Origin of the sequence: Pseudomonas fluorescens, from assembly GCF_902497785.1 — a bacterium.
Taxonomy (GTDB): domain Bacteria; phylum Pseudomonadota; class Gammaproteobacteria; order Pseudomonadales; family Pseudomonadaceae; genus Aquipseudomonas; species Aquipseudomonas fluorescens_BO.
On the sequence record NZ_CABVHK010000016.1, the window covers coordinates 1 to 55094 of the forward strand.

At 59.6% G+C, this 55094-nt stretch carries 58 protein-coding genes, 1 tRNA gene and 1 riboswitch (1 of these 60 running past the window's edge); of the genes, 33 read left to right on the forward strand and 26 right to left on the reverse strand.

What is annotated here, in order from left to right; all coding sequences use genetic code 11:
• On the reverse strand, positions 1 to 114 hold a 114-nt coding region (locus tag F8N62_RS22540; RefSeq protein ID WP_191632423.1), incomplete at its 3' end, for a dihydrodipicolinate synthase family protein.
• Between the two features lie 328 nt (positions 115 to 442).
• Between F8N62_RS22540 and F8N62_RS22550 the strand changes: the two genes are divergently transcribed.
• On the forward strand, positions 443 to 1003 hold the full coding sequence (locus F8N62_RS22550) for a glycine cleavage system protein R (protein ID WP_008034925.1): 561 nt from the start codon (positions 443 to 445) through the stop codon (positions 1001 to 1003).
• Positions 1004 to 1013: 10 nt separating this feature from the next.
• The gene (locus F8N62_RS22555; protein ID WP_150712751.1) at positions 1014 to 1487 is read left to right on the forward strand and encodes a peroxiredoxin; all 474 of its coding nucleotides are present in this window, start codon (positions 1014 to 1016) and stop codon (positions 1485 to 1487) included.
• Between the two features lie 94 nt (positions 1488 to 1581).
• Here the strand turns inward: F8N62_RS22555 and F8N62_RS22560 are convergent, their stop codons facing one another.
• Positions 1582 to 2652 carry an AI-2E family transporter gene (locus tag F8N62_RS22560; protein WP_150712752.1) on the reverse strand — a complete coding sequence of 357 codons (1071 nt, stop codon included), beginning with the start codon at positions 2650 to 2652 and terminating at the stop codon, positions 1582 to 1584.
• Positions 2653 to 2683: 31 nt separating this feature from the next.
• Positions 2684 to 2923 (reverse strand): sulfurtransferase TusA family protein, encoded by a 240-nt coding sequence (locus tag F8N62_RS22565; RefSeq protein WP_150712753.1) that lies wholly within the window; start codon positions 2921 to 2923, stop codon positions 2684 to 2686.
• A gap of 98 nt (positions 2924 to 3021) precedes the next feature.
• On the opposite strand from F8N62_RS22565, the gene F8N62_RS22570 reads away from it, so the two are divergent.
• Positions 3022 to 4455 (forward strand): M48 family metalloprotease, encoded by a 1434-nt coding sequence (locus F8N62_RS22570; RefSeq protein WP_150712754.1) that lies wholly within the window; start codon positions 3022 to 3024, stop codon positions 4453 to 4455.
• A gap of 66 nt (positions 4456 to 4521) precedes the next feature.
• Here the strand turns inward: F8N62_RS22570 and F8N62_RS22575 are convergent, their stop codons facing one another.
• The 4 genes from F8N62_RS22575 to rpoE form a co-directional block, all read right to left on the reverse strand.
• Positions 4522 to 5949 carry a DegQ family serine endoprotease gene (locus tag F8N62_RS22575; protein WP_150712755.1) on the reverse strand — a complete coding sequence of 476 codons (1428 nt, stop codon included), beginning with the start codon at positions 5947 to 5949 and terminating at the stop codon, positions 4522 to 4524.
• Between the two features lie 181 nt (positions 5950 to 6130).
• Positions 6131 to 7087 carry a MucB/RseB C-terminal domain-containing protein gene (locus F8N62_RS22580; RefSeq protein WP_150712756.1) on the reverse strand — a complete coding sequence of 319 codons (957 nt, stop codon included), beginning with the start codon at positions 7085 to 7087 and terminating at the stop codon, positions 6131 to 6133.
• A gap of 8 nt (positions 7088 to 7095) precedes the next feature.
• On the reverse strand, positions 7096 to 7683 hold the full coding sequence (locus F8N62_RS22585) for an RseA family anti-sigma factor (protein ID WP_150712757.1): 588 nt from the start codon (positions 7681 to 7683) through the stop codon (positions 7096 to 7098).
• 30 nt (positions 7684 to 7713) lie between these two features.
• Positions 7714 to 8295 (reverse strand): RNA polymerase sigma factor RpoE, encoded by a 582-nt coding sequence (gene rpoE, locus F8N62_RS22590; protein WP_007944079.1) that lies wholly within the window; start codon positions 8293 to 8295, stop codon positions 7714 to 7716.
• Positions 8296 to 8852: 557 nt separating this feature from the next.
• Between rpoE and nadB the strand changes: the two genes are divergently transcribed.
• Positions 8853 to 10469, forward strand: a complete 1617-nt coding sequence (gene nadB, locus F8N62_RS22595) for an L-aspartate oxidase (RefSeq protein ID WP_150712758.1) — start codon at positions 8853 to 8855, stop codon at positions 10467 to 10469.
• On the opposite strand, the gene F8N62_RS22600 is transcribed toward nadB, so the two are convergent.
• Positions 10438 to 10890 (reverse strand): protein YgfX, encoded by a 453-nt coding sequence (locus tag F8N62_RS22600; protein ID WP_150712759.1) that lies wholly within the window; start codon positions 10888 to 10890, stop codon positions 10438 to 10440. The genes nadB and F8N62_RS22600 overlap by 32 nt on opposite strands.
• Positions 10874 to 11128, reverse strand: coding sequence for a succinate dehydrogenase assembly factor 2 (locus F8N62_RS22605; RefSeq protein WP_033054070.1), 255 nt, complete (start codon positions 11126 to 11128; stop codon positions 10874 to 10876). Before F8N62_RS22605 ends, F8N62_RS22600 begins: the two co-directional genes overlap by 17 nt.
• 149 nt (positions 11129 to 11277) lie before the next feature.
• Here F8N62_RS22605 and F8N62_RS22610 point away from each other — a divergent pair, with 149 nt between their 5' ends.
• Positions 11278 to 12219, forward strand: coding sequence for a YgfZ/GcvT domain-containing protein (locus F8N62_RS22610; protein ID WP_150712760.1), 942 nt, complete (start codon positions 11278 to 11280; stop codon positions 12217 to 12219).
• A gap of 33 nt (positions 12220 to 12252) precedes the next feature.
• Complete coding sequence (locus F8N62_RS22615) at positions 12253 to 13074, forward strand: HDOD domain-containing protein (RefSeq protein WP_150712761.1); 822 nt, start codon at positions 12253 to 12255, stop codon at positions 13072 to 13074.
• Positions 13075 to 13185: 111 nt separating this feature from the next.
• On the opposite strand, the gene F8N62_RS22620 is transcribed toward F8N62_RS22615, so the two are convergent.
• Together F8N62_RS22620 and F8N62_RS22625 are read right to left on the reverse strand one after the other, a co-directional pair.
• Positions 13186 to 14571 (reverse strand): sensor histidine kinase, encoded by a 1386-nt coding sequence (locus F8N62_RS22620; RefSeq protein ID WP_150712762.1) that lies wholly within the window; start codon positions 14569 to 14571, stop codon positions 13186 to 13188.
• Positions 14564 to 15235, reverse strand: a complete 672-nt coding sequence (locus tag F8N62_RS22625; protein WP_150712763.1) for a response regulator — start codon at positions 15233 to 15235, stop codon at positions 14564 to 14566. Before F8N62_RS22625 ends, F8N62_RS22620 begins: the two co-directional genes overlap by 8 nt.
• Before the next feature lie 381 nt (positions 15236 to 15616).
• Here F8N62_RS22625 and F8N62_RS22630 point away from each other — a divergent pair, with 381 nt between their 5' ends.
• The 4 genes from F8N62_RS22630 to F8N62_RS22645 are packed head-to-tail and all read left to right on the forward strand — an operon-like array spanning position 15617 to position 19660.
• The gene (locus tag F8N62_RS22630; protein WP_150712764.1) at positions 15617 to 16594 is read left to right on the forward strand and encodes a Bug family tripartite tricarboxylate transporter substrate binding protein; all 978 of its coding nucleotides are present in this window, start codon (positions 15617 to 15619) and stop codon (positions 16592 to 16594) included.
• 58 nt (positions 16595 to 16652) lie between these two features.
• On the forward strand, positions 16653 to 17111 hold the full coding sequence (locus F8N62_RS22635; RefSeq protein WP_150712765.1) for a tripartite tricarboxylate transporter TctB family protein: 459 nt from the start codon (positions 16653 to 16655) through the stop codon (positions 17109 to 17111).
• A 1-nt stretch (position 17112) separates the two neighbouring features.
• Positions 17113 to 18627 carry a tripartite tricarboxylate transporter permease gene (locus tag F8N62_RS22640; protein WP_150712766.1) on the forward strand — a complete coding sequence of 505 codons (1515 nt, stop codon included), beginning with the start codon at positions 17113 to 17115 and terminating at the stop codon, positions 18625 to 18627.
• Positions 18620 to 19660: an AbrB family transcriptional regulator gene (locus F8N62_RS22645; RefSeq protein WP_150712767.1), complete on the forward strand. Its 1041-nt coding sequence runs from the start codon at positions 18620 to 18622 to the stop codon at positions 19658 to 19660. Before F8N62_RS22640 ends, F8N62_RS22645 begins: the two co-directional genes overlap by 8 nt.
• 161 nt (positions 19661 to 19821) lie before the next feature.
• Here the strand turns inward: F8N62_RS22645 and ung are convergent, their stop codons facing one another.
• On the reverse strand, positions 19822 to 20514 hold the full coding sequence (gene ung / locus F8N62_RS22650) for a uracil-DNA glycosylase (RefSeq protein ID WP_150712768.1): 693 nt from the start codon (positions 20512 to 20514) through the stop codon (positions 19822 to 19824).
• A 132-nt stretch (positions 20515 to 20646) separates the two neighbouring features.
• Between ung and F8N62_RS22655 the strand changes: the two genes are divergently transcribed.
• Positions 20647 to 21759: an enoyl-CoA hydratase/isomerase family protein gene (locus tag F8N62_RS22655; RefSeq protein ID WP_150712769.1), complete on the forward strand. Its 1113-nt coding sequence runs from the start codon at positions 20647 to 20649 to the stop codon at positions 21757 to 21759.
• A 116-nt stretch (positions 21760 to 21875) separates the two neighbouring features.
• Here the strand turns inward: F8N62_RS22655 and F8N62_RS22660 are convergent, their stop codons facing one another.
• Complete coding sequence (locus tag F8N62_RS22660; protein WP_150712770.1) at positions 21876 to 22331, reverse strand: hypothetical protein; 456 nt, start codon at positions 22329 to 22331, stop codon at positions 21876 to 21878.
• Positions 22332 to 22679: 348 nt separating this feature from the next.
• Positions 22680 to 22780, forward strand: a riboswitch (guanidine-I (ykkC/yxkD leader).
• A 62-nt stretch (positions 22781 to 22842) separates the two neighbouring features.
• Between F8N62_RS22660 and F8N62_RS22670 the strand changes: the two genes are divergently transcribed.
• The 15 genes from F8N62_RS22670 (at position 22843) to F8N62_RS22740 (ending at position 39191) form a co-directional block, all read left to right on the forward strand.
• Complete coding sequence (locus F8N62_RS22670) at positions 22843 to 23910, forward strand: putative urea ABC transporter substrate-binding protein (RefSeq protein WP_150712771.1); 1068 nt, start codon at positions 22843 to 22845, stop codon at positions 23908 to 23910.
• A 15-nt stretch (positions 23911 to 23925) separates the two neighbouring features.
• A complete protein-coding gene (locus F8N62_RS22675) occupies positions 23926 to 24741 on the forward strand; it encodes an ABC transporter permease (RefSeq protein ID WP_150712772.1) in 816 nt (271 codons plus the stop codon).
• Complete coding sequence (locus F8N62_RS22680; RefSeq protein ID WP_150712773.1) at positions 24738 to 25526, forward strand: ABC transporter ATP-binding protein; 789 nt, start codon at positions 24738 to 24740, stop codon at positions 25524 to 25526. The genes F8N62_RS22675 and F8N62_RS22680 overlap by 4 nt, the downstream gene beginning before the upstream one ends.
• Before the next feature lie 12 nt (positions 25527 to 25538).
• On the forward strand, positions 25539 to 26264 hold the full coding sequence (locus F8N62_RS22685; protein WP_150712774.1) for an urea amidolyase associated protein UAAP1: 726 nt from the start codon (positions 25539 to 25541) through the stop codon (positions 26262 to 26264).
• 11 nt (positions 26265 to 26275) lie between these two features.
• On the forward strand, positions 26276 to 26917 hold the full coding sequence (locus F8N62_RS22690; RefSeq protein WP_150712775.1) for an urea amidolyase associated protein UAAP2: 642 nt from the start codon (positions 26276 to 26278) through the stop codon (positions 26915 to 26917).
• Positions 26918 to 27179: 262 nt separating this feature from the next.
• On the forward strand, positions 27180 to 30806 hold the full coding sequence (gene uca / locus F8N62_RS22695; protein WP_150712776.1) for an urea carboxylase: 3627 nt from the start codon (positions 27180 to 27182) through the stop codon (positions 30804 to 30806).
• A gap of 25 nt (positions 30807 to 30831) precedes the next feature.
• Positions 30832 to 32604 (forward strand): allophanate hydrolase, encoded by a 1773-nt coding sequence (gene atzF / locus F8N62_RS22700; RefSeq protein ID WP_150712777.1) that lies wholly within the window; start codon positions 30832 to 30834, stop codon positions 32602 to 32604.
• Between the two features lie 334 nt (positions 32605 to 32938).
• The gene (locus F8N62_RS22705) at positions 32939 to 33133 is read left to right on the forward strand and encodes a cysteine-rich CWC family protein (protein ID WP_150712778.1); all 195 of its coding nucleotides are present in this window, start codon (positions 32939 to 32941) and stop codon (positions 33131 to 33133) included.
• Between the two features lie 57 nt (positions 33134 to 33190).
• Positions 33191 to 33883: a pseudouridine synthase gene (locus F8N62_RS22710; RefSeq protein WP_150712779.1), complete on the forward strand. Its 693-nt coding sequence runs from the start codon at positions 33191 to 33193 to the stop codon at positions 33881 to 33883.
• Between the two features lie 312 nt (positions 33884 to 34195).
• Positions 34196 to 35080: an alpha/beta fold hydrolase gene (locus tag F8N62_RS22715; RefSeq protein WP_150712780.1), complete on the forward strand. Its 885-nt coding sequence runs from the start codon at positions 34196 to 34198 to the stop codon at positions 35078 to 35080.
• A 161-nt stretch (positions 35081 to 35241) separates the two neighbouring features.
• A tRNA-Gly gene (locus F8N62_RS22720) sits at positions 35242 to 35315 on the forward strand.
• 280 nt (positions 35316 to 35595) lie between these two features.
• Positions 35596 to 37116, forward strand: a complete 1521-nt coding sequence (locus F8N62_RS22725; RefSeq protein WP_150712781.1) for a Fic family protein — start codon at positions 35596 to 35598, stop codon at positions 37114 to 37116.
• An 88-nt stretch (positions 37117 to 37204) separates the two neighbouring features.
• Entirely contained in the window at positions 37205 to 38167 is a 963-nt protein-coding gene (locus F8N62_RS22730) for an RHS repeat-associated core domain-containing protein (protein ID WP_191632424.1), read from the forward strand.
• Positions 38168 to 38572: 405 nt separating this feature from the next.
• Positions 38573 to 38839, forward strand: a complete 267-nt coding sequence (locus F8N62_RS22735; protein ID WP_150712782.1) for a short-chain dehydrogenase — start codon at positions 38573 to 38575, stop codon at positions 38837 to 38839.
• A 79-nt stretch (positions 38840 to 38918) separates the two neighbouring features.
• Positions 38919 to 39191, forward strand: a complete 273-nt coding sequence (locus F8N62_RS22740) for a type II toxin-antitoxin system HicB family antitoxin (RefSeq protein ID WP_150712783.1) — start codon at positions 38919 to 38921, stop codon at positions 39189 to 39191.
• Between the two features lie 260 nt (positions 39192 to 39451).
• Here F8N62_RS22740 and tam read toward each other — a convergent pair whose 3' ends face one another.
• Together tam and F8N62_RS31560 are read right to left on the reverse strand one after the other, a co-directional pair.
• Complete coding sequence (tam, locus tag F8N62_RS22745) at positions 39452 to 40222, reverse strand: trans-aconitate 2-methyltransferase (protein ID WP_150712784.1); 771 nt, start codon at positions 40220 to 40222, stop codon at positions 39452 to 39454.
• Between the two features lie 85 nt (positions 40223 to 40307).
• Positions 40308 to 40454, reverse strand: coding sequence for a hypothetical protein (locus F8N62_RS31560; protein WP_191632425.1), 147 nt, complete (start codon positions 40452 to 40454; stop codon positions 40308 to 40310).
• Positions 40455 to 40603: 149 nt separating this feature from the next.
• Here F8N62_RS31560 and F8N62_RS22750 point away from each other — a divergent pair, with 149 nt between their 5' ends.
• A complete protein-coding gene (locus F8N62_RS22750; RefSeq protein WP_150712785.1) occupies positions 40604 to 41014 on the forward strand; it encodes a low affinity iron permease family protein in 411 nt (136 codons plus the stop codon).
• A 67-nt stretch (positions 41015 to 41081) separates the two neighbouring features.
• On the opposite strand, the gene F8N62_RS22755 is transcribed toward F8N62_RS22750, so the two are convergent.
• From F8N62_RS22755 to F8N62_RS22770, 4 genes are all read right to left on the reverse strand, one after another.
• Positions 41082 to 41585 carry a DUF4142 domain-containing protein gene (locus tag F8N62_RS22755; RefSeq protein ID WP_150712786.1) on the reverse strand — a complete coding sequence of 168 codons (504 nt, stop codon included), beginning with the start codon at positions 41583 to 41585 and terminating at the stop codon, positions 41082 to 41084.
• Positions 41586 to 41660: 75 nt separating this feature from the next.
• A complete protein-coding gene (locus F8N62_RS32180) occupies positions 41661 to 41819 on the reverse strand; it encodes a stress protein (RefSeq protein ID WP_150712787.1) in 159 nt (52 codons plus the stop codon).
• Positions 41820 to 41935: 116 nt separating this feature from the next.
• Positions 41936 to 43285, reverse strand: a complete 1350-nt coding sequence (locus tag F8N62_RS22765) for a GGDEF domain-containing protein (RefSeq protein ID WP_150712788.1) — start codon at positions 43283 to 43285, stop codon at positions 41936 to 41938.
• Positions 43286 to 43369: 84 nt separating this feature from the next.
• Positions 43370 to 44008 carry a LysE family translocator gene (locus F8N62_RS22770; protein ID WP_150712789.1) on the reverse strand — a complete coding sequence of 213 codons (639 nt, stop codon included), beginning with the start codon at positions 44006 to 44008 and terminating at the stop codon, positions 43370 to 43372.
• A gap of 188 nt (positions 44009 to 44196) precedes the next feature.
• Here F8N62_RS22770 and F8N62_RS22775 point away from each other — a divergent pair, with 188 nt between their 5' ends.
• Both F8N62_RS22775 and F8N62_RS22780 read left to right on the forward strand, forming a co-directional pair.
• Positions 44197 to 44436, forward strand: a complete 240-nt coding sequence (locus F8N62_RS22775) for a CopG family ribbon-helix-helix protein (protein ID WP_150712901.1) — start codon at positions 44197 to 44199, stop codon at positions 44434 to 44436.
• The gene (locus F8N62_RS22780) at positions 44426 to 44710 is read left to right on the forward strand and encodes a type II toxin-antitoxin system RelE/ParE family toxin (RefSeq protein ID WP_150712790.1); all 285 of its coding nucleotides are present in this window, start codon (positions 44426 to 44428) and stop codon (positions 44708 to 44710) included. The genes F8N62_RS22775 and F8N62_RS22780 overlap by 11 nt, the downstream gene beginning before the upstream one ends.
• 24 nt (positions 44711 to 44734) lie before the next feature.
• Here the strand turns inward: F8N62_RS22780 and F8N62_RS22785 are convergent, their stop codons facing one another.
• Positions 44735 to 45646: a LysR substrate-binding domain-containing protein gene (locus F8N62_RS22785; RefSeq protein ID WP_150712791.1), complete on the reverse strand. Its 912-nt coding sequence runs from the start codon at positions 45644 to 45646 to the stop codon at positions 44735 to 44737.
• Between the two features lie 77 nt (positions 45647 to 45723).
• Here F8N62_RS22785 and F8N62_RS22790 point away from each other — a divergent pair, with 77 nt between their 5' ends.
• Positions 45724 to 46212 carry a DMT family transporter gene (locus F8N62_RS22790; protein ID WP_150712792.1) on the forward strand — a complete coding sequence of 163 codons (489 nt, stop codon included), beginning with the start codon at positions 45724 to 45726 and terminating at the stop codon, positions 46210 to 46212.
• A 77-nt stretch (positions 46213 to 46289) separates the two neighbouring features.
• Here the strand turns inward: F8N62_RS22790 and F8N62_RS22795 are convergent, their stop codons facing one another.
• From F8N62_RS22795 to yiaY, 5 genes are all read right to left on the reverse strand, one after another.
• A complete protein-coding gene (locus tag F8N62_RS22795; RefSeq protein ID WP_150712793.1) occupies positions 46290 to 47621 on the reverse strand; it encodes an MFS transporter in 1332 nt (443 codons plus the stop codon).
• 186 nt (positions 47622 to 47807) lie between these two features.
• Positions 47808 to 48734 carry a hydroxymethylglutaryl-CoA lyase gene (locus F8N62_RS22805; protein WP_150712795.1) on the reverse strand — a complete coding sequence of 309 codons (927 nt, stop codon included), beginning with the start codon at positions 48732 to 48734 and terminating at the stop codon, positions 47808 to 47810.
• On the reverse strand, positions 48731 to 49924 hold the full coding sequence (locus tag F8N62_RS22810; protein WP_150712796.1) for a CaiB/BaiF CoA transferase family protein: 1194 nt from the start codon (positions 49922 to 49924) through the stop codon (positions 48731 to 48733). The genes F8N62_RS22805 and F8N62_RS22810 overlap by 4 nt, the downstream gene beginning before the upstream one ends.
• 241 nt (positions 49925 to 50165) lie before the next feature.
• On the reverse strand, positions 50166 to 51074 hold the full coding sequence (locus F8N62_RS22815) for a LysR family transcriptional regulator (protein ID WP_150712797.1): 909 nt from the start codon (positions 51072 to 51074) through the stop codon (positions 50166 to 50168).
• A 70-nt stretch (positions 51075 to 51144) separates the two neighbouring features.
• On the reverse strand, positions 51145 to 52293 hold the full coding sequence (gene yiaY, locus F8N62_RS22820; protein ID WP_150712798.1) for an L-threonine dehydrogenase: 1149 nt from the start codon (positions 52291 to 52293) through the stop codon (positions 51145 to 51147).
• A 151-nt stretch (positions 52294 to 52444) separates the two neighbouring features.
• On the opposite strand from yiaY, the gene F8N62_RS22825 reads away from it, so the two are divergent.
• Positions 52445 to 53464, forward strand: coding sequence for a DUF4917 family protein (locus tag F8N62_RS22825; protein WP_150712799.1), 1020 nt, complete (start codon positions 52445 to 52447; stop codon positions 53462 to 53464).
• Between the two features lie 127 nt (positions 53465 to 53591).
• On the opposite strand, the gene F8N62_RS22830 is transcribed toward F8N62_RS22825, so the two are convergent.
• Entirely contained in the window at positions 53592 to 54134 is a 543-nt protein-coding gene (locus F8N62_RS22830) for a helix-turn-helix domain-containing protein (protein ID WP_150712800.1), read from the reverse strand.
• Positions 54135 to 54243: 109 nt separating this feature from the next.
• On the opposite strand from F8N62_RS22830, the gene F8N62_RS22835 reads away from it, so the two are divergent.
• On the forward strand, positions 54244 to 55026 hold the full coding sequence (locus F8N62_RS22835; protein ID WP_150712801.1) for an aldolase: 783 nt from the start codon (positions 54244 to 54246) through the stop codon (positions 55024 to 55026).
• A 29-nt stretch (positions 55027 to 55055) separates the two neighbouring features.
• Positions 55056 to 55094: the beginning of a dihydrodipicolinate synthase family protein gene (locus tag F8N62_RS22840; protein WP_150712802.1), read on the forward strand. 849 nt of this gene lie beyond the right edge of the window; the window shows 39 of its 888 coding nt (coding positions 1-39); the start codon lies at positions 55056 to 55058; the stop codon falls past the right edge of the window.

Genomic DNA, 55094 nt, shown 5'->3' on the forward strand with positions numbered 1-55094 from the left:
CGCGTGGGTGCCGTTTTGCAGGTGAAAGTCCACCAGTTTGCTCAGGCTGTCCCAGTCGAGACGACCTTGTGCATCCATGGGTGTGACCAGTGCCACCATACTGCCCGCAATCATGCAACCGCTCCTGCCGGAAAAAGAGAGCCGTAATGGTACTGGCGCCAAGATGCTTGTACAAGCGAAGTACTGCGCTGCTGCCATTCCCCTTGGCGCTGCTTTTCGCTACCCTTCAGACTTTGATCGGTACTGACACGCTCGCAAGCCGGGTTCCAGCCTCCATTTTCGGCATCACAAGCCCCGATCCAGCGTTGCCACCCCTCGCTCTTGCCACACTGGAGCACGTTGCAACCTTCGGCTCGGGTTTTCTGAATTCGCATCCGCAGGCTCGCCCCCGGCAAAAAAAGCCCGTAGAAGTATCGACCGCTCATCGCTTTAGGAATGCTGCATGTCCACCCCCACAGTTCGCGAACAATTCCTTGTCATCAGTGCCCTCGGCGCCAACCCCATGGAGCTGACTAACGTCCTGTGCCGCGCCAGCCATGAAAACCGCTGCGCCGTGGTCACTTCTCGCCTGACCCGCCATGGCGAGTGCAGTGCGTTGATCCTTGAAATCTCCGGCAGCTGGGACGCCCTCGCGCGCCTGGAAGGCAGCTTGCCGAGCCTTGCCAAAAAGCACGCCTTCACGGTCAACGTGGTGCGCAGCGCGGCGCTGGAAAACCGTCCACAGGCCTTGCCGTACGTGGCGTATGTCAGCTCGGCCTACCGCTCCGACATCATCAACGAGCTGTGCCAGTTCTTCATGGACCACAACGTCGAGCTGGAAAACCTGACCTGCGACACCTATCAGGCCCCGCAAACCGGCGGCACCATGCTTAACGCCACGTTCACCGTGACCTTGCCGGCCGGCGTGCAAATCAGTTGGCTGCGCGATCAGTTCCTCGATTTCGCCGATGCGCTGAATCTGGATGCCCTGATCGAGCCGTGGCGCCCACAAAACCCAATGTAAGGAAGCTTTCATGGCCGTTGCCATCGACCAACCGGTTGCCGACTTCGAAGCACCCGCCACCAATGGACAGACCGTCAGCCTCGCAGGCCTTAAAGGCAAGCAAGTGGTGATCTACTTCTATCCGAAGGACAGCACCCCGGGTTGCACGACTCAGGGCCAGGGCTTTCGCGATCAGCTTGACGCCTTTAAAGCGGCCAACACCGAAGTGTTCGGTGTATCCCGCGACAGTTTGAAATCGCACGAAAACTTCAAGGCCAAGCAGGCGTTTACCTTCGAGCTGATCAGCGACAAGGAAGAAGCGCTGTGCCAGTTGTTCGATGTGATCAAGCTGAAGAAGCTGTATGGCAAGGAATACATGGGCGTTGATCGCAGCACGTTTTTGATCGACAAGCATGGCGTGCTGCGTCAGGAATGGCGTGGTGTGAAGGTGCCGGGGCATGTGGATGCGGTGTTGGCGGCGGCTGAGGCCCTGAACAAGGCCTGACTCAAGAAGATCGCAGCCTTCGGCAGCTCCTACAGGTTTTGGCGTACACCTGTAGGAGCTGCCGAAGGCTGCGATCTTTTTTTGCGCCATCAATTTAAAGCAATGGCGCCACCACCGGCTCCTTGCGCGGCCACGCATCCAGCACCGCTTTGAACAGCGTCGCCAGCGGTATCGCAAAGAACACCCCCCAAAATCCCCACAACCCGCCAAACAACAGCACCGCGCAGATGATTGCCACCGGGTGCAGGTTGACCGCTTCCGAGAACAGCAGCGGCACCAGCACGTTGCCATCCAGTGTCTGAATGATTCCGTAGACCGCCATCAAATAGATGAACTGATCGCTCCAGCCCCACTGGAACAGCGCAATCAGCAGCACCGGCACGGTCACCACCACCGCTCCGACATACGGCACTACCACCGACACACCCACCAGCAACGCCAGCAGGGCCGCGTAGTTGAGCCCGAGAACGACAAACGCGATGTAGGTCACCCCGCCGCAGATGAAGATCTCGATGACTTTGCCGCGAATATAATTGGCGATCTGGCGGTTCATTTCATGGGCCACACGGGTGATCAGCGCGCGCTCACGCGGTAGATAGCCACGCACCCACTGGCCAATCATCTCCCGGTCCTTGAGAAAGAAAAACACCAGGATCGGCACCAGCACCAGGTAAATCATGATGTTGACCAACAGCGGTAGACTCGATAGCGAGAACGTCAACGCCCACTGGCCAAACTTGCCGATTTCGCCCCGCGCCACTTCGATGGCCTGCAACACTTGCTCATCGGACACCAGGTGCGGGTAGCGCTCGGGCAACAGCAACAACAGCGATTGCCACTTGCCGAGCATGCCCGGCAGCTCGTTGAACAGCGTGATCAACTGATGCCAGAGCAACGGCACCACGACAATAATGAACACCAGCAAAACGCCCATGAACAAGGCGAAGACCAGCCCTACCGCCACCCCGCCCGGCACACGCAGGCGTTCAAGCGTGACCACCAACCCCTGCATCAGATACGCCAGCACCATCCCGGCAAGCACCGGCGCGAGCATGCCGCCCAAAGTCAGCACCGCGGTGAACGCCAGAAACAGCAGAACCGCCAGCACCACTGCTTCTTCATCCGAGAAATAGCGCTGAATCCAGTCGCGTAAAACTTTGAACATCAATAATCCTTAGAAACGAACGCAGCAGTTTTCAGGCTTTTTTCAACCAGTAGCGGTAAACGCCCGCTTCATCTTCTTCGCGAAGCAGCGTATGACCGGCTAACCGGGCAAAGGTGCGGAAGTCGCGCTGCGAGCCCGCATCGGTGGCGATCACCTTGAGCACCGCGCCGCTGGCCATGCGATTGAGTTCGAGCTTGGCCTTGAGCAACGGCAACGGACAATTCAGGCCGCTGGCGTCCAGTTCGGCGTCATGGGCTACAGTGTCAGTCATTGCGTTACTCCGGGTCAGGTGGTCGAGCGGCTTAGAATATCTGGTCCGAAGCGTACTGTCCGGCTACAGTAAGGTCTTTGTCGACTAAGGCTTTGTGCATGACTTTTTTGCGCCCTACCCTGCTGACGCTCGCTTGCCTGCTCGCCTCACCGGGCTTCGCTGACGACTTGCCGTCACTCGGCGACGCCAGTTCTGCCATTGTCTCGCCACAACAGGAATACCAGTTGGGTCGCGCCTGGCTGGCGCTGCTGCGCAGCCAGGTTTCCCAGCTCAACGACCCGCAGCTCAAGGATTATGTCGAATCCAGTGTCTATCGGCTGGTGGAAACCAGCCAGGTCAACGACCGGCGCCTGGAATTCATCCTGATCAACAGCCCGCAACTCAACGCCTTTGCGGCGCCGGGCGGGATTGTCGGGGTCAACGGCGGTTTATTCCTCAATGCGCAGACCGAGGGTGAATATGCCTCGGTACTCGCTCACGAATTGGCTCACTTGTCGCAGCGTCACTTTGCCCGTGGCGTAGAAGCGCAGCAACGCATGCAGGTGCCGATGATGGCCGCACTGCTGGCGGGGATCGTGATTGCCGCCGCCGGCGCCGGCGATGCCGGAATCGCGGCCATTGCGGGTACGCAGGCAGCGGCGATTCAGGAACAACGACGTTTTTCGCGCCAGAACGAACAGGAAGCCGACCGTATCGGCATTCTCAATCTGGAAAAAGCCGGTTACGACCCGCGCTCGATGCCGACCATGTTCGAGCGACTGGCCCGGCAATACCGCTTCGATGCCAAGCCACCGGAATTTCTGTTGACTCACCCGGTGACCGAATCGCGGATCGCCGACACGCGCAACCGTGCCGAGCAAGCCAAAGCGGGCGGCATCGAAGACACCATGCGTTACCAGCTGATTCGTGCGCGGGTTCAGCTGATTTACGAAGAAACCCCCGGCCTGGGCGCCAAGCGCTTCCGGGCTCAACTGGATGAAAACCCGAAAAACGACGTTGCCCGTTATGGCCTGGCAATCGCCCAGATCAAGGGCGGGCAGTTGAACGAAGCGCGGGAAAACCTCAAGGCACTGCTGGCGAAGTCGCCTAACGAGATCATTTACAACCTGGCACAGGTCGATCTGGACATCACCAACAATCGTCTGCCCGATGCACAAACCCGGGTGGACCGGATGCTGACTCAGTACCCGGGTAACTATCCGTTGAATCAAGTGCGCGTCGATCTGCTGCTCAAGCAGAACCGGGCGCCTGAGGCGGAGAAAGCGCTGGAGAGCTTGCTCAAGAGCCGCCCGGATGACCCTGACGTCTGGTACATGGTGGCGGAAACCCGAGGCCTGTCTGGCAACATCATCGGCCTGCATCAGGCACGCGCCGAGTACTTTGCGCTGGTCGGCGACTACCGCCAGGCCATTCAGCAACTGGACTTTGCCAAGCGCAAGGCCGGCACCAACTTCCCGCTGTCATCGCGCATCGACGCTCGTCAACGGGAGCTGATGGAGCAGGAGCGCATGGTCAAGGACATGATGGGCTGAGACTTTTCACCACGCACAAAAAAACCGCCTCTTTCGAGGCGGTTTTTTCATTCAGCAACAACCGGCTTATTCAGCCAGCTTGAACGTGATGAAGCTGGCGCGATTCTGACGCAGAACCCGCATCGACACCGAGCGGTTCTTCGGCAGCGCCTTGGCGATTTCAGCAAACTCTTTGCTGTCGTTGATCGCCTGGTTATTCAGGTGAGTGATCACATCGTTTGGCTGCAAGCCAATCAGCGAGGCAGGACCGTCCTGAACTTCCTTGATCACCACACCACCTTTCAGGTCGTAGGTTTTCTTTTGTTCAGCGGTCAGATCGGCAACAGCAACGCCCAGACGATTGCTATTGGTTTCAGCACCGGACTTCAGACTCGAAACCAGCTCTTTCCCTTCGTCCGGAATTGCGCCAACCGTCAGCTCGACATTCTTGCGTTTGCCCTCACGGATCACCTCAAGGTTGGCCTTCGCGCCTTCTTTAAGGGCGCCTACCAAGTGCGGCAGATCAGCCGACATGACGATCGGTTGACCGTTCATGCTCAGTATCACGTCACCGACTTGCAGGCCACCCTTGGCGGCCGGGCCGTCGTCCTGGATTTGAGCGACCAATGCACCGGCTGGCTTCTCAAGACCGAACGACTCGGCCAGGTCCTTGTTCACTTCCTGAATGACTACACCCAACCAGCCACGGCTTACTTTGCCGCCGCTTTTCAGCTGATTGGAAACGTCCATGGCCACGTCGATAGGAATCGCGAACGACACCCCCATGAAGCCACCGGAGCGAGTGTAGATCTGTGAGTTGATGCCTACGACCTCGCCCGCGAGGTTGAACAACGGGCCACCGGAGTTACCCGGATTGATCGGCACGTCAGTCTGGATGAACGGCACATAGTTTTCGTTCGGCAGACTGCGACCGATGGCGCTGACGATGCCCTGGGTTACCGTATGGTCGAAACCGAAGGGGGAGCCGATGGCCACGACCCATTGCCCGGCCTTCAGGTCCTGGGATTTGCCAAGCTTCAGGACGGGCAGATCCTTGCCCTCGATTTTCAGCAAAGCCACGTCGGAACGGGGATCGGTGCCGACCAGTTTGGCTTTCAGCTCACTGCGGTCAGCGAGACGAACGAGGATTTCGTCGGCATCGGCGATCACATGGTTGTTGGTGAGGATGTAGCCGTCAGAGGAGATGATGAAACCTGAACCCAGCGACTGGGCTTCTCGCTGACGATCACCGCGTGGCGTACGCGGTTGTTGCGGCATGCCACGCTCGAAGAACTCGCGCAGCATGGGCGGTAACCCTTCGAGGTCGGGCATCTGCTCGTTTACTCTGCGATCCGGCAGTTTCTGCGTGGTGCTGATGTTCACCACCGCAGGCGACGCCTGTTCAACCAGTTGGGTAAAGTCAGGCAACTCGACTGCTTGTGCAGCGACCGCCTGACCGAGCACCAGCACGGTGGCAAAAATGGAAAGGTAAGACTTCAAGCGTGGTATCGACATACGGCTCCCGTTACGACGAGCATGGTTAAGCGATATGGAGCAAGGAACACCGGGAACAATACGCCGGTATTTTTGTTCCGGGAACAACAAACAAGGCCAGAGCCGAGGGGCTCTGACCTATAAAAAATTTCAGGGAGGATTGCAAACTGAAATGCTCACCAAACATTTCGATGGCAGCTCACTACTGGGTGGCAGTGGCATCGGTGCGCATGGACAGCGCAATCCGTTCCGCGGTACCGGCAGGAATTTCACCGACCACGGTAACCATCATCTCGCCTTGCGGCGTTGTCAGGCGGCGAGACACAGCGACTGTCGGCCCCAGCTGAGTGCGGGTATCGGTCACGGCCGCCCCATTCAACGGTTCGAGGAACACCGAGAACCGGGCCAGGCCATCGTCGTACATCAGACTGTTGATTTGGGTTTTGGTCCCGGGGTCCTTGCGCGATGAGCTGCTGGTCAGCTCAAAACCTGCAGGCAACCAGTCCGAATGCCAGGTTTGCGCGGTTTTGACGGCTGTGGCTTTATTGCTGTCGAGGGCGACGGCCTTGCAATCAGCGCCCGGCTGCAAATCACTGTCGGAGGGGGCACGGGAGGTGTCCAGCTGAGTGAACTGAAAGCGTTCCAGCAACTGCCCTTTATCATTCAGGAGCAATGATTTAAGTGGCAAGCCGGTTTCTTTGTCCAGATGCAGCTCGAAGCCGTATCGATGTTGATCGCGGGGCGTCAGTGAAACAATAACCGCCGCACGCCCGGCCACACGCGACTTGCCGATGACGGCAAGGTCGTACCAATTCTTCAGCTTTTGTGGATCGAGTACCCGGGCAGCGGAATTGGGGGAATCCCCCAGTCCTGCAATCAGGGTGCCGCTGACGCATTGAGTGTGTCCATCAATGCGCACGACTTCCTGCGCAGAGCCATCGAGCTGGAGCAAACGCTCGCGGACTTTGCCATCCTGGACACGATGCCAGATGTTGTGGGTAGAAAAGCTGCCGTTACGCTCGTAGACGAAAGTACCGTGAAAGCTTTGCTGTTGCTCGGCCTGGCCAAGACGGGTCAACCAGTCCTGGGCTTCATCGGCATGGGCTGGAACAACAAACCAGCCACCGAGCAGAAGCGTAAGTAGAGGGATGGCGCGCATGGTCCTCCTTAGCGGTTTTCCAGGCTTGCTGCACGAGCGTAAGGCAGAGCGCTCTCAGTACCTTTCAATGCAGCCTGTTGAGCATGTTGGCGCAAGTAACCTGGCAGACGCTGATCGTGCCAGCCTGGCTGACCTTGCAGTACGCCATTGGCCATAGGGCCAGTAGCTTCCGAACTCTCACTATAGCCTGCCAATACAGCGGGGCCTTTAACCTGAGGAACGGCCAGACCTGGTTGGGTCGATTGCTGAGCCAGCTCGACGCCGGCGATTTCGTCCTGGTTGTAGAGACGAACACCTGCCAGTACGGCGACGGTAACCGACGCTGCGACGGCCAGACGACCCAGGCTGCGCCATGGACCACGGGAGGCTTTTGCTGGCACGGCTTCTTCAGCCAGTGCAGCCGAAACTGCCGCCGCAATATCCAGGCGTGGAAGCAGCAAATCCTTGTGCATTACTGCCCGAGCGATTTGATAACGAGCCCATGTTTCACGGGTTTCAACATCGTCAAAGGCATTCAGTACCCGACGCAATTCCAGTTCGTCCGCTTCGTTATCCATCACTGCGGACAGCGATTCCTGCAGGGCTTCACGACTCATGGCGTTCCTCTCTTGGCTATCGCCGCTGTCTCAGTTTTCCTGCAACAACGGCTGCAGGGCTTTATCGATGGCCTCCCGAGCGCGGAAAATCCGGGAGCGCACGGTACCCACCGGACATTGCATGACGGCTGCAATGTCCTCGTAACTCAGACCGTCGAATTCACGTAAAGTTAAAGCCGTACGCAAATCTTCTGGCAGTTGCTGAATGGTTCGATGGACGGTGCCTTCGATCTCATCCCGCAGCAATGCGCGTTCTGGCGACTCGAGATCCTTGAGGCCATGATCGCCATCGTAGAACTCTGCATCTTCGGAACTGACATCGCTATCCGGCGGCCGGCGGCCGCGTGAAACCAGATAGTTTTTCGCCGTGTTAATGGCGATGCGGTAAAGCCACGTATAAAACGCGCTGTCTCCGCGAAAATTTCCAAGTGCACGGTACGCCTTGATAAAGGCTTCCTGCGCCACATCCTGGGCTTCATGGGTGTCGTGCACAAAACGCACGATCAACCCGAGAATTTTGTGCTGGTATTTCAGCACTAGCAGATCAAAAGCTCGCTTGTCGCCGCGTTGAACGCGTTCGACCAGCTGCTGATCCTCTTCCTGGGTTAGCATGAACTCTCCTCGATAAGCTCGGAGGAAGCTTGCATAACTAAACGACCAGACTTGCAAACATAGACTCGGGCTTTTCGCAAAAGTTCTCCCCCTCCAAGCAAGTTTCCTGCGGGCTCTGATTTGGCACGCACGAAAAGCGCAGCTCGGGTTAACCCGGCTGCGCGAATAATCTTGTCATCGGATTCGCCGGCATGGATCAAACCGCAATCCCGCATTGAAGCCGACACTGTCCCTTGAATCAGGCAACGGTCTATTGATCTTGGGCCTTTGGCAAAAGTTCCATATATTTATAGCCGCCCCAGCCCGACATTGTGCAACCGTGTACGGAAAACGACTGTTACATCCACGATACAGTCGCGTTGTCGCCGAACCTGCGGAAAAACCATCCGACGAAGCGTCAGGTTTTTTCCGTCACTGTAGTTTCACAATGCCATGTGAGCACGGCTATTGTGCCGCTCCCCCCCTCTATATACTAGTGGGCTGTGTGCCTGCCTTGACTCGCCGTTACAGGAGTCAGGCGCCCACCCCGACCCGGGTCGCTTTGAGCGGAATCTGAAATGAGCCAACAGTTTCAACACGATGTTCTGGTCATTGGCAGCGGCGCTGCCGGTTTGAGCCTTGCGCTGACCCTGCCCGAGCATTTGCGCATCGCCGTTCTGAGTAAAGGCGACCTCGCCAATGGCTCGACTTTCTGGGCCCAGGGCGGCGTCGCTGCCGTACTGGATGACACCGACACCGTTGAATCACACGTCGATGACACCCTCAATGCCGGCGGCGGCCTGTGTCACGAAGACGCCGTGCGCTTCACCGTCGAGCACAGCAAAGAAGCCATTCAGTGGCTGATCGACCAGGGCGTACCCTTTACTCGCGACGAGCAATCGGGCACCGAAGACGGCGGTTTCGAGTTTCACCTGACCCGCGAAGGCGGTCATAGCCATCGACGCATCATCCACGCCGCCGATGCCACAGGCGCTGCGATTTTCAGAACCCTGCTCGACAAAGCCAGGCAACGTCCCAACATTGAACTGCTGGAACAACGGGTCGCAGTTGATCTGATCACCGAAAAACGCCTTGGCCTGGAGGGCGACCGCTGCCTCGGTGCCTACGTCCTCAATCGCAGCACCGGGGAAGTGGACACCTACGGCGCACGCTTTGTCATCCTCGCATCCGGTGGCGCCGCCAAGGTCTACCTCTACACCAGCAACCCCGACGGTGCTTGCGGCGACGGTATCGCCATGGCCTGGCGCTCGGGCTGTCGGGTGGCGAATCTGGAATTCAATCAGTTCCACCCGACGTGCCTGTATCACCCGCAAGCCAAGAGTTTTTTGGTCACCGAAGCCCTTCGCGGTGAAGGCGCACACCTGAAACTGCCTAACGGCGAGCGTTTCATGCAGCGTTTCGACCCGCGCGCCGAACTCGCGCCCCGGGACATCGTCGCCCGCGCCATCGACCATGAGATGAAGCGGCTCGGTATCGACTGCGTCTATCTGGACATCAGCCACAAGCCCGCAGAGTTCATCAAGACGCACTTCCCGACGGTGTACGAGCGCTGCCTCGAATTTTCCATCGATATCACCCGACAACCGATCCCGGTGGTGCCGGCGGCACACTACACCTGCGGCGGCGTGATGGTCGATCAACAAGGTCGAACCGACGTGCCGGGTTTGTACGCCATCGGCGAAACCAGCTTCACCGGACTGCATGGCGCCAACCGCATGGCCAGCAACTCGTTGCTGGAATGCTTCGTTTACGCCCGCTCGGCGGCGGCGGACATTCTTCAACAGTTGCCGCAAGTGTCAATTCCAATCGCCCTGCCCGTCTGGGATGCGAGCCAGGTCACCGATTCGGATGAAGACGTGATCATTGCGCACAACTGGGATGAACTGCGGCGGTTCATGTGGGACTACGTCGGCATCGTGAGGACCAACAAGCGCCTGCAACGGGCGCAGCATCGCGTGCGCCTGCTGCTCGACGAAATCGACGAGTTCTACAGTAACTACAAGGTCAGTCGGGATTTGATCGAGCTGCGCAACCTGGCCCAGGTGGCCGAACTGATGATTCAGTCAGCCATGGAGCGCAAGGAAAGTCGCGGCCTGCATTACACCCTCGACTACCCGAACATGCTGCCGGTCGCGCTGGACACTATTCTGGTGCCGCCCACCTACGTCGACTGAAAGTGAGTCGAACCCGCAGGCGTCGGTGCAGATCCGCCGCCTGCGAATCCCGTGGCACGCAAATCGCCCGGACTCGCCGCTCGCCCCGCAGGCGAAAACGCAGCACTACAATCAAGGGCAGCGCCAGACTGTCGCGCCGCAGTTGAACCGCCTGCCAACCGCCCGCCTGACTCCATAATTGCCAGCCATCTACATCGCAACGCAAACCGCGAAACGCCTGTGGGTGTGTCAGCAAAATCTGCCGCGGCAATACCCAGGCACCGTGCGCCAGACAGCACAACGCGGCGGGCAAACTGGCCCAGACGGGTAGGGAAAGAAGAAACAACGAACCCAGCGCGAACAGCTGGGCCAGCAGATACGCCGCCAGCAACTGCCGTGAGGCGTGCCAGCGGCATTCGAACGCATTACTTGGGCTGGACACGGTCCAGGATCATGCGGACCATGCGCTGAAGCTCGGGGTCTTCCGATTCGGCGCGTTCCATGAACCAGCCGAACATGTCCTGATCTTCGCATTCGAGCAGCCTGCGGTAGCAGTCGCGATCGACATCGTTGAGGTGCGGGTAGACCTCCTTCACGAACGGTACCAGCAACACATCAAGTTCAAGCATGCCGCGGCGGCTGTGCCAGTAGAGGCGATTCAGTTCAACATCTTCGACCATGGAGCGCTCCTCAAATAGGCGGCAAGTATACAGCCCCCGGCACCCCCGAACAGTCGGCTTTGGTCGGGCACTGCCGACCTTTTGTGAACTACCCATTTCATGGGCGCGCCCTTATGATGTCTCCCAGACTCTTTACCCTGCGATGACCCATGGCCGATTCCGCTTTTTTCTGCACCCTGTCTCACGAAGGCGTTCTCGCGGTCCGCGGCGCCGACGCCGGCAAATTTCTGCAAGGCCAGTTGACCTGCAACCTCAATTACCTCAGCGACACCCAGGCCAGCCTGGGCGCGCGCTGCACGCAGAAAGGCCGGATGCAGTCCAGTTTCCGCATCCTGCTGCAAGGTGACGGCGTGCTCATGGCCATGGCCACCGAGCTGCTGGAGCCGCAACTGGCAGACCTGAAAAAGTACGCAGTGTTCTCCAAGTCAAAACTGACCGATGAAAGCGCTGCCTGGGTCCGCTTCGGCGTCGATCAGGGTGATGCCGCACTCAAGAGCCTGGGCCTTGAGCTGCCGGCAGACACCGACAGCGTTGCGCGCCATGACGGGTTGATCGCCATCCGCGTCTCGCCGCACCGCGCCGAACTCTGGGTCGCTGCCGATCAAGCCGATGTCATCAAGGGCCAACTGTCGGCCCTGCTCGCCGAGGGCGATCTCAATCAGTGGCTGCTGGGCCAGATTCGCGCCGGGATCGGTCAGGTCATGCCGCCCACCCGTGAGCTGTTCATTCCGCAGATGCTCAACCTGCAAGCCGTCGGTGGCGTGAGTTTCAAAAAGGGTTGCTATACCGGTCAGGAAATCGTCGCGCGGATGCAATACCTGGGCAAACTCAAGCGCCGCTTGTATCGCCTGTCGCTGGACGCCAGTGAATTGCCTGAGCCCGGCACACCGCTGTTTTCTCCGACCCACGGCAGTTCCATCGGTGAAGTGGTGATTGCTGCACGTGGCGAGCAACGCATTGAACTCCTGGCCGTGCTGCAAGCCGAAGCTGCAGAAGGTGGCAATGTTCATCTGGGTACGCTCGAAGGGCCGGCCCTGCATCTGCTCGACCTGCCTTATGAACTGGATCGCGATCGCGAAATCCAGCGTTAAAGCCGCACTTGTTGCAACACCTAGAGAAAAGAAATGAGCGAGCTGGCGGATAAGGTCCAACAGGATTTGGTTGAGGCCATCGATAACGATGACCTGGTTCTGCCAACGTTACCGGAAGTGGCCCTGCAGATCCGCAAGGCCGCAGAAGACCCGGAAATCAGTGTCAGCACCCTGAGTAAAGTGATTGGCCGGGACACGGCGCTGTCGGCGCGCCTGATCAAAGTGGTCAACAGCCCGCTGCTGCGCGCGACTCAGGAAGTCACGGACTTGCATACCGCTATCACTCGGCTGGGCGTCAACTACAGCAGCAATCTGGCCATTGGTCTGGTCATGGAGCAGATTTTTCACGCGCGCTCTGAAGTAGTGGAAAAAAAGATGCGCGATGTCTGGCGCAAGAGCCTGGAAATTGCCGGCGTCAGCTATGCGCTGTGCCGCAGCTACACGCAACTCAAACCCGATCAGGCGGCACTTGGCGGGCTCGTGCATCAGATCGGCGTGTTGCCCATTCTGACCTACGCCGAAGACCACTATGAATTGTTATCGGACGCGGTCAGCCTCAACCACGTCATTGATCAGATTCATCCGTTGATTGGCGACAAACTGCTCAGGGTCTGGGATTTTCCGGAGATGCTGGTACAGGTTCCGGGGTTGTATCTGGACTTTAACCGGCAGTCGAAGCGGGTCGATTATGTAGACCTCATACAAGTGGCCAGCCTGTATTGCCACAAGGGCACTGACCATCCACTTGCCCGGATCGACGCATTTGATGTGCCGGCCTTCAAGAAGCTGGGGATTGATCCGGACAACGACGCAATGTGCAGGGACCTGGAAGAATCGCGCTCGATGTTCTATTGATCACTGTGGCGAGGGAGCTTGCTCCCGCTGGACTGCGCAGCAGGCCCTCTTTGGGGTCGCTTCGCAACCCAGCGGGAGCAAGCTCCCTCGCCACACTATGTATCCAGCAGCTTACCCCGCAATAAAACTCACCCGCACTTTCAACCCCGCCTTCTCTCCATCATGCAAACTGATCTGGGCCAGATGCGCGCGGCAGATCTCGCCGACAATCGCCAATCCCAACCCTGACCCTGCGACCTGCTGATTACGCCGGTAGAAGCGCTCGAACACCCGATCACGTTCTTCCAGCGGAATCCCTGGACCATCGTCTTCAACCTCCAGCACTGCCGGCGCCGAGACGCGCAAGATCACATTGCCGCCGGGCGGCGTATGGGCCAGCGCGTTATCCACCAGATTGCTCAACAGCTCGTTCAACAACGTCGGCTCGCCGCGCAGCCACACCGGCTCGTCCGCTTCCAGCGCCAAGGCCACGCCGCGCTTGTGGGCCAATGGCGCCATTGCCATGCCCAACTCACGGGCCAACTGGCTCAAGTCCAGCAACTGCGCGCCACCTTCGGCGATCGCCCGGGCGCCGTTTTCGACCCGCGCCAGCGAGAGCAGTTGATTGGCCAGGTGGGTCAAACGGTCCGTGCCCTGAGCGGCGGTTTCCAGGGTGTCACGCCAGGTCTCGGGCTCTGCCGAACGCAGGCCCAGTTCCAGTCTCGCCTTGAGCGCCGCCAACGGCGTGCGCAATTCATGGGCGGCGTCGGCGATGAACTGCGCCTGCCGCTCGAACTGCCCGCGCAGACGCTCGGTAAAGTGATTGAGCGCGCGCACCAGCGGCCACAATTCGTGCTGCACTTCCACCAGCGGCAGCGGCCGCAGATCGTCGGACTGGCGTTCTTCCACCGCGGTGCGCAAGCGTTCCAGCGGACGCAGTGCCGCACTGACCGCGAACCAGACCATCAGCAAGGCGCCGACCGCCAGCATGCCCAATCGCAGCAGCGTATCCGCCGCCAGGCTGCGGGCCATGCTGACACGTGCCTCGTCGGTTTCCGCCACGCGGATTTCCGCCATGCCGTTCATGTTCGGTTCACTGACCGGTTTGAGCAGGCTGACCACCCGCACGTTTTGCCCCTGATACGTCGCGTTATAGAACCGCGCGAGTGCCGGATAGTCATCGGTGCGCGGCGTTCCCGGCGGCGGTGGCGGCAGGTTTTCGTAACCCGAGATGTGCTTTTGGTTGATGTCGTTGACCAGGTAGAAAATACGTCCGGCGCTGTCATAGGCAAACGTATCGAGGGCGACGTAGGGCACGTCGGCGCTGAGGCTGCCATCGCGTTGGGACACGCCTGCGGCGATGGTTCGCGCCGACGCCAGCAATGTCCGGTCATAGGCCGTGTCGGCGGCTTCGCGACCGTTCCAGTACGCGCTCAAACCACTGGCCAACATCAACACCACCAACAACAGCGCGAGGTTCCACAGCAACCGCCAGCGCAGGCTGCTGGGCTTATGCATCGCGGCTTTCCAGCAAGTAGCCCAGGCCACGGAAGGTCACGATGGCGACCGGTTGCCCGTCGAGCTTTTTGCGCAAGCGGTGGACGTAGATTTCGATGGCATCGGGGCTGGCTTCTTCGTCCAGACCGAAGACTTGTGAAGCCAGTTGCTCCTTGCTCATCACCCGACCAGGGCGGGCGATCAGCGCTTCGAGTACCGCCTGTTCGCGGGAGGTCAGGGTGAGCAGCTCTTCACCGAGGGTAAAGCGCCGGGTATCCAGATCGTACGCCAGCACGCCGCAGGTCTGCAGACGTTCACCGCCAAGCACACTGCGGCGCAGCAGGGCTTTGACCCGGGCTTCGAGTTCGGTGAGTTCGAACGGTTTGGCCAGGTAGTCGTCGGCACCCAGGTTCAGGCCATGGACCCGATCCTTGACGTCGCTGCGGGCGGTCAGCATCAGCACCGGCAGGTTCTTGCCCCGGGCGCGCAAACGCGCCAGCACTTCGAAGCCATCCATGCGCGGCAGGCCGACATCGAGGATCGCCATGGCGTATTCCTCGCTGCTCAAGGCCAGGTCGGCAGCCACGCCGTCATGCAACACATCCACGGTCAGCCCCGTGCTCTTGAGCGCCTGGGCGACGCTGTCGGCGAGTTGCAGATGGTCTTCGACGAGCAGAACACGCATGGATCTTTACCTCATTCAGGGATGTTCGACGCCATTCTTTGGCGCGGAGTTTACAGCCGCTTCCGCCGCTGTGAAGCCCGAAAACCGTGAAAGCCCTCTGAAAGGTTAGTGAAAGGTTCGACCGTTAGAGTCGGCCCACGGATGGTTTCGACTGCTGCCATCCAATCGTGCTTTGAAATGTAGCTCCCGAAAAACGCCTTGATGCGTTTTCGCCAATAAGAACAATAACGAGGTACTGCACCATGCTGACCCTACGGTTTTACCCTCGCCATCCCCGCCCTTTCCCATCGATTACGCTCGCCTTCGCCGAAACCGGCTGCACGGCGCAACCCTGTCGCACCTGAAACATTCCCAAAAACAATAACTCCCGTGGAGACACACATGAATCGATCACTGCGCCGTTTCGCCCTCGCCGCCAGCTGCATGTTATTTGCCGGCCAACTGATGGCCGAGCCCAAACGCCCGGAATGCATTGCCCCCGCCTCGCCTGGCGGTGGTTTCGACCTGACCTGCAAACTGGTGCAAAGCGCGTTGGTGAATGAAAAACTGCTGAGCAAACCGATGCGCGTGACCTACATGCCCGGCGGTGTCGGCGCAGTGGCGTACAACGCGGTGGTTGCTCAACGTCCGGCCGACGCCGGTACGCTGGTGGCGTGGTCCAGCGGCTCGTTGCTGAACCTGGCCCAGGGCAAGTTCGGCCGTTTCGATGAAACCAATGTGCGCTGGCTGGCCGCCGTCGGCACCAGTTACGGCGCCATCGCGGTGAAAAGCGATTCGCCCTACAAGACTCTGGACGATCTGGTTCAAGCGCTGAAGAAAGATCCGAGCAAAGTGGTGATCGGTTCCGGCGGCACCGTCGGCAGCCAGGACTGGATGCAAACGGCGCTGATCGCCAAGGCCGCCGGGATCAACCCGCGCGACTTGCGTTACGTCGCCCTTGAGGGTGGCGGTGAAATCGCCACGGCCCTGCTTGGCGGCCACATCCAGGTCGGCAGCACCGACATCTCCGACTCCATGCCGCACATCCAGAGCGGCGACATGCGCCTGCTGGCCGTGTTCTCCGACAAGCGTCTGGAAGAGCCGGAAATGAAAGACATCCCGACCGCCAAAGAGCAAGGCTACGACATCGTCTGGCCGGTGGTTCGCGGTTTCTACCTCGGGCCAAAAGTCAGCGATGAAGACTACGCCTGGTGGAAAGAAGCTTTCGACAAACTGCTGGCGTCCGAAGACTTCGCCAAGCTGCGCGATCAGCGTGAACTGTTCCCCTTCGCCATGACCGGCCCGGAGCTGGACACCTACGTGAAGAAGCAGGTGGCCGACTACAAAGTGCTGGCCAAAGAGTTCGGCCTGATTCAGTGATCGCCTCTGTCTAGCGGCTGCGGCCCCGTTTGGCGGGGTCGCGGCACAGGAGTTTTCCATGCTCTTACAACGTATTTTCGCTTCGGTGCTGTTGCTGGCCTGTGTGGGTCTGGCGCTGATGGCGTGGCCGTATCAAGCGGCTTTTTCCTACGAACCGGTTGGCCCCCGCGCCTTTCCACTACTGATGCTCTCTTTGATGGGCGTGGCGCTGTTGTACATGGTATTTCGCCCCGCACCGATCAAACACGACCCCGACGAACCGCCGATGGACCGCGAAACTCTGACCAAAATCGGTGTCTGCGTGGTGTTGCTGCTGGTGTTCGCGGGCACCTTTGAACCGCTCGGGTTCATTGTCGCGAGCATCCTGATCGGGATCCCGATGGCTCGCTTGTACGGCGGCCGCTGGCTGCCCAGCGTGGTGATCATCAGTCTGATGGCGATCGGACTTTATCTGTTGTTCGACAAAGTGATGGACGTGCCACTGCCCTTGGGCGTGCTCGACGTTCTGGAGAACTGACATGGATACTCTTGGCTATTTGGGACAGGGCTTCGGCGTCGCGCTGAGCCCGTACAACCTGGTGACCGCGCTCTGCGGCACGCTGATCGGCACGGTCGTTGGCCTGTTGCCGGGCCTGGGCCCGATCAACGGCGTGGCGTTGCTGATCCCGATCGCATTCGCCCTCGGCCTGCCTCCGGAGTCAGCGCTGATCCTGCTGGCGGCGGTGTACCTGGGTTGCGAATACGGCGGCCGGATCAGCTCGATCCTGCTGAACATCCCGGGCGAAGCCTCCACGGTGATGACCACCCTCGACGGCTACCCGATGGCCCGCAAAGGTATGGCCGGTGTAGCGCTGTCGCTGTCGGCGTGGAGCTCGTTCATCGGCGCTTTCATTGCCACCTGCGGCATGGTGCTGTTCGCCCCGCTGCTGGCGAAATGGGCGATTGCCTTCGGACCGGCGGAATATTTCGTACTGATGGTGTTCGCGATTGTCTGCCTGGGCGGCATGGCCGGTGATCGTCCGCTGAAAACGTTTGTTGCGGCACTGATCGGCCTGTTTCTGTCGACTGTCGGGATTGATGCCAACAGCGGCGTATACCGGTTCACCGGGGACAACATTCATTTGACTGACGGTATTCAATTCGTCGTGCTGGTGTTGGGCCTGTTCTCCATCAGTGAAATCCTCCTGCTGCTGGAAAAAACTCACCACGGTCAAGAAGCGGTAAAAGCCACCGGCCGGATGATGTTCAACTTCAAGGAAGCTTCGGCGGTATTCGTGGTGAATATCCGTTGTGGTGTGCTGGGTTTCATCATGGGCGTGTTGCCCGGTGCCGGCGCGACGCTTGCCAGCGCCGTGGCCTACATGACCGAGAAACGCATTGCCGGCGCCAAAGGTACCTTCGGCCAGGGCGACATGCGTGGCCTCGCGGCGCCGGAAACGGCCATCGGTGGCGCCGCGTGCGGTGCGTTGGTGCCGATGTTGACCCTCGGTGTTCCGGGTTCGGGCACCACGGCGGTGATGATCGGCGCGCTGTCGCTGTACAACATCACCCCCGGCCCCCTGTTGTTCCAGCAACAACCGGACATCGTCTGGGGGCTGATCGCTTCGTTGTTCATCGCCAACATCATGCTGGTGATTCTCAACATCCCGATGATCCGCATCTTCACCCGCATCCTTGCTGTGCCGAATTGGGCGCTGGTGCCAGTGATCGCGATCATCACCGGGATCGGCGTCTACGCGGTGCACGCCACCACCTTCGACCTGTTCCTGATGATCGGCATCGGTATCTTCGGTTACATCTTGCGCAAGCTCGACTTCCCGTTGTCGCCGGTGCTGCTCGGTTTCATCCTCGGTGGTTTGATGGAGCAGAACCTGCGTCGTGCGCTGTCGATTTCCAACGGTGCACTGGAAATCCTCTGGTCGAGCCCGATCACCTTCGGCGTCTGGGTATTGACTGCGATCATGCTGTTGATGCCGATCGTGCGGATCTGGCGCAAGCGTTCGGTCGCCCGTCGTGCGATTGCCGATGTCTGATCGAACACCCTTCAGCGCCTGGTGGGGTACGCCGCTGGTCGGCGCGCTGGGCGGTTTTCTCGCCAGTCAGATCGGCTGGCCGTTGCCGTGGATGGTCGGCTCGTTGCTGGCGATCATCCTCGTGCGCTGCCTGACACCCTGGCAACTAGCGGAAATCCCTGGCGGGCGCAAAGTCGGCCAGTGGGTGGTCGGCATCGGCATTGGCCTGCACTTCACCCCGGTGGTGATGGAGCAAGTGCTGAGCCATTTTGGCCTGATCTTCTTCGGTGCACTGATCACCAGCCTGTCCGCCGTGGTGGGCGTCTGGTTGATGCGGCGCACCGGAGAGGATCGCGCCACGGCGTTTTTCTCGAGCATGCCGGGCGGCTCCGGTGAGATGGTCAACCTCGGCGCGCGTAATGGCGCGGTGCTCAGTCGCGTGGCGGCGGGGCAAAGTCTGCGGGTGTTGGTCGTGGTGCTGTGCGTGCCGGCGGCGTTCAAGTATTTGCTGGGTGACGGCGCACCGGTTTTTCATCCGTCCGCCGTCAGCTGGGGGTGGCTGGCAATTCTTTTCCCGGCAGGCGCTTTGGCAGCCTTGATTTGGGAACGTCTTCGCCAACCGAATCCATGGTTGTTCGGGCCGTTGCTGGTCACTGCAGCGGTGAGCATTGGTTGGGATCTGCACATCGGTTTGCCGGACGGCGGCAGTCAGATTGGCCAGTGGCTGATCGGCAGCGGCTTGGGGTGTCACTTCAATCGGCAGTTTTTCCGGCGGGCGCCTTCGTTCATGGGCCGGACCTTGATTGGCACGGTGTTGACGATGTTGATTGCCACAGCGGCGGCGCTGGGCTTGAGTGCGCTGACGCATCTGGATCTGCGTTCGCTGACGCTGGGCATGATGCCCGGCGGGATTGCGGAGATGAGCCTGACGGCGGAGACCCTGCAATTGTCGGTGCCGCTGGTGACGGCGATGCAGGTGATGCGTTTGTTGTTCGTGTTGTTTCTGGCGGAACCGTTGTTCAGGTATTGGAACCGGGTGCCCGAGCAGACCTGACACCCTCCACTGTGGCGAGGGAGCTTGCTCCCGCTGGACTGCGAAGCAGCCCGATGCATGCAACACAGTTCTTACTGAAACACTGCATTCAGCGGGTTTACGACTGCTACGCAGCCGAGCGGGAGCAAGCTCCCTCGCCACATTAGCTCATCAAACTCGCATCAAATCGGCGGCAACCGCCACTCGATCGGCGTTTCGCCATTCTGCTCCAGAAACTTGTTGGTCCGGCTGAAGTGCCCGCACCCGAGAAACCCGCGATACGCCGACAGCGGCGACGGATGCACCGACGTCAGCACCAGGTGCTTGGTCGCATCGATCAGCTTCTGCTTGCTCTGGGCATGCGCGCCCCACAGCATGAACACCAGGTGCGGTTGCTCCCGGCTGACCACTTCAATAATCCGGTCGGTGAAAAACTGCCAGCCCTTGTCCTTGTGCGCATTGGCATTGGCGCGCTCGACTGTCATGGTGGTGTTGATCATCAAGACGCCCTGATCCGCCCAACTCTGCAAGCAGCCATGGCTCGGGATGTCGATGTTCAAATCACGTTTCAACTCTTTATAGATGTTCACCAGCGACGGTGGCGCCGGCACGCCCGGTTGCACCGAGAAGCACAAGCCATGGGCCTGGCCCGGGCCGTGATACGGATCCTGACCGAGGATGACGACTTTGACCTTGTCCAGCGGCGTCGAGTTGAGTGCGTTGAAAATCATCGGTCCCGGCGGATAAATCTCTTTGCCCGCCGCGCGCTCCTGTTGCAGGAAATTGCGCAACTCTGCCATGTAAGGCTGGTCGAATTCTGCACGCAGTGCCTCCTTCCAGCTCGGTTCGAGTTTGATACGGTCGTCAGCAGTCATGGTTACATCCGGCAAAAACAATGGGGCGAACCCTAGGAAAGCCCATCGCGCTTGTCAATTGATCTGACGCAGAACCGGCACTTTCCTGCATTGCGATCATACTGAACGCTCAAATTCCCGATCGAGGTCACGATGAATCTGCACTTCGAAGAACTCACCGGCACCGACGGCGCGCGCATCGGCGTTGCCAGCCTGGATGCCGAAAAGTCCCTCAACGCCCTCTCCCTGCCAATGATCAACGCCCTGCGCGATCAACTGGACGTGTGGGCCAGGGAACCGCAGATTGTCTGCGTGCTCCTGCGCGGCAACGGCGCCAAGGCCTTTTGCGCCGGCGGCGAAGTGCGCAGCCTGGTGGAAGCCTGCCGCGCGCATCCCGGTGAAGTGCCGCCCTTGGCCGCGCACTTCTTCGCGGCGGAATACCGGCTCGACTTCAACCTGCACACCTATCCGAAACCGCTGATCTGCTGGGGTCATGGTTACGTGCTCGGCGGCGGCATGGGCCTGTTGCAAGGCGCGAACATCCGCATTGTGACGCCGAGCAGCCGCCTGGCCATGCCGGAGATCAGTATCGGCCTGTACCCGGATGTCGGCGCCAGTTGGTTCCTGTCGCGCCTGCCCGGCAAGCTTGGTCTGTTCCTCGGACTGACGGGCGCGCACATGAACGGTCGCGATGCGATCGATCTGGACCTGGCCGACCGCTTTCTGCTCGATGAGCAACAGGAAAAGCTGATCGAAGGCTTGCTGCAATTGAACTGGCAGGAACAGACGCCGATGCAGCTCAACAGTTTGCTCAAGGCCTTGCAGCAGGAAGCGCTTGCGCACATGCCCGAAGCCCAGTGGCTGCCGCGCCGCCAGCAAATTGATGAACTGCTGGATGTCAGTGATGTGCGGTGCGCCTGGAAAGCCATCAGCCAACAGCGTGAAAGCACCGACCTGGTACTCAGCCGTGCCGCGCGGACCCTGAGCGAAGGTTCGCCGCTAACGGCGCATCTGGTGTGGGAACAGATCGCCCGCGCCCGGCATATGTCGCTGGCTGAAGTTTTTCAGATGGAATACACCTTGAGCCTCAACTGCTGCCGTCATCCGGAGTTCAGCGAAGGCGTGCGTGCGCGATTGATCGACAAGGATCAGAAACCGCACTGGCATTGGCCCGACATCAATAACGTGCCGGATGCAGTGGTGGAGGCGCATTTTCACAAGGCTTGGGAGGGGCGGCATCCGTTGGCGGATCTTTCCCAATACTGAATGTAAATGTGGGAGCGAGCCTGCTCGCGATGGAGGCGTATCAGACGATATCCAAGTTGTCTGGTACGCCGCTTCGCGAGCAGGCTCGCTCCCACAGGGATTGCGTTTAACTGAAATTAACGGTGGCTGCCTCGGCCATCGTGGCCGCCGCGCCCCCCACGATTATCACGCCCGCTGTGGCCGCCGCGGTTGTTATCCCAATTGCCGCGGTTGCGTCCGTCCCAACCGCCCCGACGATTACCGTCCCAACCCCGATTCTGATGCGCCCGATAATCGGCGCGCGGCGACGGCTGGTAATAACGCGGTGCCGGTTGATAAACCCGCGGCTGGTGGTAGTAGCGCGGAGTCGGCTGGTAATACCGGGCCGGCGGCGCGTAATAGCGACGCGGCGCAGTGTAATAACCGCCATTGGAGTAGTAAGCCCCGCCGCCGGAGTAGTACGGCGCTGGGGAGGTGTAGACCTCGGAACTGTAGTAGCTGCCTCCTCCATCGGAATAGGGTACGCACGCACCAACAGACAATCCCACTACAGCTATCAGAAGAATTTGGCGGAGCTGTTTTCGACAGAGCATAGCGGCCTCCTGGACCGCGAGTGAGCCACACCAGCGACGCTGGTGAGCGACAGTCAATTATTCGGTGACTGTCGAAAGATCAGACATCATTTTCGAAATCTGGTGCGGTCTGGCAACAAGTTGAAACATCTCGCCGATGAAAGGTTTTTCATAGTTCTCTGGTGGATCACTGGCCGTGAACGCTGCATCTCAGTGCACCGGTGCACCATCACAAAGCAGCGCAGCGGTCGCCATGCCAGGGCGTTGATCCCCAATCCCGCGTGCCAGAGCCCTGCGGCCAACTTGGCACGTCTCTCGCTTTAGCAAACCCGTGCAGGAGTCATCACAGGTTCGCGGCACCACAATTTGCAAATGGCTGACTAGGGTTCCGGCTCGCTTAGGCGAGTGGCTGGTCCGAGAGTTGGCGACCTCCAGTTGAGGTTACACGGCGGGACAAAAGCCCGGGAGACAAGCCACCGTTCGCGGTGCCGCGTTGACTCCTGCCCGCCCTTGATCAACTGGAGAACCACCCATGCTCAAGCTTCGTTTACCCGCCCTCCTCGCCGCTGCGTTCGCAGCTTTCGTGAGCGTCTCGTCCCAGGCCGCACAAAAAGACCACTTCAGCGTCTGCTGGACTATCTATGCCGGCTGGATGCCTTGGGAATACGCAGGCAGCCAGGGCATCGTCGACAAATGGGCGAAGAAGTACGGCATCAAGATTGATGTGGTGCAGCTCAACGATTACGTCGAGTCCATCAACCAGTACACCGCCGGCCAGTTCGACGGCTGCACCATGACCAACATGGACGCGCTGACCATTCCGGCGGCCGGCGGCGTCGACAGCACCGCGCTGATCGTCAGCGACTTCTCCAACGGCAATGACGGCGTCGTGCTCAAGGGCGACGGCAAGAAAGTCACCGACCTCAAGGGCATGGACGTCAATCTGGTCGAGCTGTCGGTCTCCCACTACTTGCTGGCCCGGGCGCTGGATTCCGTGGACCTGACCGAGAAAGACCTGAAAGTGGTCAACACCTCCGACGCCGATATCTCGGCCGCTTTCAATACCGATCAAGTCAACGCCGTCACCACCTGGAACCCGATGCTCTCGGACATCAAGGCCAAACCCGGCGTCACCGAAGTCTTCAACTCCAGCCAGATCCCCGGCGAAATCATGGACATGATGGTGGTCAACAGCGCCACCCTCAAAGACAACCCGGCGCTGGGCAAAGCGCTGACCGGCGCCTGGTTCGAAGTGGTCGAGTTGATGAACGCGAAAAATGCCGCAAGCAAAGCCACGCTGGAACACATGGCCAAAGCTTCCGGCACAGATCTCGCGGGTTTCCAGGCGCAACTGGACACCACCAAATTGTTCGCCACGCCCAAAGAAGCGCTGGACTTCTCTACCAGCAAGCAACTGCCGGAAACCATGCGCAAAGTGGCCGAGTTTTCCTTCCAGCACGGCTTGCTCGGTGAAGGCGCCAAAGACACCAGTGCGGTCGGCATGGCTTTCGCCAACGGCGTGACCAGCGGCGACAAGGGCAATCTCAAACTGCGCTTCGACCCGACTTACGTGCAGTTGGCCGCCGACGCCAAGTTGTAAAAAGAGGACTTGGCCATGCGCCTGATCAATCGCCACCCGGACCGCCCGAGTCGCCTGTTGCTGGTGATCCTGCCGTTCGCCCTGGTGCTGCTTGCCTACTTCATGGGCTCGGCCGAGCGACTGACGGAAAACCCCAACGACAAGCTGTTGCCGAGCGCCGTGCAGATGACCGACGCGGTGAAGCGCCTGGCATTCAGCGCTGACAGCCGCACCGGCGAGTACGTACTTTGGCAAGACACCGCGTCCAGCCTGCGGCGCCTGGCCATCGGCCTTGGCATCAGCGCGCTGGCCGGGCTGTGCCTGGGCATCGCTGCCGGAACGTTGCCGCTGTTTGGCGCGCCGTTGTCGCCACTGTTAACGGTGCTGTCGATGGTGCCGCCGCTGGCGATCCTGCCGATTTTGTTCATCGTCTTCGGGCTGGGCGAGTTGTCGAAAGTGATGCTGATCGTCATCGGCATCACCCCGTGCCTGGCGCGGGATCTGGAACAGCGTGCCCGGGAAATTCCCGTCGAGCTGCTGATCAAGGCCCAGACCCTCGGCGCATCGACCTGGACATTGATGCTGCGCGTGGTACTGCCGCAGTTGCTGCCGCGTCTGCTGATCTCGTTGCGGCTGATGCTCGGTTCGGCGTGGTTGTTCCTGATCGCCGCCGAGGCCATTGCGTCGACCGACGGCCTCGGCTACCGGATTTTCCTGGTGCGGCGTTACCTGGCGATGGACGTGATTCTGCCCTACGTGGTGTGGATCACCCTGCTCGCCTGGCTGATGGATTGGGGGTTGAAGCGTCTGACACAGCGTGCTTTTCCCTGGTATGAAGGAGCCCGCGCATGAGCTTCATCACGGTGAAAAACGTTTGGCAGCAATACGCCGATCAGGTGGTGCTCGAAGGTCTGAATCTGAACGTCAACGAGGGCGAGTTCTGCACCCTGGTCGGCGCATCGGGTTGCGGCAAATCGACCTTCCTGCGGCTGCTGCTCGGCCAGGAGCGCGCCAGTCGCGGTGAGATTCTGCTGGACGGCCAAGCGCTGGCCGGCGAACCGGATTCAAGCCGTGGCGTGGTGTTCCAGCGCTACTCGGTGTTCCCGCACCTGACCGTGCTGGACAACGTTGCCCTCGGCCTCGAACTGCCGCACTCGCCACTGCTCGGACGCTTGTTCGGCAGCGCCAAAAAAGACGCACGCGAACAGGCTTCGATATTGCTGCACAAAGTCGGCCTCGGTCACTCGCTGGACAAGTACCCGGCGCAGCTGTCCGGCGGCATGCAACAACGGTTGGCCATCGCCCAGGCGTTGATCATGAAACCTCGCGTGTTGCTGCTTGACGAACCGTTCGGCGCCCTCGATCCAGGCATCCGCAAAGACATGCACGCCCTGCTGCTGGAGCTGTGGCGCGAAACGCGACTGACGGTGTTCATGGTCACCCATGACCTGTCCGAAGGGTTCAGCCTCGGCACCCGATTGCTGGTGTTCGACAAGGTCCGCGTCGACCCGCACGCCCCCGGCGCCTATGGCGCACGCATCACCTACGACATCCCTTTGAACAGCGACCGCCGCGCCCATCGCGCCGCCGTCGATGCCTTGCCGACTGAGTTGGCGGGCACCCTTCGTATCGCTTAGAGGAACTGGAAAATGACTGATTCGACCCAACTGTTTCCGCCCTTCGCCGAAGAAATGCTCCCCGGTGGCGGCCATCGATCCTTCGTCCTCAAACGCGGCCAATTACTGCGCCTGACGGACATTCGCGGCGGCGCCAACGTCAGCTTGACGCTGCTCAACGCCAATGAAAAAACCGAGCGTCTGAACCTCCCGGACAGTCTCAAATGCCAACACACCGCCAAGCTGACTACGGGCCATTGCCTGTACTCGGACATGGGCCGCGTGTTGGCGGCAATTACTGCCGACACCTGCGGCTGGAGCGACAGCCTCGGCGGTGTGCTCTGCGCTGAAGAAGTCGCGGAAAAATACGGCGCCGGCCGCTATCAGGAACTGCGCAACGGCTTCTTCCGCAACGGCACCGACAACCTGTTGGTGGAACTCGGCAAGTGGGGGTTGGGGCTGTCGGACTTGCTGATGACCCTTAACCTTTTCAGTCGTGTGAACGTCGATGAGGTCGGGCGTTTTCACTACGTTGAAGGCAACTCCAAGGCCGGCGATTACATCGAGTTGTACGCGCCGATGGACACGCTGGTGGTGCTCACCGCCCTGCAACATCCAATGGACCCTTCGCCGGAATACGCACCGAAACCGCTGAAGCTGAGCTGGATGAACGCCGACGCCAGCGTCGCCGAACACTGCCGCACCTCGCGCCCGGAAAACGAGCGCGGCTTCATCAACACCGACCGTCTGTTCGCCTGAGGATCGCTGCCATGTCACTCGCAATCGCTACCGTTCAAAAGCACCCAGAGACTGCGGTCTACCGCGCGACTATCCCGGCGGGCGAGCCGTGGCTGATGGAAGTCAAAGCCGGCCAGACCCTGCGCATCCTCGATCTGGAAGGCAATCAGGCCGTCGATACGTTGTTCTACAGCGTTGCCAATCCGAAAGAACGCTATGACGTACAACGCACCTTGCGTCGGCAGAACAGTGTCTACCTGAGCACCGGCAGCGTGCTCTATTCCAACCTCGGCAAGCCCATGTTGACCATCGTCGCCGACACCTGCGGGCGCCACGACACCCTCGGCGGTGCCTGCGCGCAAGAGAGCAACACCGTGCGCTACGCCCTGGAAAAACGCTACATGCACAGCTGCCGCGACAACTACTTGCGCGCCTGCGTCCACGATGGGCGACTGGGCAAGGGCGACATCGGGCCGAACATCAACTTCTTCATGAACGTGCCAGTGACTGCCGACGGCGGGCTGACCTTTGAAGACGGGATTTCCGCACCGGGCAAGTACGTCGATCTACGCGCCGAGATGGACGTGATTGTGCTGATTTCCAATTGCCCGCAATTGAACAATCCGTGCAACGCCTACAACCCGACACCTGCGGAGTTAATGGTATGGAACTGAAAATAGTGCGGTTGCGTAAATGGTTGTTTGCCCTGTGCCAGGCGCGTTCCGGCCAGTGCATTAAATGACATCCCCGTAGGAGCTGCCGAAGGCTGCGATCTTTTGATCTTGCTCGAGTATTTCATTGCCCCTACAGATCAAGGTCAAAAGATCGCAGCCTTCGGCAGCTCCTACACAGGCTATGTATTTCAGGCACCGGGGACGACCTCGGCGCCCAACGAAAAACTGCGGGACGGCCCGCATCCCCTTCAGGGGTTCTGCCATGTTCGAAAAAGTCCTGATTGCCAACCGTGGCGCCATCGCCTGCCGCATCCTGCGTACCCTGCGTGAACTGCACGTCAGCGGTGTCGCGGTGTACTCCGAGGCCGATGCCGCCAGTCTGCATATCCTGCAGGCCGATGAAGCCCACAGCCTCGGTGAAGGCGCCGCCGCCGGCACCTATCTGGCGGTCGAGAAAATCCTCGCCATCGCCAAAGCCTGCGGCGCCACGGCAATCCATCCCGGCTACGGTTTTCTCTCGGAGAACGCCGCATTCGCCGAAGCCTGCGAAGCGGCCGATATCGCCTTCATCGGCCCGACGCCAGAGCAGCTGCGGGTGTTCGGTCTCAAACACACCGCGCGAGCATTGGCCAGGCAACACGGTGTGCCGATGCTCGAAGGCACCGAACTGCTCGACAGCCTCGACGCGGCGTTGATCGCCGGCGAACAGGTTGGCTACCCGGTAATGCTCAAGAGCACCGCCGGCGGTGGCGGTATCGGCATGCGCGTGTGTCGCAGTGCTGCCGAGTTGAGCGAATCCTTTGAAGCGGTAAAACGCCTCGGGCAGAACAATTTCAGCGACGCCGGCGTGTTCATCGAAAAGTACATTCAGCGCGCCCGACACCTGGAAGTTCAGGTGTTTGGCGACGGTCGCGGTGAGGTGATTGCGCTTGGCGTGCGCGATTGCTCGGTGCAACGCCGCAATCAGAAAGTCCTCGAAGAAACCCCGGCGCCGAACCTGCCCGAAGGCATGGCCGATGAGCTGTGCGCCGCGGCGATCAAACTGGCGAAAGCGGTGAACTACCGCAGCGCCGGCACCGTGGAATTCGTCTTCGACAGCACCGATCAACGCTTCTACTTTCTCGAAGTGAACACCCGGTTGCAGGTCGAACACGGCGTTACCGAACAGGTGTGGAACGTCGACCTGGTGCGCTGGATGGTGGAACTGGCGGCGGGAGATTTACCGCCGTTGAGCGAGTTGAGCCAAGGTTTGACAGCCGAGGGCCATGCGATCCAGGCACGGCTGTACGCGGAAGATCCGGGGCGCGATTTTCAGCCGAGCCCGGGTCTGCTGACCGCTGTGAATTTCCCGGTCGCGAACGGTAAACAGCTGCGGATCGACACCTGGGTCGAAGCCGGTTGCGAGATTCCGCCGTACTTCGATCCGATGATCGCCAAGGTCATCAGCTGGGCGCCGACGCGCGAAGAAGCGCGAACGGATTTGCATCAGGCCTTGGGCGACAGCGTGCTGTATGGCGTGGAAACCAACCGCGATTACCTGCGGCAAATTCTGCTCGACGCACCGTTCGCCAGCGGTCAGCCATGGACCCGTTGCCTGGAAGATCTGGTCTATCAGGCCACAACTTTTGAAGTGCTCAGCGCCGGTACACAGACCAGCGTTCAGGACTATCCCGGCCGTCTCGGTTACTGGGCGGTGGGCGTGCCGCCGTCGGGGCCGATGGACAGTCGCGCCCTGCGATTGGGCAACCGTCTGCTGGGGAATGCCGAAGGCGCCGCCGCACTGGAAATCACCATGAGCGGGCCGTTGCTACGCTTCAATTGCGACGCGGTGGTGGCGATCACCGGGGCGGTGATACCGCTGACGTTGAACGGTGAAGCCGTGGCAATGAACTCCACGTTACTGATTCCGGCAGGCGCGACTTTGAGCCTTGGCACAATTGCCGGGACCGGCGCTCGCAGCTATCTGTGCGTGCGTGGCGGTCTGCAAGTACCGGATTATCTCGGCAGCAAAAGTACCTTCACGCTGGGGCAGTTTGGCGGGCACGGCGGTCGTGCGTTGCGCGCCGGCGATGTGTTGCATGTACCGGCCTTGAGCGACCGCAGCGCTGGCGAGCAACTGTCTGAAATCGCTGAGTTGCCAGCCGTGCGGCAAATCCGCGTGATCTACGGCCCGCACGGCGCACCGGAATATTTCACCGAAAACTACATCGGCACCTTCTTCGCGACCCAGTGGGAAGTGCATTTCAACTCCAGCCGAACCGGCGTGCGGCTGATCGGGCCGAAGCCTGAATGGGTGCGGGCGGATGGCGGTGAGGCGGGGTTGCATCCGTCGAATATTCACGACAATCCATACGCCATCGGCGCGGTGGATTTCACCGGGGACATGCCGGTGATTCTGGGACCCGACGGTCCGAGCCTGGGCGGGTTTGTGTGCCCGGTGACGGTGATCGAGGCGGACCTTTGGCAGTTGGGGCAGCTCAAGGCTGGCGACAAAGTGCAGTTCCACCCGGTCGACCTCAAGACCGCCCGCACATTGGCAAAAACATGGGATATCTGTGGGAGCGGGCTTGCCCGCGATGGGGCCAGATCAGACACCGCATCAACTTCATCGCAGGCAAGCCAGCTCCCACAAGGGCTTGTGTCGCCAGTGGTGTTGGATCTTGGGCAGGATGACACTCGGCTGGTTGCACGCCTGTCGGGAGACACTCATCTGCTGCTGGAAATCGGCGCCCCTGAACTCGACCTCGTCCTGCGCTTCCGCGCCCACGCCCTCATGCAAGCCCTGGAAAGCCAACACCTGCACGGCGTGATCGACCTGACTCCGGGCATCCGCTCGCTGCAAGTGCACTACCAACCCGAGCAACTGCCCCTGGCCGACCTGCTCGGAATCGTCGCCGGTGAATGGGACGCGGTGTGCGCCGCCAAGGACCTGCAAGTGCCTTCGCGCATCGTCCATCTGCCATTGTCCTGGGACGATCCGGCCTGCCAACTTGCAATCGAAAAATACATGACCACCGTGCGCAAGGACGCGCCGTGGTGCCCGAGCAATCTGGAGTTCATCCGTCGCATCAACGACCTGCCGAACCTCGACGAAGTGCAGCGCACGGTGTTCGACGCCAGTTATCTGGTGATGGGACTGGGCGATGTCTACCTCGGCGCACCGGTGGCCACTCCGCTCGACCCGCGCCATCGACTGGTGACCACCAAGTACAACCCGGCCCGCACCTGGACGGCGGAAAACTCGGTGGGCATCGGTGGCGCCTACATGTGCGTGTACGGCATGGAAGGCCCCGGCGGCTATCAGTTCGTCGGCCGCACGTTGCAGATGTGGAACCGCTACCGCGAAGTCGCCGCGTTCGATGGCAAACCGTGGTTGCTGCGCTTCTTCGACCAGATCCGTTTCTACCCGGTGAGCGCCGACGAACTGCTGCGCATCCGTCGGGATTTTCCGCTCGGGCGCTTCGAGCTGAACATCCAGCACAGTCAGTTGAACCTCGCGGATTACCAGGCGTTTCTGGCAAAAGAGGCCGAAACCATCAGTGCGTTTCGCGAGCAGCAACAAGGCGCGTTCAATGCCGAGCGCGAACGCTGGATCGCCAGCGGCCAGGCGCATTTCGACAGCGAGGAATTGGCCGCTGAGGTCACCGAAGACGCGCCGCTGGCCAGCGGCGAAATGAGCGTCGACAGCCACATTGCCGGCAACCTCTGGCAGGTTCAGGTGCAGACCGGAAGCCGCGTCGCCGCCGGCGATGTGTTGGTGATTCTGGAGTCGATGAAGATGGAAATTCCGCTGCTGGCGCCCATGGCCGGTGTGGTGCGCGAGATTCGTGTGCAGCCGGGTTCGGCGGTGCGCGCCGGACAGCGCGTCGTGGTGCTGGAACTCGACTGAACCCATTTGAAAAAGGATTAACGCCATGACCCTCAACCTGCAACTCGACACCCTGCGCAGCGCCTACCGCGAAGGCAGCCTCACGCCGCGAGAACTGATCCTGAGCCTGCGCGACAAAGCCGCCGCGTTGAACCCGGATTATCACCTGTTCATCCACTTGCTCAGTGTCGAGGAACTGGAACCGTACCTGGCCGCGCTCGATGGCCGCGACCTCGACAGCCTGCCGCTGTACGGCGTGCCGTTCGCGATCAAGGACAACATCGATCTGGCGGGCATTCCGACCACGGCGGCGTGCCCGGCATTTGCCTATGTGCCGCAGCAGTCAGCGACCATCGTCGAGCAACTGCTGGCGCTCGGCGCCATTCCGCTGGGCAAGACCAATCTCGATCAGTTCGCCACCGGGCTCAACGGCACCCGCTCGCCTTATGGCGCCTGCCCGAACAGCGTGTTGCCGGAGTATCCCTCGGGCGGTTCCAGCGCCGGTTCTTCGCTGGCGGTGGCGCTGGGCGTGGCGAGTTTTTCGCTGGGCACGGACACCGCCGGTTCCGGGCGCGTGCCGGCGGCACTGAACAATCTGCTGGGGATGAAAGCCACCAAAGGGTTGATCTCCACGGCGGGCGTGGTGCCGGCCTGCCGCACGCTCGATTGTGTGACGACCTTTACTGCGACGGCGCGGGAAGCCAGTCAGTTGCTGGCGCTCACTGCTCAACTTGATCCACGGGATGCGTACAGCCGCAGCAATCCGCTGTGGAATGACGCTTCGGCATTCGGTACCCCTCGCCCCTTCCGTTTCGGTGTGCCGCGTGCGCGGGACCTGGAGTTTTTCGGTTGTACTGAAGGCCCGCTGCTGTTCGCAGATGCCATCGACCGGCTCAAGGCGTTGGGCGGTGAAGCGGTTGAACTGGATATGTCGCCGTTTCTCGAAGCTGCGCGGCTGCTGTATGAGGGCCCGTGGGTGGCCGAGCGCTACAGTGTCGCCGGTGAACTGATGGAACAAAATCCTCAAGCTGTGTTGCCGGTGATTCGTGCCGTGTTGGCCAAGGCGCCAGCGGTGAACGGCGTGCAAACGTTCCGTGCTCAATATCGGCTGCAAGCGTTGAAAGCGCTGTGCGACAAGGCGCTGGAAGGACTGGAGTGTGTGGTCACCCCGACCATCGGCCGACCGGTCACCTTGGCGGAACTGGACGCTGAGCCGGTGCTGCGCAATTCGGAATTGGGTTACTACACCAATTTCATGAACCTGCTCGACTACGCCGCCGTCGCCGTGCCGAGTGGTTTCATGGGCAATGGTTTGCCGTGGGGTGTGACGTTGTTTGGCCGGGCGTTTACCGATCAGTATTTGTTGAGTGTGGCGGATGCGTTTCAGCGTGGTGCGGATGCGCCTTCTCCTGCCGCCGTCGCGCGCAATGACCGCGCACGGCTGGTGGTGTGTGGCGCGCATCTGGATGGATTGGCGCTGAACTGGCAACTCAAACGTCGTGGTGCAACGTTGCTCGAGACGACGTTCAGTTCACCGGACTATCAACTGTATGCGCTGGCCGGTGGCCCGCCGTTTCGTCCGGGGATGGTTCGGGTGAAAGATGGCGGGGTGGCGATTGCGGTGGAAGTCTGGGAATTGCCGAGCAGCGAGTTGGGTTCGTTTCTGACCGGGATTCCGGCACCGCTGGGGTTGGGCAAAGTGCAACTGGCGGACGGGCGTTGGGAGAGCGGGTTTATCTGTGAGCCGTATGGGTTGGAGGGGGCCGTCAACATCAGCCACCTGGGCGGTTGGCGCGCTTACTTGAAAAGTCTCGGCTAGCACGCAGGAACGACTACAAACTGTGGGAGCGAGCTTGCTCGCGATGGCTGTCTAACAGGCAAAATAATGTCGACTGACACTCCGCAATCGCGAGCAAGCTCGCTCCTACAAGGTCCGCGCTCAATCTTCGTGGCGCGTCGGACCGATCATTCGCGTTCAGCATGAAGCCGTTATTTCCCCGCAGTCCCACTCGAATGCTCCCCATCGGGTCACTGCAACGGACAGCTTGCACACCCTGCTCTCTCGGGCCGATCATGTGATGTATCGGGCCAGGCAATCCGGCCGTAACCGAACCTGCGTGGAAATGCCTCACACCAGCTATGCATAGTCCTACATGAACAAACCAGAATTCTGCCCGGCCTGCGGCGCGTCCAACGACTGCACCCTGGCCGACCCTCGCACCGCCGATCGGCCCTGCTGGTGCTACAGCGTGAGCATCGACCCGGCGGTACTCGAAGCACTGCCGCCCGAGCTGCGCGATAAATCCTGCCTTTGCCCACGCTGCGCTCAGATCGAAGTGCAGTTGTAAGCAACCTCGCCGCCGATCACGTAAGATGCGCGGCCCTTTTCCTGCCGATCTCGACCCATGCGCGTTGACCGTTTCCTGAGCAACCTGCCCCGCTTCAACCGTCAGCAGGTTCGCCTGTTGCTGGTGGAAAAGCGCGTGCGGGTTGACGGAATAATCGTCAGCGACCCGCATGCCGAGGTGCTGGAATTCAGCCGCGTCGAGGTCGACGAGCAAGTGCTGCAAGTCGGCAAACCCGCGCGCTACTTCATGCTGCACAAACCGCCCGGTTGCGTCAGCGCTACCCGCGACCCAGAGCATCCGACCGTGCTTGATCTGTTCGACGAGCCGGACAAGGAAGACCTGCACATCGCCGGTCGCCTGGATTTCAACACCACCGGCCTGATGCTGATCACCAACGATGGCAGATGGTCGCGACGCCTGACCCAGCCGCAGACTAAACTGCCCAAGGTCTATTACGTCGAGACTGAACAGGACATCGGCCCGGAATACGCGATGAAATTCGCCGATGGCCTGTACTTTGCCTTTGAAGATCTGACCACGTTGCCGGCCGAACTGGTGCTGCTCGGGCCGAAATCAGCCCGATTGAGCATCGTCGAAGGCCGATATCACCAGGTGAAGCGAATGTTCGGCCACTTCAACAACAAGGTGCTGCGCCTGCACCGTGAGCGCATGGGCCCGCTGGTGCTCGACAATGCGCTAAAACCGGGCGAGTACCGCGCGTTGCGCACCGAAGAGATCCAATTGATCTAAGCCGCCTACCGCTCAGCAGAAGTTGTCGAACAATTTACCAACGGCACTTGCGCGATCCCCTCGCCCCTGCTTGAATCAGGTCGTCAGCCGAAATGTGACTGACGAGTCACAACATACTTCTAAGAAACTTTTTGTCGGTTAGAGAACCTTCAGGTTCCGCTCCACCGGCAGACTGCCCGCCAATAATAAAACCCGTCGACCGGACTGCAATGGATCGACATGGGCCTCTCAAATTCCAGGCGTATGCCTACCTGTCACAAAGCTCGTGCAATCTCATTTGCGCGCATACCCGCTTGCCAGGAGTCTTACGACATGAGGCCAGAAATCGCTGTGCTGGATATACAAGGTCAGTATCGGGTTTACACGGAGTTCTATCGCGCAGACGCCGCAGAGAAGACCATTATTCTGGTCAACGGCTCGATGGCCACGACTGCGTCGTTTGCACAAACCGTGAAAAATCTTCATCCACAGTTCAACGTGGTCTGCTATGACCAGCCCTACGCGGGCAAGTCAAAAGCCCACAACCTGCATGAGAAATTGCTGACCAAGGAAGTCGAAGGGCAGATCCTGCTGGAGCTGATCGACCACTTCGCCGCCGAACACGTGCTGTCGTTTTCCTGGGGTGGCGCCGCGACGCTGGTCGCCCTCGCCCACCAGCCACGGCGCATCGAAAAAGCCGTGATCAGCTCGTTCTCCCCGGAGATCAACGCGCACATGCTCGACTACCTCGAGCGCGGCGTCGACTACCTCGGCAGCCGTGACGGCGACCGCGTCGGCAACCTGGTGAACAGCACCATCGGCAAACACTTGCCGACCCTGTTCAAACGCTTCAACTATCGCCACGTCAGCAGCCTGGCCGATCATGAATACGGGCAGATGCACTTCCACATCAGCGACCTGCTGCACAGCGACCGCGAGTGCTTTCTCAAAGCCTCGGAGAAAATCAACGTACCGGTACTGTTCGTGAACGGCGAATGGGACGAATACACCGCCGCCGACGGCGCACGACTGTTCGCCAATCGCGTGCAACACAGCACCTTTACCACCATCGAAGCAACCGGCCACTTCCTCGACATGGAACACAAAGCCGCTTGCCGGGACAGCCGCAACGCCCTGCTGGGCTTCCTGCAACCTGCGCCACAGGCAAGCCGACCGCGTTACCACTACGTCCAGGACCACCATGCACTGGCCATTTGAAACAGCGTCATCGCGAGCAAGCTTCGCCCTGTAGTCGCCAGGCTTGCCCGCGAATGACCGTTACACGGTCTGATGTCTTGCTTCACCTGCGCTAAAGCCATCCCGCGCAAAGAAAAACTTCATTTCCACGCGCACATCTGGTACAAAGTCAGCCGCTCTGAGCGGGTGTCGTATAATGGCATTACTCCAGCTTCCCAAGCTGATAACGAGGGTTCGATTCCCTTCACCCGCTCCAATCGAATTTTGGTCTCACGTTGTTGTTTGACGGGGGATGCAGGTAAAAGAAAACCGGCCTTGATGGCCGGTTTTTTTGTGTCTGGGGTTTGGTGAAAATGCCTTTTTGCCCTCCGGGTAGTTACGACTAAGCTCATAAACGTTAGCGTTTTTTTTGCAAATCATGATTTCAGTATCAAATTTCACACGAAGTTAGTATTTTCGCGCCTCGAACAATTAACGTTTTCGCGACACAAGCGCCTTTTGTTAGCGTTTTCATTGCACTGTTAAGGAATTCGTCAATGCCAGTCGGTTTTAAGGCCCTCGCCGATCGCCACCACATCGCACTTGCCCAGCCGCTGCGCGTCGAGTCCACCATAGGCTCTGCACGCGTCAGCCGCGAAAGTGACGGCGGTGTGAAGGACCGGTATCCGCAAAGTTACCGGCCCGCCAACGATTTCTCAGGGCATTTCGAATTCGGTCTCAAGTACGAAGAGATTCATCTTGAGTTCTTCGCACGCCTGTTTGCGGCGACAGGCCCGCAGCCTATTGAAGACTGGTGTCGACGAGAGCCGTTCGGCCAGTACGCACGGCGCACCGGGTTCCTTTACGAATGGCTGACAGGGGAACGTCTGGATGTACCCGACGTGACCAATGGCGCCTATGTCGATGCACTTTCACCCGAAAAATACCTGACACGTCGTGAGCCACTGCGAACGCGACGCTGGCGAATCAATAACAACCTGCCGGGGACGGCTGATTTCTGCCCCTTGGTTCGTCGAACGGCGTCAGTGCGGGAAGCTTTGCAGTTCGATCTACGCGCGGCATTGGATGAGTTGGATCAGGCCTTCGGCGCCGACATCCTTATGCGAACCGCCAGTTGGCTGACATTCAAGGAATCACGCGCGAGCTTTCTGATCGAAAAAGAAGCCGACCAAGCCGATCGCATCCAGCGCTTTGCGCATGTCATTGCCCAACATTGCGGGCATATCGAAAACCCGTTGAGCGACGACAGCCTGCAGTCGCTGCAAGCGGGCATTTTAGGGCGTGATGCCATTGGACTCGGCTTGCGGCGCTCTCCTGTGTTTGTGGGTCAGGCCACGATGCGCGAAGACATCGTTCACTACATCGCCCCGCATTCTTCAGATCTCGCGCAGGCACTGGCAGGACTCAACGAATTCGAGCTCGCAACCCGTGGTGCGGAATCATTGGCACGGGCCGCCGTGTTGGCATTTGGCTTCGTCTATATCCATCCCATGCGCGATGGCAACGGCCGGATTCATCGTTTCCTGATCAACGACACCCTCATTCGGGATAAAGCAGTGCCGGACGGCGTGATCCTGCCGGTGTCAGCCACCATCACCAGTTCGATCGACTTCAGGGCCGGCTACGACCGAACGCTCGAAGTGTTCTCGCGACCGTTCATGCGCCGTTACGCAACGGCCTATCGATTCGGTGAATTGGTGACCTACGAGGATGGCACGCTCAGCAACTTCATCTTCGATGAGTACGAAGACGCACGCTTTGCCTGGCGGTATCCAGACCTGACCGAACACGTCCTGTACACCGCACGCGTAGTCAAGCACACGATTCGGCAGGAAATGGCGGATGAAGCCCGAGTGCTGGTGATCTTTCAGCGAGCTCAGGAGCAGTTGAAAGAGGTATTGGAAATGCCCGATCAGGATGCGAATCGCATTATTCGCTCCATCAAGGAGAACGGCTGGGTGGTGTCTGGCAAGTTGAGAAAAGGGTATCCGCAGCTTGAAGATGAGGGCGTGGCGGAGCGTGTGGTGGAGGCTGTGCGTTCTGCGTTTGAAAAATAAAAGTCCGGGCACTATCAGTTCTGCTAGTACAGAAAGTGGGTCTGATACTGTAAATAAATACTGTCTCTTTCAGTATTCAGGAGGACCTATGCTCATGCCCACGCGACTCAATCAAAACGGGAAAAAAACGATATTACTTGCGACAAATCAGAGTCAGTCAGTACTGATGGAAGTGAGTCAAGGCGATGTGAATCGATTGGCGTACACCGCCTACGGGCATCTGTCCGCTGCTCGACTTCCATCGACCCATTTAGGTTTTAATGGCGAGATTGGCGAACCGTACATTCGTTGGTATTTGCTGGGTAACGGCTACCGAGTCTACAACCCGGTTCTGATGCGTTTCCACAGTTCAGACAAATGGAGCCCTTTTGGGGCAGGCGGCTTGAACTCGTACATGTACAGCGCTGCAGATCCCGTTAATTATCGTGATCCTACAGGTCGCTTCACGGTACCTATCATGCTCAGTCAACTCGTCAGTGCTGCAGGCGGGACATCCGCTTTTGGAGGCTTGGGGCTTTCTCTATCCAACAGCGGTCGATTTAGTGGCCAAGGCGTTTCAGCGTTAGGTTCAGGGGCCGCAGGCGTGCTGCTCGGTGCTGCAGCGTTCGCAAACCCGGCTTCCGTATTAGCACCCGTATTGGCAAGTGCGAGTGTGGCCGCCGGAGCTGCCAGCATGACTCTGGCTTACAGGGCGGCAAGGGCCGCCACAGCGAGAGGTACTCAATGGTTTCAATCGGCGGCAAGGGTATTCGATAGCCCCCCTCGATACTCAACTCTGTCCTCAGTGGAACCGCCGTCATTTTCCAGCTTGAATTTAAGTCCTCCACCGCCATACAGCCCACCCAGAATCCGAACGACTATTGTGCCGACCCATTCAAATGCGCCATCGTCTAATGGACGCCTGATGCGAAGCACAGGTGCCAAAAAAGTTCAGGAATCCTTGTTGCCCCGCCGCGAGTTATTCACAGTGCAGATGAGCGAATTGCCACAACTGCAAATCATAGATGAGACTGCATCCGCGGCTAACAAAATCAGAAAAACCAAAAACTAAGCACCAATTCGTGAGCTTTACGGGTACATCCCCGGCACAGCGCCTGAATCTTCACATCGAGGGAAAACCGCGCCCAACTGTTGAAAAGGCAAGGTCCTACACGACTCTGGGAATTGTCCGTAGACTTGTCCATTGCTGTGTTTTTGTCATGAGGCCTATAGTCCGTTCACGCCAAATTGGCGTATCGGGTTTGGCGACTCGATGGTAAAGGCACAGAAACCTCCGAGCCCGCTCGGAGCGTTTCTAAGCGTACTTGGCTACCTTTTTTTTGGTGGCTGTGCGTGGGAGATCTTCGGGTCTGCCGGTTTGTGCCTTATCCGGTTCGCCAACCCGCGTGCAGCTGCCACCCTTTGTTTGGCGACAACGAGTGGTAGGTGACTTCACTTCACTTAAAGGCAATCACTCATGAATGAATACATGGCTTTAACCAGCAGCGCCGACGACCTCCCCACGTTCTACGTCAACACCACCCAACCGCTGCATTCCTTACTCAGCTCTGCCCGCTACAGAATTGGCGCGGTAACGCAGGTTCTGGAAAACCTCGCGATGCGCGGCGAAATCATCACCGACTCGGTGATTCTCAGCGACTTCGCAATGCTCTGCGCCATACCGCTGCGCGATGGCTGCGATGTGCTGGATGTCATTGCGCGCCGCATGAATGCAGAAAAGTGATGCCGTGAATTGGGGCGCCTTTCGAGGCGCCCTTTGCGTTTTTTGCGTCAGTAACTGGATGAGCAGGAGAACAGTGAACATGCTTTATCCGATTGCGATTTCAACAGGCGATGGCAAGCACGCGTGGGGCGTTGATATTCCGGATGTTCCGGGTTGTTTTTCTGCCGGGGATAATCTCAACGATGCAGTGGCTATGGCGAGTGAAGCCATTAAGGGTCATTTTGAAATATTGGCTGAAAACGGTTTGCCTATTCCACCTGCCAGAGAAGTCGCGCTGCATGCTTCCAATCCAAAGTACGCTGGATGTGTCTGGGAAGCGGTAGAGATCATCATGTCCAATGCTCAACGCTGAGCGTTTTCACACCTCCCGTATATTTTCCGTATAAATCCACACCCCCCAGTAAAGAAGCCGTAGCCCACCATCAAACCCAACGAAAAGTACCCTACTCTGCTCTCTCACTTTCACGTAGAGATCAGCATGGACAATTCAGAGTTGGGGCTCATGATCATTTCAATGATTGGGTTATTCGGCTTTGCGTCTTTTCTTTTTGACTACCTGAGTGCCAAGCGAAGGGACAGATAACGTTCAGCGTTATCCGTCCCTTTTTGGCATCAGCGAGTCGCGACGATGAACAATCGCGGGAACGGCAGCAGCACCGAACCATCACTCAGCGCCGGATACGCACGCTCAATCGCGGCTTGATACTGCTTGAGGTATTGCGCCTTTTCCGCTTCATCCAGCGGTTCGAGAAACGGCCGCAAACCGCTGCCCTTGAACCACTCGACCACACCCGACGCACCACCCGCCAGCGGATGATGGTAAGTGGTGCGCCACACATCGACCCGCGCACAGTGCGGTCGCAGCATCGAGTAGTAATCGCTGGCGCTGGCCATTTCCGTGCGTTGCCCGGCGGCATCCGCCAACTTGCTGGCCCATGGGCCATTGGCAGCGATTTCGCGCATCAGGCGATGGGACGGCTCATTGAGGTTGTCAGGCATTTGAATGGCCAGACTGCCGCCCGGGGTCAGTCGCGCGGCCAGCGATGGCAGTAACGTCGCGTGGTCGGGCAGCCACTGCAACACCGCGTTGGCGAATATCACGTCGAACGGGCCGCTGTCGTTCCAGGTGCCGATGTCAACGGTGTCGAACTGCACCTGCGGCAAGCGCTTGCGCGCGGCGTCGATCATGTCTGTCGAACTGTCCACGCCACGCACCGTGGCGTCGGGAAAGCGCTCCACCAGCAACTCGGTGGAGTTGCCGGGACCGCAACCGATGTCGATGGCCGAACGCGCGTCCACGGGCGGGATCGCCGCGAGCAGATCCCGTGCCGGGCGGGTGCGTTCATCTTCAAAAGCGACGTATTGTCTGGCGGACCAACTCATTGCGTTCTCCTGTCGGTGCGGGGTTGCGGACAACCGGTTCGCTACGATACCTCGACTGGACGCTCTGCTGTATTGCGACCTTAGGCTACTTATCCGCCGCCTCCTTATCCTGCATCTGCACCGAGGATTTGGTGCCATCCGTATTGTCTTTGGTTTCGTTATCCGAGTTATCGAAGCAACCTTGCAGCGCAAGCAGGCAGCATGAAAGGTAAAACAGGCGAGTGAGTTTCATACGTTTCTCCGGGTTCGAGGCAGTGAAGTAGTGACTGCCTTGGATGCCCATTGGTTGCGTCTTTTTTGATCTGCGGGCAAATGTAAGCAGAATTTTCATAACGTCGGCGCTGTCACAAATGCAGGTGCATCCCTATAAGGAAAACGGCAATGAAATTCGCAAAAATCTCACAGAAACTCGCGTTGTGGGCCGGTAGCCCGAAGACGTTCATGGGGGCGTTGATTCTGATTGCGCTGTGGGGGTTGAGCGGGCCGATCTTCAGTTACAACGACACCTGGCAGTTGATCATCAACACCTCGACCACCATCATCACGTTCCTGATGGTGTTCCTGATCCAGAACACGCAGAACCGCGACACCGACATTCTGCATTTGAAAATCGACGAGTTGCTGCGGGTGAACAAAGAGGCGCAGAACGCGATGCTCGGGCTGGAAGCGCTGGATCTCAAGCAGCTGGAGGCGCTGCGCAAGCACTATCGCGCCATGGGCGAAGACGAGGTGCACAGTCTGGCGGGGTTGGTCACCCAGGGTAAACACAAACAGAATTTTAACGACTGCTGAGTTTCAAAAAAAATGGCGCGTGATGTGAATCACGCGCCATTGGCTTTAAACACTGTCAAATGCGCTCTTATCGACCTGCTTGCAGCGCCCGGGCCATTTGCAAATGATTCTGCAGTTTGGGCAGGGTTTCTTCGGCGAAGGCTTTGATTTCCGGTACGTCGGTAGTCTGCGCAGTCTGCTGAAGCTGCTCGATGGCTTCCTGCGTAGTCTTCACCTGGCTGGCGGCGTACTCCTGATCGAAGGCTGCGCCTTCCTGTACTTGCGGCATCAATTCTTTGGCCTTGTCGACCACCTCTTCCCGCGGCGCAACCGGCAGATCCAGTTGTTTGGCGATTTTCGCCAGATGCTGATTGGCAGTGGTGCGGTCGTTGATGACGACGATGGTGTAGTCCTTGACCTCTTTGGATTCGGACTTCTGGTGCGCCAGGCGGCTGGCTTCGATGTCGGCCATACCTTTGGCCGAGGCATCATTGATGAATTCGGCGGGTGACTGGGCAAACGCACTGCTGGCGAACAGGCCCAGTAACGTGGCAAAACCGGCACTGCGTAATCGGGTGGCCATCCGGCTCATGGTCGCGCCCTCCTCATATTAAAAATTCAAACGGGAGCTTTCGCTCCCGCCTCTCGATCAAAACTACCTTCACCACTACTTGGATTTCTGGCCACCTTTGCGGCCCATATCGGGTTTCGATGGCTCTTTATCGACAGTCGTGGTGGTAGTTTTCCCACCTTTTCGATCGGCTTCAGACGCTTTCGTTCGATCGGTGGCAGTGTGTCCCGTGTTCGAGTTTTTGGAATTAGGCATGATTATTTACCTCTTGGTAATGATCGCGGCGAGCTGGAGCCCGCATAGAATCTGAATTTCGATCACTGCAAAGGTTTAGAAAACCTGAAATCGATGCGACGAACGGCAGGCAGTGTTCAGGATTCGAGCCGCAGGTGATGCCGCCGCTTGGCGCTGTACATGGCTTCGTCGGCATGGCGGAATAATTGACTTTCTTCAGTGCCATGTTCGGGGTAATGGGCAACGCCGATACTTGGCTGGATGTTGACGCTGTGACCATCAAGCCGCAGCGGCTGAGCCAGGACCTGACGGATTTTTCCGGCAACATTGTCGGCGTCTCCGGCGGCATGGATGCTGTGCAACAACACCACGAATTCATCGCCGCCAATGCGCGCAACGGTGTCTGTTTCGCGCACGCAACCTTTGAGCCGATTGGCGACCGCCTGAAGCAGCATGTCGCCAACCGCGTGGCCGTGGGTATCGTTGACTTCCTTGAAACGGTCGAGGTCGACGTACAGCAACGCCATGTGCCCAGCGCTCTCCCGGGCCAAGGCGAGCGACGCTTGCAGCCGGTCACGCAGCAATGCGCGATTGGGCAGTTGGGTCAGTTGATCGTATTGCGCCATGCGCTGCAGCCGGGCGTGCAGCTGCTTGCGTTCGATCGCCGTGGCGACCTGGGCACAAACGAACTGCAACATTTCCTTGTCTTGCTCGGTGTAGCGCTCGCCGCCCACCACGCTCTTGACGATCAGTGCACCGATGGTGCCGTTCTGCGAGTTCAACGGTACGCCCAGCCAGCAGGGCGAATGCTGGCTCGCGACAAGGGTTTCGAATCCTGCGGGCGCGTTGTCCTGATTCGGCGTCAGCAGGATTGGCTGGCCACTGCGGATCACTTCGGCACACAAGCGCCCGGTCACGGTTCCCGGCTGCTCGGGTTGTTGCTCGTTGTCGTCGACGTGATAAGGGAAATTGAGCTGCGCGCAGTGCTCGTCGTACAGCGCCACGGAGAAATTCAGCGCCGGCAGCCATTCACCGATGATCAAGTGGATGCGTTTGAACAACGCCAGCAGATCCTCGGCCGCGTGGGCCGCTTCGGAGATCGCATACAGCGCCGCCTGCCGGGACTCGGCTTGCTTGCGTTCGGTGATGTCGCGGGCTACGGCGATGCGCAGCTGATCGACTTCGGACCAGCGCGCGGACCAGAGAATGTGCACTACGCGGCCATCCTTGCGCACATAGCGGTTTTCGAAATTGAGCTTGGGTTCGCCGCCCATGATTTCCCGCGCAGCGTCGAGGGTGCGCTGGCGGTCGGCGGGATGCACCAGATCGATCATCGACTGGCCGACCAACTCGTCCGGCGTGTAACCGAAAATGCGCTCGCAGGCCGCGCTGACGAAAACGAAGCGACCCTGTTTATCGACCGCGCAAACGGCGTCCAGCAGCAAATCGATGTAACTCGCCAGCGGCGCGGAATTTCTGGTGGTCATGGTGCAGAGTGCGTATCCGGAGAGTGCAGCGGTAAAAAAACATCCCTGACCCATACGCCGACCGACGCCTCCTGGCGATCAATCTCAAGCCTTGTTCGGCATCAGCCCCGGCAACGCATGCACCAGAGCGTTGATGGCGAAACCGATAAACATCACCCCGCACAACCGGGTGATCGCCAGCTCATGCCGTTGGTACAGGTTGCGCACCTGCCGTGCACCGACAATGCCGATGAGGATAGCGTAGGCCAACAGACCGCCGACGAAGCTCAGGACAATCATCCACGGCAGCATCGACCAGTGCAGCAGTTCCGCACGGCTGGACAGCAACGCGGTAAAGGTCGCGACCGCTACCGGATAGGCTTTCGGGTTGGTCAGGCCGAACAGAATGCCGTGCCAGAACGGCTGCCGCGCCGGACCTTGAGGCTCTTGGGCACTGCTGCGTTTGGCCCGTACCGCGCGCAAACCGAGCCAGAACAAGTAAAGCCCGCTGAGCACACCCAAGACATCAAACGCCGTGCTGCCGATTTCCCGCGCGCCGACAATCGCGATCAGCGCCGTGCTGCACCAGATCACGTCCCCGAGCAAATGCCCGCACAAAAAACCCGCGCCAGCCCGCCGCCCACGCGCCGCGCCAATGCCGAACACCGCCAACACACCCGGGCCCGGTGTAATGCCGTAAATAAAGCCCGAGGCGAGAACGGCCAGCAGCAGCGATGGGGTCATCGGGAAATCCTTTTGAACGACTGGGTGAATGGGCGCAAGTCTATATCAGGTCTTGGGAGATCGATTGATTGATCGCTGAAGAACCTCTGAAGATTGGTTCACTGGATTTACGGCTGACGAACGGCCGACTGCTGTCACAGCATGACGATGTAGTATGTTGTACTACAAACCACTACATCGAGGCTTTTATGTCCGTCATGTCGCTGCGCTTGCCAGATGAAATCGCCGATACCCTTGCCACTCTTTCCAAAGCCACGGGTCGCAGCAAGTCGTTTCTTGCCGTCGACGCATTGCGCGAATATCTCGCCCGGGAAGCCTGGCAGATCGAAGAAATTCAGAAAGCACTGATAGAGGCCGACGCAGGGGATTTCGCAACGCCTGAAGAAGTCGATGCAATCGCCAACAAGTGGATAGCCAATGCGCGTTGAGTGGTTGCGTACCGCTTCAAAGAACCTCGATGACGAAGCTGCGTATCTGGCGATGGAAAGTCCAAAAGCAGCCGCAGATTTCGTTCATGCCATTCTTGCCAGTGTCGAACACCTTGCCCGCTTCCCGGCAACGGGCCGAGAAGGTCGTTTGCCAGGCACTCGCGAATGGGTCCTCCCCGACCGACCGTATCTGATTCCATATCGAGTTCGCCAGGATCGCCTGCAAATACTTCGGATCTTTCATACTCGGCGTCTGCCTCCTACCAATTGGTAGTGGTAAGCCAGCGTCAACCCACGATCAAACTGTCTTGATCACCTCCTCTATCCGCCCATTCAACCAATTCAACGCCTGATCCCCGCCCCGCCGTTTGCGCCAGGCCAACACAAAGGTAAACGACGGAATCGAAAACGGCGGCGGAACGACGATTAACGTCTGCTCATCAATCTCGCGCAGCCCACGCGAAGCCACTGTGAGAATCAAGTCCGTGCCATTGATCAATTCCGGCGCCACACTCCAGTGCGGCAGGCTGATCGCCACGCGGCGGCGTTCGCGCAATGCGGTAAGTGCCCGTTCGATTTCCGGGGTGCCGCTGCCGCGCATTTCCAGCAGCACATGCGGACGCGCCAGGTACGTTGGCAGGTCGAGCACGCCATCGGCGGGCAGGCTGTTGCGGTCCACCAGGCAGGCGTAATGCTCTTCGAACAGCGCGGTGCTGCGCAGTTCGTTGGGCAACTCCGGAAAAACCCCTGCCGCCATATCGATGTCGCCGTTGAGGACCGCATCGAGCATGCCTTCGCGGCTGGCGTGGCTGATTTGCAGGTCGATGCCCGGCGCTTCCCGACGCAACGTGCGGATCAATCCAGGCAAGACGATGGCGGCGCCGTAGTCGGACATCGCCAGGCGAAAGGTGCGAGTGGCGGTGGCCGGGTCGAAGGCGTTCGGCGCCAGCAGCGCTTGGACTTGGGCCAGGGCTTCGGCCAGCGGCGCGATCAATTCGAGTGCGCGAGGCGTGGGCAACAGACCGGCGCCCGCGCGTACGAGCAATGGATCACCGAGCACATCGCGCAATCGCGCCAGCGCATGACTGACGGCAGGCTGGCTGAGGTGCAGGCGCTCGGCGGCCCGAGTGACGTGTTGCTCGCTGAGCAAGGCGTCGAGGATCACCAGCAGGTTGAGGTCGATGCGCCGAAGATCATTCATCTGGTGCATGTTCTGGATAACGATTTGGAATTTAAATTTGCGCGACGAATACTCTAGAGTCCAGCAAAACCTGTTGGAGGATGATCATGAGTACTTTGCATTGGGCCGGACTGTTGATACTGGCCTTGGTTGCCGGGGCGGTCGTACCGTTTCAGAGTGCGATCAACGCCAATCTCACGCGAGGGCTGGGCCATCCGTTGTGGGCGACTTTTGCGTCGTTGGTAGTGAGTATTCTGGTGTTGCTGCCGATCATGTTGGCGCTGCGTTTGCCACTGCCGTCGCTGGCGTTTATCAGCAAGGCACCCTTGTGGATGTGGGCCGGTGGCGCGTTTGGGGTGTGCTTTATTTCGTTGGCGCTGGTGTTGCTGCCGAAGCTGGGAGCGTCGGGTTTTATTGCGTTGGCACTGGCGGGGCAAGTGGTTGCGTCGCTGGTGCTGGATCACTTCGGGTGGTTCGGGTTGGTGGAGCGGCACATGACGTTGCCGCGGGTGGTTGGCGCGGTGATGTTGATTGCGGGGGTGGTGTTGATCCAGTTTGGTGATTCGTCGGGCAAGGCAGTTATGGCGACTTCATGAAGATCAAAAGATCGCAGGCTGCGCCAGCTCCTACAGAGATGCGTGGTCTCTGCGAGAGCTGGGGTAGCCTGCAATTTTTAAAACTTGTCGAGCGTGCGCAGTTTCTGCGGCAATCCCCACATCAACAGGGCGACGGCGATCAGCGCGCAGACGCCGATGACGTACAGCGCCGGTGTGGTGCTGCCGGTCAGGTCCTTGATCCGTCCGACCATGACCGGGCTGACGATGCCGCCGAACTGGCCAAGGGTGTTGATCACTGCAATTCCGCCGGCAGCCCCCGCGCCGGCGCCGGCCAGCAGTTTTGGTGGCAGGGTCCAGAAACTCGGAATGGAAGCGATGATCCCGGCGCCGAGCAGGCCCAGCGCGACGATCAGAAAGGTCGTGTGGTTGGCGAATATGCCGGCGCAGAAGAAGCCCAGCGCACCCACCGCCACTAACCCGGCCACAAACTTGCGACGCTCGCCGGTCGAGTCGGACAACCGCCCGATCACCACCATGCTGATCGCCCCGCAGATGTATGGAATGGCGGTCAGCAAACCGATCATCACCGGGCTCTCGGTGCCCGCGCTGCGGATCAGTTGCGGCGCCCAGAAATTCAAACCGTAGGACGCCACCTGGATCAGGAAGTAAATCAGCCCCAAGGTCAGGAAACCGGGAATCCGCAGGGCGGCGAGCAATGAGCCGCCGCTCTTGTGCGGTTCATGCCGGGCGATGCGGCTCGCCAGCAGGGTTTTCTCCGCCGACGTCAGCCAGTGGGCGTCTTCGATGCGGTCCTTGAGCAGCGTCAGCACCAGCAACCCGAGCCCGATGCAGGGCACGCCGCCGAGCAGGAACAGCCAGTGCCAGCCGCGCATATCCATAAAGCCGTCGAGGTGTTGCAGCACCAGCCCGGAGAACGGCGCACCCACCAGTCCGGCAAACGCCGACGACAGGAACAGCATCGAGGTAATGCGCCCGCGATAGTGCTGCGGGAACCACAGCGTCAGGTAATACAGCACGCCCGGTGCAAAACCGGCCTCCATTGCGCCGATCACAAAGCGCAGCGCATAGAACTGCCATTCGCTGTTGACGAAGACCATCGCCGCCGTCGCCAGGCCCCAGGACATCATGATCCGGGCGATCCAGCGGCGGGCGCCGACCTTGTACAGCATCATGTTGCTCGGCACTTCGAAGATCACGTAACCGACCACGAACAACCCGGCACCGAGGCCGTACGCGGTGTCGCTCAGGCTCAGGTCAGCCTGCAACTGGAACTTGGCGAAGCTGATGTTGATGCGGTCGAAAAACGCGAACAGGTAGCAGACCATGATCAGCGGCATCAGGCGCCAGGCGACCTTGCTGACCAGGGCTTTTTCTTCGTCGTGATTCACGGACGGGCTCGCGCCCGCCTCCAGTACGTTAAGGCTCATGCTGTTTCTCCAGGCGGACTTCCCGAGGGTGTCCGATTGTTTTTGTTGTCTGGTTGAAAGATTCTGGTGAACGCTTTACCTGTGGGAGCGAGCTTGCTCGCGAAAGCGGTTTATCAGTCACCGACATTTCTGAATGTCAGACCGATATCGCGAGCAAGCTCGCTCCCACAGGGGATGATCGGTGTGTCAGGAAGGGCTCGGGTGCAGGTCACAATTGCGGCCGGCCTTGGCCAGTTGGCCGGGGACTTCGTGGCCGAGCAGCGCGGGTAATCCTCGGGATAACCGCAGCAACAGCGGCAGGTCGATGCCGGTATGAATGCCGATTTCATCGCACAGGTTCACCAGGTCTTCAGTGCAGATATTGCCCGACGCGCCCGGTGCAAACGGACAGCCGCCGAGCCCGCCGAGGGCGGCGTCGAAACGTCGGGCACCGGCCTCATAGGCGGACAGCACATTGCACAAACCCAAACCCCGGGTGTTGTGGAAATGCAGGGTCAGGTCCGCTGGCGAAACCCGCTGCAAGACCCTTCGCACCAGTCGGTCAACCTGCCGCGGATTGGCCATGCCGGTGGTGTCAGCCAGGGTGATGCCCTGAATCCCGAGCTCCTGATAGGCCTCGACGAATTGCAGCACACGATCCTCATCGATCTTGCCTTCGAACGGGCAACCGAAGGTCGTGGCGATGCTGCCGTTCAACCGCACCTTGGTATCGCCCACGTACTGCACGATCTCGCCGAACGCGGCGAGCGAGTCTTCGCAGCGCATGCGCATGTTCGCCAAATTGTGCGTCTGGCTGGCGGACATCACCAGGTTCAGTTCATCGGCACGGCACGCCAGCGCCCGTTGCGCACCTTTGAGGTTGGGAATCAACGCGACGTAGATCACCCCCGGCGGACGGGCGATGCCCTTGAACACCAGTTCGCCATCGCGCAGCGCCGGGATGGCCTTGGGCGACACGAACGAACCCGCTTCGATACGGCTGAATCCGGCCTGCGACAGCTGATTGATCAGCGCGATTTTGTCGACGGTTTCTACCCAGGTCGGCTCGATCTGCAAGCCGTCGCGAGGGGAGACTTCCTGCACGATCAGAGTCTCGGAAAAATCAGTGATCATTGCACCACCCCTTCAATTTTCAGGCGTTCGATGTCCGCGTCCGTCAGGCCCAGCCCCGCGAGAATGCCGTCGGTATGCTGGCCCAGACTCGGTCCCGACCAGTTCACGCCACCGGGGGTTTCGGAGAGTTTCGGCACGATGCCCGGCATCTTCACTGTCGTGCCACCGGGCAGGTCGGCGCTGAGCAACATGTCCCGCGCCTGGTAGTGCGGATCGGCGACGATGTCGGCCACCGAATAGATGCGTCCGGCCGGCACTTCGGCGGCTTCAAGGGCGCACAGGACTTCATCGATCGGCAGGCTGCTGGTCCAGTGAGTGATCGCGGCATCGAGCACATGACTCTTCAATGCGCGACCGTCGTTGTGGGCAAACTCCGGGGCTTCGGCCAGGTCGCGGCGACCAACGACTTGCATCAACCGCTTGTAGATCGGGTCACTGTTGCCGGCGATCACCACGTAGGCGCCATCGGCCGTCAGGTAGGTATTGGACGGCGCGATCCCGGGCAACGCCCCGCCGCTGCGCTCCCGCACATGACCGAGCATGTCGTATTCCGGGACCAGGCTTTCCATGACATTGAACACACTTTCCGCCAGCGAGACATCGACCACTTGCCCGCCGCCCTGCCCGGTCTTGACCCGCAGCAGCGACATCAGCGCACCGATCACCGCGTGCAGCGACGCCAGCGAATCGCCGAGGCTGACACCGACTCGCGCCGGCGGCGAACCGGGGGTGCCGGTGGTGTAGCGAATCCCGCCCATGGCCTCGCCGATGGCGCCGAAACCGGGTCGATCACGGTAGGGGCCGGTCTGGCCGTAACCGGAAATCCGTACCAGCGTCAGGTTGGGATTCAAGGCGTGCAAGACGTCCCAGCCCAGACCGAGTTTTTCCAGGGCACCGGGCCGCAGGTTTTCGATCAGCACGTCGGCGCTGGTCGCCAGTTGCTTGACCAGTTCGATGCCTTCGGCGGATTTCAGATTGAGAGCCAGAGATTTTTTGTTGCGCGATTGCAGGTACCACCACAACGAGGTGCCCTCGTGCAGTTTGCGCCACTTGCGCAGGGGATCGCCCTGACCCATGGCTTCGATCTTGATCACCTCGGCGCCGAACTCGGCGAGCATGCGCGCGGCGAACGGCGCGGCGATCAGCGTACCGATTTCGATCACTTTGATTGCACACAGGGGGGCAGTCATCGCGGGGTACCTCTTGTTGTTCTTGGAATATGGAGCCAAGGCTAGAGGAGCGAGGGGACTGGAATCCAACCTTCAGTTGGCAACGGGCGTTCGTCAAATGCGAACGCTCTATGAGATGACCGCGACCTCAGGTCCGTCTTGGCGAGCAGGCTCGCTCCCACAAGGGATCTTCAGTGCGACATAGATCCAGTGTGGGAGCGAGCCTGCTCGCGAAGAGGCCAGCCCATCCAATGGAGAATATTCAGAGCTGCCCACGCAACTGCTCAAACAACATCCGGCTCACCGGCGACAATGCCGCTTCATCGCGCACCACCACAATCAGCGCCCGATCCGACCAGTCATCGGTCAACGGCACCGCATGCAATCCCAACGCCCGACCGAACAATTCATACGCCTTGCGCGGCAAAATCCCGATGCCCATGTTGGCCTGGACCATCCGGCACATCGCATCGAACCCCGGCACATGAATGCGCAACCGCAGGACCTTGCCGGCCTCTCGCGCCGCAGCGTGGGTGCGCATGTTGATGGAACTGGCGGCATGCAGGCCGACGTAATCGCTGTCCAGCGTGTCGGCAAACGCCAGGCTGGAACGGCTGGCCAAAGGATGATCCGGCGGCATCAACACCACCAGCTTGTCCTGGCGATACAGCACGCTGTGCAAACCTTTTACGTCACTGTCACTGGAACAGATGCCGAGGTCCGCCACGCCATCCAGCACACCTTGAATCACCCCGCTGCTGGGACGCTCCTCGAGGTCGGTCTTGACCTGGGGATGGCGCGCGGAAAAGTCCCGCAGGTCTTCGGGCAGAAACTGAATGATCGCCGACAGATTGGCGAGCATCCGCACATACCCGCGAATGCCGTGGCTGTGCTCACCCAGCTCCAGGCCCATTTTCTCGACGTTGAACAGCATCTGCCGGGCATGATGCAACAGCGTTTCACCGGCCGGGGTCAGCGTCATCCCCTTGGCTTGGCGCACAAACAGACTGATGCCGAACGCCTCCTCCAGCTCCATCAGCCGCTTGCTGGCCGCCGACACCGCAATGGCTTCACGGGTTGCGGCACGGGTCAGCGTGCCCTCTTCGTGAACGGCGACGAACAGTTGCAGGGTGATGAGATCGAGGCGGCGGATCAGGTTTTTTTGCAGCATCAGGGACTCGGCAATGTCGGCTCTGGCGAGGCCGCAGCATAGCGTTCTTTGCGCCCGAACCGTTCAGCCGTCAGAACGCGCTGCGGAATATCTCCTCGATTTGCCGCTGGTCCGCGGCACGCGGGTTGGTCACGCCGCAGGCATCTTTCAACGCGTTGGTGGCGAGGGTGGGAATGTCGTTGAGCCGGGCACCGAGTTCGCGCAAGCCGGCGGGTATTTCCACGTCTTTGGCCAGGCTGCGAATGGCCGTGATGGCAGCCTGGGCGCCTTCTTCCGGGCTGAAACCGCGGATGTCGGCGCCCATTGCGTGGGCCACGTCCCTCAGACGGTCGGCGCAGACCAGCGCATTGAAGCTCTGTACGTGAGGCAGGAGCACTGCGTTGCACACGCCGTGCGGCAGGTCGTAGAAACCACCCAGTTGGTGGGCCATGGCGTGGACAAAACCCAGGGACGCGTTGTTGAACGCCATGCCCGCGAGGAACTGCGCATAAGCCATGTTTTCCCGCGCGGCCATGTCGCTGCCGTCGCGCACGGCCAGGCGCAGGTTATTGCTGATCAGCGTGATCGCCTTGAGCGCGCAGGCATCGGTGATCGGGTTGGCCGCCGTGGACACGTAGGCTTCGATGGCATGGGTCAGTGCGTCCATGCCAGTGGCCGCCGTCAGGCTTTTGGGCATGGCAACCATCAGTGCCGGATCGTTGACCGACAACAGCGGTGTGACGTTGCGGTCGACGATGGCCATTTTCACGTGACGGATTTCGTCAGTGATGATGCAGAAACGCGTCATCTCGCTGGCGGTGCCGGCAGTGGTGTTGATGGCGATCAGCGGCAGTTGCGGTTTGCTCGACTGATCGACGCCTTCGTAGTCGCGGATCTGCCCGCCATTGGTCGCGCACAACGCGATGCCTTTGGCGCAGTCGTGGGGCGAACCACCGCCCAGCGACACCACGAAATCACAGCGACTTTCCAGAAGCAGGCCCAGGCCACATTCGACGTTGGCGGTGGTCGGATTCGGCCGGGCACCGTCGAAGATCACCGAGTCGATGTCCTGCATCGCCAGTTTCTCGGCAATCATTGCTGCCACGCCAGCCTTGGCCAGCCCGGCGTCGGTGACGATCAGCGCCTTGCTGAAACCGTACTTGCGAATGGCGTCCATGGCTTCGTCGAGGCAACCGATGCCCATGATGTTCACGGCAGGGATGAAAAACGTGCTGGTCACGGGCGAATCTCCAAGTCTGGGCCGATCGGTCGTTCGATGGGCGGATACCTACAGGATCAACCCATGGACCAGGCGTTAACTTGATCTGGCTCAAGACCTGGTCGTGATAAAGTCGCCGCCCATCCGACCTTTTGCTTTTTGAGACGCCGCAATGACCGATTTCCAGGATGTCGATGCCCAACTTGAAGACTGGAACGCCTTGCGCGCCACCGCCTCATTCAGCGGTCTGCTGGTGGGTAACGGTGCCAGCCGCGCGGTGTGGGATGATTTCGGCTACGACTCGCTGTTCGAAAACGCCCGCACCGTCGAGGAAAAACCGCTCAGCCAATCCGAGTTGAGTGTGTTCGATGCAATGCACACGCGCAGTTTCGAGCAAGTGTTGAGCGCGCTGAAAATCACCAGCCGCGTGAACAAGGCGCTGGCCGTCAGTTCCGCCGCGCCGCGCAATCGCTATTACGCGATCAAGGAAGCGCTGATCAACACCGTGCACGCGGTGCACATCCCGTGGCGACTGGTGGTGCCTGCGACGCTGGCGACCATCCATGAAGAACTGACCCGCTACCGGACGGTGTTCACCACCAACTATGACTTGCTCAATTACTGGGCAATCCAGCATCAGCCCGAGGCGATCACCGATCTGTTCCAGGGCGCCGAACCGGGCTTTGACCTGAGCGCCACGGCGACCGATAAAACCCGCTTGCTGTACCTGCACGGCGGTTTGCATCTGGTGCGCAACCAGGACGGCACGGCGCGCAAACTGATGTCGACCGAAGGCACATTGCTGGGCAGTTTTGCGATCAACAACACGATCAAGACGCTGGATGATGTGCCGCTATTTGTGAACGAAGGGCCGAGCGCGGACAAGCTCAAGACCATTCGCAGTTCGGATTATCTGTCGTTTTGCTATGACCAGTTGTTGGGTCACGGCGAGGGCTTGTGCGTGTTTGGGCATGCGTTGGGTGAGCAAGACAGCCACATCATTCATGCGCTGCGCCAGGCGCAACCGAAGGTGGTGGCGATCTCGATTTATCCGCGCAGTAAGGCGTTTATTCAGCATCAGAAGCGGCATTACGCGAAGGTGTTTGAAGGGACCGGGTCAGAACTGCGGTTCTTCGATTCGAAGACGCATGGGTTGGGCAGCCCGAAGCTTACCGTTCCTGTCGAGGTTTAGCGGCAACGCTACTTACGCCATCGCGGGCAAGCCCGCTCCCACAGGGATTGATGTCGATCACCCTGGAGTGGTCAAACACATAATCTGTGGGAGCGGGCTTGCCCGCGATGGCGTCGGAACAGTCACCTCATTCCTCCGCGCTATGCACCACCACCAGCAACTGCGCCTGTACCTCACCCACCGACCGGATCCGGTGCGGCTTCTGCGCGTTGAAATGCAGCGCATCGCCGCGCTCGAGCAGTACGCGCTCGTTCATGAAATCCACTTCCACCTGCCCTTCGTGGACAAACAAAAACTCTTCCCCAAGGTGTTCCTTGAAGGCTTTGTCGACGAATTCAAACGGTGGATAAATGATGAACGGCAGCAGACTGCGCTCACTGACTTGATGCGCCAGCACCGCATATCCGGCGCTCTCATCGCTGGCCGCCAATGACTGCCGATCGAGGCTTCGCACCAGGCTGTAACTGTCGAGGCTGACGTTGTCTTCGGAAAACAGTTCCTCGACCTTCACGTTCAGCGCCTTCGCCAGTTTCAGGGCGGCGGCGATCGACGGTGTGTTCAACCCGCGCTCGACTTTCGACAGATAACTCTTGGTCATGCCGGATTTTTCGGCCAGGGCCTCGAGCGTCACGCCAAGTTTTTTCCTGAGTAATTTCAAGCGGATAGACATGTAGACCGATTAATCCATGACGAAAGCGACGAGGTGTCCTTGCTAATGACACCTTGTGTCATATAGCCTTGTTTGTGTCATTTGCGTGAAAACATTCGAGGACACTGATATGGCGAAGACCTTAGCACTCCCCAAAGATCAACTGGTGAAGCAAGCGCTGAACCAGATGCAAAATACCCTGGCGGATAATACGTGGACTGACCGGCAAAAGCTGGCCCTGACCTGCCGGATTCTGTTCGAAAACGGTCACGACTCCGGCCTGGCCGGACAAATCACCGCCCGTGGCCCGCAGCCGGGCACTTACTACACTCAACAACTGGGACTGGGTTTCGACGAGATCACCGCGAGCAATCTGCTGCTGGTCAACGAAGACCTGGAAGTGCTTGAAGGCCACGGCATGCCCAACCCGGCCAACCGTTTCCATAGCTGGGTGTACCGCGCCCGACCGGACGTGAATTGCATCATTCACACGCACCCGACCCACGTCGCGGCGCTGTCGATGCTCGAAGTACCGTTGCAGATTTCCCACATGGACCTCTGCCCGCTCTACGACGATTGCGCGTTTCTCGAAGGCTGGCCAGGTGTGCCGGTGGGTAATGAAGAAGGCGAACTGATTGCCGGCGCCCTGGGCGACAAACGGGCGATCTTGCTCTCGCACCACGGTCAGTTGTCCACCGGCACGACTATCGAGGAAGCCTGTGTCATCGCGCAACTGATCGAACGCGCAGCCCGGCTGCAACTGCTGGCGATGAGTGCCGGGACCATCAAGCCGATCATTCCGGCACTGGGCCGTGAAGCCCATGACTGGATCGCCCGGCCGAAACGCCACGCCGCCGCGTTCAACTACTACGCTCGGCAGAACCTGCGTCAACACGCCGATTGCCTGAACTGAATCCAGACCTTTTTGTACGGAGAGACCCCATGTCCACGACAAACATTCACGGCATCATCGGCTACACC

Excerpts from the sequence above, each read along its gene's own strand:
- F8N62_RS22725 (WP_150712781.1), top strand. The coding sequence starts at position 35,596 with ATGCCAGTCGGTTTTAAGGCCCTCGCCGATCGCCACCACATCGCACTT.
- tam (WP_150712784.1), bottom strand. The coding sequence starts at position 40,222 with ATGAGTTGGTCCGCCAGACAATACGTCGCTTTTGAAGATGAACGCACC.
- F8N62_RS22615 (WP_150712761.1), top strand. The coding sequence starts at position 12,253 with ATGAGCGAGCTGGCGGATAAGGTCCAACAGGATTTGGTTGAGGCCATC.
- F8N62_RS22565 (WP_150712753.1), bottom strand. The coding sequence starts at position 2,923 with ATGACTGACACTGTAGCCCATGACGCCGAACTGGACGCCAGCGGCCTG.
- F8N62_RS22610 (WP_150712760.1), top strand. The coding sequence starts at position 11,278 with ATGGCCGATTCCGCTTTTTTCTGCACCCTGTCTCACGAAGGCGTTCTC.
- F8N62_RS22750 (WP_150712785.1), top strand. The coding sequence starts at position 40,604 with ATGAAATTCGCAAAAATCTCACAGAAACTCGCGTTGTGGGCCGGTAGC.
- F8N62_RS22735 (WP_150712782.1), top strand. The coding sequence starts at position 38,573 with ATGAATGAATACATGGCTTTAACCAGCAGCGCCGACGACCTCCCCACG.
- F8N62_RS22635 (WP_150712765.1), top strand. The coding sequence starts at position 16,653 with ATGCTCTTACAACGTATTTTCGCTTCGGTGCTGTTGCTGGCCTGTGTG.
- F8N62_RS22660 (WP_150712770.1), bottom strand. The coding sequence starts at position 22,331 with ATGCTCTGTCGAAAACAGCTCCGCCAAATTCTTCTGATAGCTGTAGTG.
- F8N62_RS22770 (WP_150712789.1), bottom strand. The coding sequence starts at position 44,008 with ATGACCCCATCGCTGCTGCTGGCCGTTCTCGCCTCGGGCTTTATTTAC.
- F8N62_RS22775 (WP_150712901.1), top strand. The coding sequence starts at position 44,197 with ATGTCCGTCATGTCGCTGCGCTTGCCAGATGAAATCGCCGATACCCTT.
- F8N62_RS22645 (WP_150712767.1), top strand. The coding sequence starts at position 18,620 with ATGTCTGATCGAACACCCTTCAGCGCCTGGTGGGGTACGCCGCTGGTC.
- F8N62_RS22835 (WP_150712801.1), top strand. The coding sequence starts at position 54,244 with ATGGCGAAGACCTTAGCACTCCCCAAAGATCAACTGGTGAAGCAAGCG.
- nadB (WP_150712758.1), top strand. The coding sequence starts at position 8,853 with ATGAGCCAACAGTTTCAACACGATGTTCTGGTCATTGGCAGCGGCGCT.
- F8N62_RS22585 (WP_150712757.1), bottom strand. The coding sequence starts at position 7,683 with ATGAGTCGTGAAGCCCTGCAGGAATCGCTGTCCGCAGTGATGGATAAC.
- F8N62_RS22795 (WP_150712793.1), bottom strand. The coding sequence starts at position 47,621 with ATGAGCCTTAACGTACTGGAGGCGGGCGCGAGCCCGTCCGTGAATCAC.
- F8N62_RS22765 (WP_150712788.1), bottom strand. The coding sequence starts at position 43,285 with ATGACCACCAGAAATTCCGCGCCGCTGGCGAGTTACATCGATTTGCTG.
- ung (WP_150712768.1), bottom strand. The coding sequence starts at position 20,514 with ATGACTGCTGACGACCGTATCAAACTCGAACCGAGCTGGAAGGAGGCA.
- F8N62_RS22625 (WP_150712763.1), bottom strand. The coding sequence starts at position 15,235 with ATGCGTGTTCTGCTCGTCGAAGACCATCTGCAACTCGCCGACAGCGTC.
- F8N62_RS32180 (WP_150712787.1), bottom strand. The coding sequence starts at position 41,819 with ATGCCTAATTCCAAAAACTCGAACACGGGACACACTGCCACCGATCGA.
- F8N62_RS22560 (WP_150712752.1), bottom strand. The coding sequence starts at position 2,652 with ATGTTCAAAGTTTTACGCGACTGGATTCAGCGCTATTTCTCGGATGAA.
- F8N62_RS22670 (WP_150712771.1), top strand. The coding sequence starts at position 22,843 with ATGCTCAAGCTTCGTTTACCCGCCCTCCTCGCCGCTGCGTTCGCAGCT.
- F8N62_RS22550 (WP_008034925.1), top strand. The coding sequence starts at position 443 with ATGTCCACCCCCACAGTTCGCGAACAATTCCTTGTCATCAGTGCCCTC.
- rpoE (WP_007944079.1), bottom strand. The coding sequence starts at position 8,295 with ATGCTAACCCAGGAAGAGGATCAGCAGCTGGTCGAACGCGTTCAACGC.
- F8N62_RS31560 (WP_191632425.1), bottom strand. The coding sequence starts at position 40,454 with ATGAAACTCACTCGCCTGTTTTACCTTTCATGCTGCCTGCTTGCGCTG.
- F8N62_RS22570 (WP_150712754.1), top strand. The coding sequence starts at position 3,022 with ATGACTTTTTTGCGCCCTACCCTGCTGACGCTCGCTTGCCTGCTCGCC.
- F8N62_RS22675 (WP_150712772.1), top strand. The coding sequence starts at position 23,926 with ATGCGCCTGATCAATCGCCACCCGGACCGCCCGAGTCGCCTGTTGCTG.
- F8N62_RS22705 (WP_150712778.1), top strand. The coding sequence starts at position 32,939 with ATGAACAAACCAGAATTCTGCCCGGCCTGCGGCGCGTCCAACGACTGC.
- F8N62_RS22715 (WP_150712780.1), top strand. The coding sequence starts at position 34,196 with ATGAGGCCAGAAATCGCTGTGCTGGATATACAAGGTCAGTATCGGGTT.
- F8N62_RS22605 (WP_033054070.1), bottom strand. The coding sequence starts at position 11,128 with ATGGTCGAAGATGTTGAACTGAATCGCCTCTACTGGCACAGCCGCCGC.
- atzF (WP_150712777.1), top strand. The coding sequence starts at position 30,832 with ATGACCCTCAACCTGCAACTCGACACCCTGCGCAGCGCCTACCGCGAA.
- F8N62_RS22785 (WP_150712791.1), bottom strand. The coding sequence starts at position 45,646 with ATGCACCAGATGAATGATCTTCGGCGCATCGACCTCAACCTGCTGGTG.
- F8N62_RS22825 (WP_150712799.1), top strand. The coding sequence starts at position 52,445 with ATGACCGATTTCCAGGATGTCGATGCCCAACTTGAAGACTGGAACGCC.
- F8N62_RS22575 (WP_150712755.1), bottom strand. The coding sequence starts at position 5,949 with ATGTCGATACCACGCTTGAAGTCTTACCTTTCCATTTTTGCCACCGTG.
- F8N62_RS22730 (WP_191632424.1), top strand. The coding sequence starts at position 37,205 with ATGCTCATGCCCACGCGACTCAATCAAAACGGGAAAAAAACGATATTA.
- F8N62_RS22640 (WP_150712766.1), top strand. The coding sequence starts at position 17,113 with ATGGATACTCTTGGCTATTTGGGACAGGGCTTCGGCGTCGCGCTGAGC.
- F8N62_RS22780 (WP_150712790.1), top strand. The coding sequence starts at position 44,426 with ATGCGCGTTGAGTGGTTGCGTACCGCTTCAAAGAACCTCGATGACGAA.
- F8N62_RS22685 (WP_150712774.1), top strand. The coding sequence starts at position 25,539 with ATGACTGATTCGACCCAACTGTTTCCGCCCTTCGCCGAAGAAATGCTC.
- F8N62_RS22830 (WP_150712800.1), bottom strand. The coding sequence starts at position 54,134 with ATGTCTATCCGCTTGAAATTACTCAGGAAAAAACTTGGCGTGACGCTC.
- F8N62_RS22710 (WP_150712779.1), top strand. The coding sequence starts at position 33,191 with ATGCGCGTTGACCGTTTCCTGAGCAACCTGCCCCGCTTCAACCGTCAG.
- uca (WP_150712776.1), top strand. The coding sequence starts at position 27,180 with ATGTTCGAAAAAGTCCTGATTGCCAACCGTGGCGCCATCGCCTGCCGC.
- F8N62_RS22805 (WP_150712795.1), bottom strand. The coding sequence starts at position 48,734 with ATGATCACTGATTTTTCCGAGACTCTGATCGTGCAGGAAGTCTCCCCT.
- F8N62_RS22630 (WP_150712764.1), top strand. The coding sequence starts at position 15,617 with ATGAATCGATCACTGCGCCGTTTCGCCCTCGCCGCCAGCTGCATGTTA.
- F8N62_RS22815 (WP_150712797.1), bottom strand. The coding sequence starts at position 51,074 with ATGCTGCAAAAAAACCTGATCCGCCGCCTCGATCTCATCACCCTGCAA.
- F8N62_RS22655 (WP_150712769.1), top strand. The coding sequence starts at position 20,647 with ATGAATCTGCACTTCGAAGAACTCACCGGCACCGACGGCGCGCGCATC.
- F8N62_RS22810 (WP_150712796.1), bottom strand. The coding sequence starts at position 49,924 with ATGACTGCCCCCCTGTGTGCAATCAAAGTGATCGAAATCGGTACGCTG.
- F8N62_RS22740 (WP_150712783.1), top strand. The coding sequence starts at position 38,919 with ATGCTTTATCCGATTGCGATTTCAACAGGCGATGGCAAGCACGCGTGG.
- F8N62_RS22790 (WP_150712792.1), top strand. The coding sequence starts at position 45,724 with ATGAGTACTTTGCATTGGGCCGGACTGTTGATACTGGCCTTGGTTGCC.
- F8N62_RS22690 (WP_150712775.1), top strand. The coding sequence starts at position 26,276 with ATGTCACTCGCAATCGCTACCGTTCAAAAGCACCCAGAGACTGCGGTC.
- F8N62_RS22620 (WP_150712762.1), bottom strand. The coding sequence starts at position 14,571 with ATGCATAAGCCCAGCAGCCTGCGCTGGCGGTTGCTGTGGAACCTCGCG.
- F8N62_RS22555 (WP_150712751.1), top strand. The coding sequence starts at position 1,014 with ATGGCCGTTGCCATCGACCAACCGGTTGCCGACTTCGAAGCACCCGCC.
- F8N62_RS22755 (WP_150712786.1), bottom strand. The coding sequence starts at position 41,585 with ATGAGCCGGATGGCCACCCGATTACGCAGTGCCGGTTTTGCCACGTTA.
- F8N62_RS22580 (WP_150712756.1), bottom strand. The coding sequence starts at position 7,087 with ATGCGCGCCATCCCTCTACTTACGCTTCTGCTCGGTGGCTGGTTTGTT.
- F8N62_RS22680 (WP_150712773.1), top strand. The coding sequence starts at position 24,738 with ATGAGCTTCATCACGGTGAAAAACGTTTGGCAGCAATACGCCGATCAG.